This is a genomic window from Lentzea sp. NPDC004782, assembly GCF_040609115.1.
GTDB lineage: Bacteria > Actinomycetota > Actinomycetes > Mycobacteriales > Pseudonocardiaceae > Lentzea.
On the sequence record NZ_JBEXJN010000012.1, the window covers coordinates 114971 to 170886 of the forward strand.

Sequence of the window (55916 nt, forward strand, 5' to 3'; positions counted from 1 at the left end):
AGAGGTCGTCGAAGTCGTCGATGGTCGAGCCGTCGGTCGCGGCGGCCTTGGTCTCCAGCTCGTCGGAGGACATCGGCGGCGGGGCGTCGGGCAGGCCGCGGTGGCGGTAGTCGGGGCCGTCGACGCGGACGACGTCGAACTTCGAGGACATCGACTGGATCTCGCGCAGGAAGTCGGCGGCGGCGAACCGGCCCTCGCCGAGCTTGTCCGGCAGCGTGTTCGACGTGGCGGCGATGAAGACGCCGGCCGCGGTCAGCTCCTTGATCAGGCGCGTGACCAGCATGGTGTCGCCGGGGTCGTCGAGCTCGAACTCGTCGATGGCGAGCAGCTTGTGGCCCGACAACCGCTTCACGGCCTCGGGGAAGGTGAGCACGCCGACGAGGTTGGTCAGCTCGACGAACGTGCCGTACGCCTTGGGGCCGGGGACGGCGTGCCACAGCGACGCCAGCAGGTGGGTCTTGCCGACACCGAAACCGCCGTCGAGGTAGAGGCCGAGCTTGCCCTCGTCCTCCTTGGCGCCGAACAGCGACCACTTCTTGCGCTTCAGGCTCACCCGCGCGGCGAACAGGCGGCAGGCCTGCACCGCCGCGGCCTGGCTGGGCTCGTCCGGGTTCGGCAGGTAGCTGTCGAAGCTGACGGTGTCGAACCTCGGCGGCGGCACCAGGCCCTCGATCAGTTCGTCAGCCCCGATCTGGGGATCCCGGTCGGACAAGCGCATGCCCGCAGCCTATCGGCGTGATGGGATGTGTTCGTGCAGATGTTGTGGCCCTCACCGGGCGTTGAGATGACCGACACAGCCCTCGAGTCGCTCTACGCCTACCCCGAGGGGCGCACCTGGGTGACGGCGAACTTCGTGTCCAGCGTGGACGGTGCGGTGTCGGTCGACGGACGATCCGCCGGGCTGGGTTCGCCCGCCGACAAGCAGATCTTCTCGCTCGGCCGTCACCTCGCCGACGTCGTGCTGGTCGGTGCCGGGACGGTGCTGATCGAGGGTTACCGCCCGTCGAAGCGGCTGCCCATCGCCGTGGTGACCGCACGCGGAACGCTCACGCCGGACCTGCCGCTGTTCACGGACGACTCGGTGCGGCCGATCGTGATCACCTGCGCGGCCGCCCAGCTGCCCGACCTGCCGGCGGACGTGATCGTGGCCGGTGAGTCCGAGGTGGATCTGAAGGCGGCCGTCGCCCAGCTCGCGGCACGTGGCCTGCACAAGATCAACCTGGAGGGCGGGCCGCGGCTGTTCGGGTCGATGGTCGCCGACGGGCTGGTGGATTCGCTGAACCTCACGGTGGCGCCGCTGCTGACCGTGGGCGACTCGTCGCGGATCGCGCACGGCGCGGTGATCCCTCCCGTGGATCTGGCACTCGCCTCCGCGCTCAAAGCCGACGACGTGCTGTTGTTGCGGTATCAGCGGCGAAATTCCAGCTGAAGAGGCAGGATGTCCGCGTGGACCTACCGCTGACGCCACCTCTGCAGCCCATGCTCGCGACCGCGGTCGACGGCATCCCGGACGCTGCCGACCTGGTGTTCGAGCCGAAGTGGGACGGTTTCCGCTGCGTGGTGTTCCGCTCCGGCGACGAGGTCTTCCTGCAGTCGCGCAGCGGCAAGCCGCTCAACCGCTACTTCCCCGAGGTCGTCGCCTCGATGCTGGAGGTGCTCCCGGAACGCGCCGTCGTCGACGGCGAGCTCGTGGTCGCCAAGAACGACGAGCTGGACTTCGACGCGCTGTCCGAGCGCATCCACCCGGCGGCCTCCCGCGTGGCGCTGCTGTCGGAGTCGACGCCGGCCACGTTCGTCGCGTTCGACCTGCTGGCGCTGGGCTCCGAGGTGCTGCTGGAGGAGCCCACGATCGCGCGGCGCGAGGCGTTGCTGAAGCTCCCGGACCTCAACATCACGCCCGCGACGACCTCGGTCGAGACAGCACGGCAGTGGTTCACGCTGTTCGAGGGCGCGGGCCTGGACGGGGTGATGGGCAAGCCGGCCGACGGCCCGTACACGCCCGGCAAGCGCTCGATGATCAAGGTCAAGCACGCCCGCACCGCCGACGTCGTGCTGGCGGGCCTGCGCTGGCACAAGGACACCGAGCCCGGCACCGCGGTCGGCTCGCTGCTGCTCGGCGTCTACGACGACAACGACCTGTTGCACCACATCGGCGTCTGCGGCTCGTTCAAGGCCGCCGAACGCCGTGACCTGGCCGCCGAACTGGCACCGCTGATCACCGAGTCCGACGACCACCCGTGGGCCGATCCCCAGCCGGGCCAACGCATTCCCGGCGAGATCAACCGGTGGCGCGGCAAGCAGGCCGAATACGTGGCGCTGCGGCCCGAACGCGTGCTGGAGATCCACTACACCCAGACCGAGGGCGACCACCCCGTGCGGTTGCGGCACAACGGCCAGTTCGCGCGGTGGCGGCCGGACCGCGAACCGCTGTCGTGCCGCTACGACCAGCTGGAGATCCCGGCCCGCTACGACGTGGCGTCGGTGCTGAGGGGCGAGCTCAAGGCCCGCTAGGCCTCCGTCACCCGCGTCCGAACGCGTCGTGCCGGGTGCTCGATGAAGGGCGCCTTACTCCACCTCAGGTGGAGGAAGGGTCCCTTCATCGACAACGAACGGGCGAGCGGCAGGATTGAGAGGCCGCTAGGCCTCCGGCCGGGCCGACCGCGTCGAGCCCACCGACGCGACGACGACACAGCACACCGCGACCCACTGCGCCGGCTTGAGCTGCTCCCCCAGCAGCACCAGACCGGCCAGCGCGGCCACCGCCGGTTCCATGGACATCAGGATGCCGAACACGCGAGGTGGCATGCGCCGCAACGCTTCCAGCTCCAGCGAGTACGGGATCACCGACGACATCAGCGCCACCGCGAGCCCCGCGGCCAGCACGACCGGGTCGAGCATCGCGGTACCGGCGGAGGAGATGCCGAACGGCAGCGCGACCGCCGAGCCCACGACCATCGCGAGTGCGAGCCCCTTGCCGTCGCTGGACTTGCTGCCGAGCTTGGCCGCCAACAGGATGTACGCGGCCCAGCACGCGCCCGCGGCCAGCGCGAACAGCACGCCCGGCAGCGCGAGCCCGCCCTGCACGCGGGTCAGCAGCACCACGCCGGTACCCGCGAGCAGCACCCACAGGCCGTCGAGCCACCGGCGGGAGCCCGCGACGGCCACCGTCAGCGGGCCGAGGAACTCGATGGTCACCGCCGCGCCGAGCGGGATGCGTTCGAGCGCGAAGTAGAAGCAGAGGTTCATCGCGCCGAGGACCACGCCGTAGCTCAGGACGACGACCAGCATGCGGCGGTCCAGGCGCAACGACGGTCGCCAGATCGCCACCAGCACGACCGCGGCGACGACCAGGCGCAGCGTCACCGTGCCCGCCGCGCCCGCGACCGCGAACAGCTGCTTCGCGAAGGCCGCGCCGACCTGCACGCTCACGATGCCCAGCAGCACCAGCGCCGTCGGCGGGATGCCACCCGTCAACCGGGCGACGGGGAGCCGATCAGCGTGAGCCATGAGTCCCATCCTCACCCACGGCCGCGCGGCGAAGCACCCGAGTTGGAGGCACCGGTGAGGCAACACACACGGACCACACTCACGGCATTCATACCTGTGACGTGCGAAGCTCAGCCATCCGGAGTGTGAACGAGAGTGAGGACATCTGTGCGTCGCGCTGCCTTGGCCCTACTGGCAGTGAGCGTGCTGACGGCGTGCAGCGCGGGACCCTCGACCCGGCCGGTGATCGCGGTCAAGGGCGAGGAGAACCAGCCCGTCGACCAGAGCACGCTCGCGGGGCCGCAGCCCGTGCCACCGCTCGCCGAGTACAAACAGGACTCGCTGGGCTGGTCGCCGTGCAACGAACGGATGAAGGACCGCCTCGGCGCCGACGCTCCCCAGGGCGACCAGAAGTACGAGTGCGCGCGCATGACGGTCGTGCTCGACCCACCGGGACGTCCGGGACGCGGCACGCTCGGCATCTCGTTGATGCGGGTCGGTACGGGCAAGAGCGCGCTGGTCGTGGTCAACGACCCCGCCGGTGAGCCCGGCACGCTGAAGGCCGCGCGGCTCGCGGCGTCGTTGCCGAAGGACGTCCTCAGCACGTACACGATCATCGGCATGGACCGGCGCGGCACGGGCAGTTCGGACGGCGTGTCATGCGTTCCGGCGGCAACGCGCGCGCAGCTCGTCGAGTACGACCCGGCCGAGACCGAGCAGTCGAACCTCGTCGTCGCCGCCGGTGAGGCGTCGCAGGAATGCGTGCTCGACCTCGAAGGCAGGCTGACCGCGTTCGACTCGTGGCGTGCGGCCGCCGACCTCGAACGCCTCCGCGACTACCTCGGCACCGAACGCCTCAACGCCCTCGGTCTCGGCGAGGGCTCGCGCGTTCTCACGACCTACGCCCAGCGCTACCCGAACCGCATCGGCCGCATGGTGCTCGACGGCGCCCCGGACCCGACGCTCGACCAGGTCGGAATCCTGGAGTCGCGGGCGGTGGCGGCCGAGGCGACGCTCGACGCGTTCGCCCAGGACTGCAAGACCCGCGGCTGCGCGCTGGCGAACCCGCGCGGCGACGTCCAGGCGCTGCTCAACCAACTGCGGTCGGGACGGCTGCGCGGCGAGTACGTGGACCTCACCCCCGGCTCGGCGCTGAACGCGATCGTGGCGGGCCTCGCCGACCGGGCGCGCTGGCCGCAGCTCGCCGACGCCGTCGTCAAGGCCCGCGCCGGCGACGGCAGCGGCCTGTTCGCGTTGCTCGAACCGATCGTGAACGACCTCAACGAGAACCCACCCCGCTTCGACGCGGGCCTGGTGATCGGCTGCAACGACACCGCGACCCGCATCCCGCCGGACCGGGTGAAGGCGCTGACCGCGGACTGGCAGAGCAAGCACCCGGTGTTCGGTGCCCTGTTCGCCCGCCAGTTGCTGCACTGCAACCCGTTCCCGCCGCCCAAGAACGAGAAGGTCGACCCGCTGAAGAGCGCGCCGCCGATCGTCGTGCTCAGCACGGCCAACGACGTCTCGACGCCCGCGCCCGGCACCGAGCACGCGGCGCAGCGGCTGCCGGGGTCGGCGCTGATCGGCTGGCAGGGCAGCGGACAGGGCGCGTTGACGCGGTCCGGGTGCGCCACGACGGCGGTGCGCGACTACCTGATCGACGCGAAGGTGCCGTCGAACGGCACGGTCTGCCCGCCGTGATCACGGCTCGGGGAGCCTCCCGCGGAACGCTCCCCGGCCCAATCTTGTGTCAGCAGCTCGAACAGCAGCCGCAGCCGGGCCCCGTGCACCCGGAACAGCACCCACACGTACCCATCAGGGCCTCCCCGTACTCCAAGCCGGACCTGCGCGGGACATCCGCGCGTCCCACGGTCCGCCCCGGCACCAGCCCTGGGAAGCCCTCTCACCCGAACGCGTGCGGACAACCACCCAGTGCGTCGCAGCGCGTGACCTCGCTACGCGCCCAGGTCCTCCAGCGCCTTCTGCGCGGCCTCCAGTTCGGCGCGCAGCTGCTCCACGCGGGCGAGCTGCTGAGCACGCGCCGCGTTCAGCACGCCCTCGACGATCTCGGCGACCTCGGGCGTGAGCAGCTTCGCGGCCTGCGCCACGGCGGCCGGTGACACCGGAGTCGGGCGGACCGTCCTGCGGGTGCCCTGCAGCACCTCCACGGTCCACTCGCCCTCGCCGGCGGACACGAGCGTCACGGTGACCTCGGGTGTGGCGCCCTTCGCCGAGGGCTTGCGCGCGGGCTTCGCGGGCGGCGGCTCCGCGACGACCGCGGGAGCGGGTTTCGGCTTGGGGGCCGCGGGCTTCACCGGCGCCTCCGGAACGTAGGGATGGAGGATCTCAGTCTCTCGCGGCGGCTGCGGTGGCGCAGGAGGCGGGGCCGCGGGCTTCTTGCGCGGCGGCGGTTTCTCCAGCGTCAGCTCCGCCGGGCTGAACGACATCTCGTCCTTCGACCCGGTCGGGCGCACCTGGATGAAATCGCCCTCCTCGGGTTCGGTGAACGCGAGGAGCTTCGCCGAGCGCCCCGCCTCCATGCCCACCGCGGCCGCCGTGAACCACACCAGCGGCTGGGTGCCTCCGTCCAGCTGCGAGCGCAGGTTGTCGACGTCCTCCGCCGACAACCCGCTCTTCTTCGCCATCGCCCTGCCTCCCCGCCGTTCGAACACCTGTGCCCCAGCATGCCCTACACCCCTGACAATTCTGAGCACCGGGTCGGCGGGAAGATCAACTCACGGCCGCTCCTCAGGAAGCGCTTTCACAATCGTGCGGGTCGCTCAGGCCTCTTCGGCGCGCAGCCGGTACTCGCACCCGTACTCGACGGCGTACGACAGGTCGTAGATGTGCACGATCTTCGGGCCGCCGTGCAGGTGCACGTACGTCACGGTCTGCTTCGGATCCTCCGGCGTCGAGGGCAGCGAGTCGACCCGGCCGTCGAGGGGACCGCCGACGTACCGCACGACATAGGGCTGGGACATCGCGACCTCCTCTCGCGTTCCGTTCATTCTACGAGTTCGGTCGCCGGATCCGGTTCCGATACAGCCGGTTGGCTCACTCCTGCTTGCGGGCGCGCGACGGCTGCACCCGCATCGGCTCGCCCGGCATCTTCGGGTAGTCCGGCGGGTACGGCATCTCACCGCGCGGGTCGGCGGCGTACCACTCCAGCAGGGTCTCGATGCCGAACGCCTCGGAGTCCAGCGCGGCGTGCGGATCACCGCGCTCCTCCAGGTACTTCGGCACGGTCAGCACGTCGAAGTCATCGGGGTCCACAGTGGACAGTTCGTCCCACGTGACCGGCGTGGAGACGGTGGCGCGCGGCGTGCCCCGCACCGACCAGGCCGAGGCGATCGTGCGGTCGCGGGCCGCCTGGTTGAAGTCGATGAAGACGCGCTCGCCGCGTTCTTCCTTCCACCACGCCGAGGTCGCGAGCGACGGTGCCCGCTTCTCCACCTCGCGGGCCAGGGCGATCACCGCGTGCCGGACGTCGATGAAGTCCCACTCCGGCCGGATCCGCACGGCCACGTGGATGCCGCGGCCGCCGGAGGTCTTGGGGTAGCCGGTCAGGCCGGCGTCGGCCAGCACCTCGCGCAGCACCGAGGCGGCGCGGGCCGCGTCGGAGAAGTCGGTGCCCGGCTGCGGGTCCAGGTCGATGCGCAGCTCGTCGGGGTGGTCGACCCGCGGCCGCCGCACCGGCCACGGGTGGAAGTCGAACGTGCCGAGGTTGGCCGCCCACACGATCACGGCTTCCGAGGTCGGGCAGATCTCGTCGGCCGGGCGGCCCGAGGGGAACTTGACCTGCACGGTCTCGACGTACTCAGGAGCGCCCTTGGGCACGCGCTTCTGGTAGAACGCCTCGCCCTCGACGCCGTCGACGTACCGCTTCAGCACCACCGGCCGGTCGCGCAGCACGGACAGCAGCACGGGCGCCACGGTGCGGTAGTACTCGACGACCTGCCCCTTGGTGATGCCGCGCGCGGGGAAGTACGGCTTGTCCGGGTTGGACACCCGCACCAGCTGGTCACCGACTTCGAGCTCGATCGCCTTCGACTTGGCAGCCACGCCAGCACACTAGAGGCCGCGCACGAACGCCGCGAGCGCCAGCTCGAAGCTGTCGCGGTCGAGCTCGCGCGCGACGCCCGGCAGCAGGTGGGCGCGGTCGAGGTGCGGGTAGCGCCCGGAGTAGTCGGCGGGGTCGGCGGAGAAGCCGCTGGAGAACGACGACAGCGCCGAACCGAAGACGATGTACATCAGGCCCGCGACGATCATCGTGGCCTCGCGCCGCGACCAGCCCGCGTCGACCAGGGCGCCGTGCAGGATGTCGAGCCGCTTCAGGGACTCGTCACGTCCCGCCGGCCCGTAGGCCAGGAACGGGACGATGTTCGGGTGCGAAGACAAAGCCGCACGGTACGAGCGCGCGCACCGCAGCAAGCCCTCCCGCCAGTCCACGTCGAACCCCGACACGTCGACCGCGGAGAGGATGGAGGACGCGATGTCGTTGAGGAGCTGGTCCTTGGTGCGGACGTGCCCGTACAGCGAGGCCGCCTGAACGCCCAGCTCAGCGGCCAGTTTGCGCATCGACAGACCGTCCAGGCCGTCGCGGTCGACGATGGCCAGGGCCGTCGACCGGATGCGGTCGGGGCTCAACAGAGGGGTGCTCGGCCGGGGCATGTGGGTTAACCTAACACTGTTCGGTTTCTCGGGAGAGACCCCTCGGCGCTTTCGGACGCGTACGGGTAAAAGGAGAAAGCAGATGGACTTCACGCTCGATGACGAGCAGAAGGAGATCCGCGACTGGGTGCGGACCTTCGTGCGCAAGGAGATCATCCCGCTGGAGCCCGAGGTGCTGCGCCGCGAACGCGCCGGTCAGCCGGGTCTGCCGAAGGACGAGCTCAAGGCGTTGCAGGCCAAGGCGAAGGCCGCGGGCTTCTTCGGCGTGCTGACGCCGCAGGAGTACGGCGGCATGGGCCTCGGCGCGATGATGACCGCGCTCATCGAGGCGGAGCTGGGCCGCAGCTTCGTGCCGTTCCGGTTCGGCGGCTACGCGGACAACATCCTGTTCCACGGCAACGAGGAGCAGAAGCAGCGCTACCTGCTGCCGACGATCTCCGGCGAGCGCGTCTCGTGCTTCGCGATCACCGAGCCCGGCGCCGGCAGTGACGCCAAGGCCATCCGCACGTCCGCCGTGAAGGACGGCAACGAGTGGGTGATCAACGGCGAGAAGACGTTCATCACGCAGGGCAACGAAGCCGACTTCGTGATGGTCTTCGCCGTCACGGACAAGGAGAAGGGCGCCGACGGCGGCGTCACGTGCTTCCTCGTCGACCGCGACATGGGCTGGAAGTCCGAGCCCATCCCGACCATGGGTCAGTGGGGCCCGGCGGCGCTCGTGTTCGACAACGTCCGCGTGCCGGAGGAGAACGTCCTCGGCGAGGTCGGCAAGGGCTTCCACCTCGCGATGCAGTGGATCGGCCAGGGCCGCTACCTGCTGCCCGCCCGTGCGCTCGGCAGCGTCGAGCGGCTGGTGGAGATGGCGATCGAGCAGGCCAAGAACCGCGTCACGTTCGGTCAGCCGATCGCCGAGTACCAGGCGATCCAGTGGATGATCGCCGACTCCGCGGTCGAGATCGAGGCGCTGCGCTGGCTCGTGCTGCACGCCGCGTGGCTCGTCGACCAGAAGCAGGACTCGCGGCAGGCGCAGTCCATCGCCAAGCTCTACGGCGGCATCAAGGCCAACGAGATCGTCGACCGCGTCCTGCAGATCCACGGCGGCATGGGCTACACCCGCGAGCTGCCGATCGAGCGCTGGTACCGCGAGCTGCGGCTGCTGCGGATCTACGAGGGCACCGACGAGATCCAGCGCCGCACGATCGCCCGCAACCTCCTCAAGGGCCACGCGAACATTCGAGGCACACTGGGATAGTGCTGCAACACGACATCCTCGGCGTCGTCGAACGACAGGTCCGCACCTGGTCGGCCGACGACGCCGAGGTGTACGCGGCGGCGGTCGGCGGCTACTCCCCCGCGTTCGCCATCCCGCTGCTGCAGCACGGCGGCCCGCAACTGGGCCTGACCGGCGCGGACATGACCCAGGTCCTGCACGCCGAGCAGTCGCTGCGGCTGCACCGGAGGCTTCCCCGAAGCGGTTCCGCCGTCGTCACCAAGACCGTGACCGGCATCCACGACAAGGGTTCCGGCGCACTCGTCGTCAGCACCTGGGAGTCGGAGTACGCGTCCACCCGCTCGTCGTGCTTCATCAAGGGCGAAGGCGGCTTCGGCGGCGAACGCGGCGAAACCCGCAGGTTCGGGACACCTGACACCGAACCCGAGGTCAGCTTCTTCCAGACATCGGGGGACCAGGCCCTGCGGTACTGCGAGACCGGCGACGTCAACCCGATGCACCACGATCGTGAGTTCGCCCGCAGGGCCGGGTTCGCCCGCCCCATCCTGCACGGCCTGTGCACGCTCGGAATCGCCGTGCGCGACAAGGACTTCACCGAGCTGCACGCCCGTTTCACCGCCCCGGTGCTGCCCGGCGACGAGCTGCGGATCGAGCACTGGCCGACCGGCGAGTTCCGCGCGTCGACAGGGGACCGACAGGTAGTCATCGGATGGGTTCGGTTTTCCGAAGTGGACAACCGCTGAAAATCCGCACGATTCGCACCATGAGTAGTGCCCTGGCCACCGTGGACGCCGGAATCGAACCGGTGCGCGTCGCGGTGGAGTCCCGAGACCTGATCAGCGCGGCCGGTGTGACCCATCTGCTGAAGACATCACCACGCGTGCGGGTGGTGCAGGACCGCACGGATGCGCACGTCTTACTCGCGCTCGTCAACGAACTGTGCGCACAACAGGCGGCACGGCTGCGGGCCACCGGTTCGTCGCGAATCGTCGTGATCGCGGCACGGGTGCACGACCTCACGCCGTCGATCGCCGCGCAGGCGGGGCTCCCGGTTCCGTTGCGGCGCGCGGACGTCAACGCCGAACGGCTGATCAGGCTCCTGGTCGGCGGGCATCAGGTGCAGGAACGGTCGCCGGTGCTGAACGACCGCGATCTGCAGCTGCTGCGGCTGCTGGCCGACGGCGCCACGATCGCGGAGGTCGCCGCGCGGCTGTTCTGCTCCGAGCGGACCGTGAAGTACGCGCTGCACCAGTTGCTCGAACGGTTCGGGCTGCGCAACCGGGTGCACGCCGTGGCGTGGGCGATCCGTGCCAACCTGCTGTAGCAGCCGTCAGGCCGCGCGCGAGGCGTGGAACTGGTCCCAGGTGATCGTGCCCCGCAGCACGTCGTGCACGTCGTGCTCGGGTGCGGCGGGCACGATCGGGGTGCGCTGCGGTTCGTCGTGATCGGACATCGTGGAGGCTCCCGTCGTTTCGTTGCCGTTGTTGGCAAAGCACGACAGACCACCGCGACCAGTTCACGGTCCTTTGGTGACAACTGGTCTCAAATGGGGCCGAAAACGGACGACAGCTGCACGCGTCTGCTGATCCCGGCCTTGCGGTAGACACGGGTCAGGTGCAGCTCGACCGCGCGCTGGGTGACGTTGAACCGAGTGGCGATCTCCCGGTTCGTCTCCCCTTCCAGCGCCAGCTCGACGATGCGCGACTCGTGCGGCGTCAGCTTCGCCCAGGCGCCGCACCGCACCGGTGCCGGCCGTTCCTCCAGCGCCGCCCGCGCCAGTTCCACCAGATCCGCCGCCCCGGCACGTTCGGCATCGGCCAGCGCGGCCCGCGGCGACCCGAGCGCGAGGTGCATGCGCGCCCGCTGGTGCAGCAACATCGTGCACACCCACGCCGGCGACAACGTGCCGGTGTACCCGAGGCGCACCAACATCTCCCGCGCCTCACCGGGCCGCCCGCTGTCCAGACAGGACGCAACGAACGCGGCTGCCGCCAACGCGACGCAGCCCCGCAACGGCGAGGCCCGGTTCGCGAGATCGCACATGCGCCGCGAGACCTCGGCGTGGTCGCGGCACGACCACATCTCCAGCGCCACCACCCAGTCGTTCTCCGCACCGACCAGCCGGACCGGCAGCTCCACCGCGCAACCACCGCGCAACAAACCGAGCCCCGCGAGGACGACCGACGGCATCGCGTGCTCCGGCAGGTCGGCGAGCACCTGCTCCGCCCCCTCACCGGTCCAGAAGGCGCGCAACGCGGGCGCGACCGGCGGGTCACCGACGATCTCGCGGCCGCTCAACGGACTCATGGCCAGCCCGACCGCACGAAACGACACGGGCGGCCCCTCGTCGGCCGCGGGGACGCCGAGCACGTCCTCGTCGCACTGCCAGTCCAGCACCACCGCGGCGAGCCAGTCCAGCGCGCCGTCCGGGTTGCCCGCCGCGGACAACCGCCGCCAGCACCGCGCCAGCTCGTCCGCCCGAGGGGCGATCCCGCACCGCAGGTGCAGCTGCGCCAGTTCCACCGCGACCTGCGCGAGCACCCGCACGCTCAGCGGTTCGCGCAAAGCCGCCCGCAGGCACCGCACCGCGCTCTCCGGCCGCCCGGCGGCCCGGTGCAGCCGGGCAGCGGTGCGCAACACCGGCGCCGCCCACCGCGCCCCGACGGGTTCCGCACAGGCCACGAGGTGCTCAGCCACCGCCGGATCAGCTCGTCGGCGCATCGCCGTCGCGGCCGCGCGGTGCAGGCGTTCACGCAGCTCCGGTGCCATCTCCTGCCAGATCGCGTCACTGAGCGCGGGAGACCGGACCCGCATCGGCTCGCCGACGACGAGCCGCGCGTCCGCCAGTCGTTCGAACGCGGCCAGCGTGTCGCACGAGTCCATTCCGGCGACCTCGCCCAGCAGATCCAGGGAGGCGTTGCCCAGCACCGCGAGCGCACGGGCCACACCGACCGCATCGGCGTCCAGCGTCTGCCAATGCCGCCGCACAGCCCGCAACAGCCGCGGCAACCGCAACCCGCGCAACGAGGTCGCGGAGAAGTCCACGAGGTCGAGCACGTCGCTCACCACGCCCGGCGCGCCCGCGCTGTGTTCGAGGCACAACGCGGTCAGCTCCGGCGAGTCCTCGTCGAACCGGCGCCGGACCAGCTCGGCCACCGCGTCGGCGCCCACCGGCCGCAACGGCACCCGCACGGCGTCCGCCACGAGGTCCGCCAGCCCTTCCGGCGGGAACGCGAAGTCCCCGGCCAGCACCACCGCGCCCCGAAACCGCGCCAGCCGTTCGACCTCGCCCGCCGAGAGCTGTTCGACGTCGTCCACCACCAGCAACGCGTGCCGGTCCGCCCCGGACAACGCCCGCAGCCCGCGCACCGGCCGCATCCCGCTGCGCACCGCGATCGACGACGCGACCGACAGCAACGCGCTCTTGCCCATCCCGGTCGCCCCGGACACGACGCACGACCGCCCACTGCCGAGCGCGGCTGTCAAGACGGTGATCTCCCGCTCCCGCCCCACGAGCACGTCTCCGGCCTGGCGCACGACGGCCTCGACGAGACCGGGACGCAGCGGGGTGACCATGCCGTCCAGCAAAACGCGGGCGTTCTCCCGTGACCATGCAGAAGGACCGGCAGAAGTTCCGCAGGTCTGCCCGTTCGCACAACGGAATTGGTAAATGGCAACGCGCCACCGTGAACCAATTCAGCGCGCATTACGTGACACCTGCTGAACACCGGCGAACATCTCAGGGAGTACCGATGCGGGTCGCGTCACGCACCGTCTTCGACTTCGTCCGCCCCGACGGCGGCACCGCGCCAGTCGAGACGGAGCTGCTCTACCAGGCGGACGACCCGTTCGCGGTCACGATGAAGTTCCACGCCGGTGGCACCGTCGCGACCTGGATCATGGGCAGGGACCTGCTCACCGAGGGCCTGAGCTCGCCGTCGGGTCGCGGCGACGTCCGGTTGCGGCCGAACGCCGGGCGCACGCTGGTGCTGGAGCTGGTCTCCGACCGGCACGTCACCGTGTTCCGGGTGCCGGCCGGGACGCTGCGGAAGTTCCTCGACGCCACCTACCGGCTGGTGCCGCCCGGTACCGAGCACTTCGACGCGGACGCGTTCCTCGGCACGGTCCTACGCTGACAGGCTGATCCCGAGCGCCTCCGCCACCTCCTGCCGCAGCCTCGACATGCCGGGTGACTCGTAGCCCTCGCACTCGGCGAGCGCGCGCACCCGGTGGCGGATCGCCGCGTCGTGGTCGTTCATGCGGTCGCAGAGGGCGGCGAGCTCCATCAGCAGGGACACCGTGGTCTCCGGGTCGGACAACGTGTCCACGGCACCGGTCAGCTGGACGCGTGCCTCGGCGAGCCGCCCGGCCGCGACGAGCGCACGGCCGCGCGTGTGCCTGACCATGGCCCGCAGGTTCGGCGCGCCCTGCGCGAGCAGTTCCTCCGCCTCGGCCACCACGTCGAGCGCCTCGTCGTGCCGGTCCGCCGCGACCAGGGCGTCGGCCAGCCGGAGCATCAGCTGGGCGGCGTTCTCCAGCGAGACGCCGCGTTGGTTCCCACGCAGCGCACGTTCCTGCGCGAGGCACGCGCGCTGCGTCTCGGCCGACTCGTCGAAGCGTCCGAGCCGTTGCAGCAGCACGCCGGTGTAGGACAACGCGAACACCACGTTCATCGGCTGACCGGCCTCGCGGAACAGCTCGGCGGCCTTCCTGGCGTGCGTCACGCCCGTCTCGTGGTTGCCGAGCCGGGACTCGATGCCGGCCCGGTAGTAGTGCGCCCAGGCCGTCTCCTCCAGCGAGCCGCACTCCCGCGCGACCCGCAACGCCTCCTCGTGCCAGCGCAGGGCCAGCGGGATGTTCGGGTGCCGGGCGAAGTAGACCCAGCACACGAAGTTGAGCTGCTGGGCCTGCCGCTTGCGGTCACCCAGCTCGGCCGCGGCGGCGACACCCGCCGTGTAGACCTCGCGCCACAGCTCGCTCGGCCCGCGGTGGTCCGAGTACCAGTGCATCGACCTGGCGAGCGCGAGCACCCGCTCGTGCGCGCCGTCGTCGACGGCCTCGCGGAACGCGCCGCGCCAGTTCGCGAGCTCGTCGGTGAGCCAGCGGTCGGCGCTCGCCAGGTCCGAGGCGCCCTGGTCGTCGGGGTGGAACGCCGACGCGGCCAGCGTCGCGGTCGTGAGCAGCCAGTCGCGCGTGCGCAGGCGGTGTGTCTCGTGGTCGGGTTCCTCGCTGTGCAGGCGTTCGCGCGCGTAGTCGCGGAGCAGGTCGTGGCACGAGTACCGGCCGGGTACCTCTGGTCGGAGAAGGCTCGCGTCGACGAGTTCCTCCAGCAACGTCTCGGCGTCCTCGGCCGGGACGTCCGCGGCGACCGCGGCCAGCGCGACGGACGTGTCCGGGCCGTGCACCAGCGCGAGCCTGCGGAAGATCGTCGCGGTCCGCGGGGCGAGCTGGCGGTACGACATCTCGAACGCGGTGCGGACCTGCACGTCCCCGGTCGCGAGCACGTCGAGGCGCGCACGTTCGTCGGACAGCCGGTCGGCGAGGTGCCGCAACGACCACGTGGTGCGGCCGGTCAGCCGGTGACCCGCGATGGCGAGCGCCAGCGGCACTCCCCCGCACAGCGTCGCGACCAGGCCCGCGGACGCCCGGTCGGCCAGGACGCGGTCGGCACCGGCGGTGGCGGCGAGCAGCGCGACGGAGTCGTCGTGGCTCAGCGGACCGAGGTCGAGGCGGGCGCGGCAGTCCAGGCCCGCCAGCACGTTGCGGCTGGTCACCAGCACGAGCGAACCGGGGCTGGCGGCGAGCAACGGCCGCACTTGGGCCTCGTTCGCGGCGTTGTCGAGCACGAGCAGCACGGTCCGTTCACGCAGCATGGACCGGTACAGGCGTGAGCGATCGGCGGGATCGGACGGCAGCCTCGCGTCCGGCACCCCGAACGCGCGCAGGACCCGCTCGGTCGCCCGGTCCGGCGTGAGCGGGGCGGCGTCCATGCCGCGCAGGTCCAGGTAGAGGCAGCCGTCGGTGAACGCTTCGGCGAACCGATGGGCCGCATCGACCGCGAGAGAGGTTTTGCCGACGCCAGGCGGTCCGTGCACGAGCACGACGTCCAGCACCGACGACGCGGCCGCGCGGTGGATGCACTCGGCGAGCTCGTCCTGCTCGGCCGCGCGACCGGTGAGCCGGGTGGCCGGTGGTGGTGCGCAGTCGGTGCGTTCGGCGCGGGGTGCGCAGGGCTGCGACGACCGGGCGAGCGCGACGAACTCGGCCGTCTCGGTGGCGTCCAGGCCGAGACCGGTCACCAGCAGGTCGACCGTCTGCGCCTGCGGGGTCTGCACGCGGCCGCGTTCTAGATCGCTCAGCGTCCGCACGCCCAGGCCGGTGCGGGCGGCGAGGTCCTCCTGGGTCAGGGCCGCCCGGCGGCGGTAGTACCGCAGGAACTCGCTGAAGGTGGTCGCCCGCATTCCCTCACCCTCTGGCCAGGCACTCCCGCACTTCGGCGGCGATCTCGCGCGTCGCGTCGGTGTCCCACCGCGCGCACGCCGCGAGCGAGTCTCGCAGATGACGCCGATACGCGCTGTCGTCACCTCGTGACTTGGCGTTGTCGGCGAGCGCGCGCAACGCCTGGATCTCCTGGACGCCGTCACCGGTCGCGCGGAACGCCGCCAACGCTTCCGTGAAGTCCTCATCGGACTCGGCGATCCGTCCCGCCAGACGATGAGCCTCGGCGCGATGCCACAGTGCGCGCGCACGCCACGACTTCATCCGTGCGCGCTCATAGACCTTCTCGGCCTCGGTCAACGCCGACACGGCGTCATCGAGCCTGTTGGCGTCCATCAGTGCAAGGCCGAGCCACCAGAGCGTGCGGCCGAGCGCGGAAAGTTCGTAAGTGGTGCGGGCGAACGCACTCATCTCGTTCGCCACCTCTGTGTGTACGGCGACCGCGGCGTCCGCACGGCCCATTCGCTGCCACAGCACGCCGAGCACGGACCGCGCGTAGAGCACGTCCATCGGCTCACGCATCCACTCGATCGCCTTGCGGCACACGCGTTCCGCCTCGTCGAGGTCACCGAGCCCGCTGTGCGAGGCGGCCGCGATGAGCCACACCCAGCCGATGTGCCCGGTCTCCCCCGTCGACTCGGCGCGCTTTGCGGCGCGGGTCAGCACCTCCAGCGCGTCGCCCGGCCGGCCGACCACGTCGAACAGCACCCAGCCGAGCTGGCTGAGCAGCACGATCTCCTGCCACGGCTCGCGCGCGGACGCCAGTGCGGCGCGGTAGACGCGTTCCCAGACCGGACTCGGCTCGATGGCGGCGTAGTGCGAGAGTGCGATCACCGCGCGTGCCACGTCGTCGTGCAGGCCCTGCCTCTGCGCCTGGCAGACGATCTCCGGCATGAGGTCGCGGTGCTCGTCGAGCCAGCGCCTGGCCGTCCGCACGTCCGTCTCGCCGCGGGGAACCACCCGTCGCGCGTCACCCGTCTGTCCGAAGAGGACACCGGCGGTGACCGCGGTCTCCAGCAACCACGCGAGCATCCTGCGGCGCGCGTCACCGGTGTCGTCGAGGAGGTCGTTGGCGAACGTCCGGACCAGGCCGTGGATCCCGTACCCGTGATCGTCGGCGTCGAGGAGGCTGACGTCGGCGAGCTCCTCCAGCGCCTGTTCCGCCTCGGCGACACCGATGCCGGCGAGCTCGGCGGCCAGCTCCGGGGTGACGTGGCCGCCGATCAGCAGCCCCAGCCTGCGGAACACGGCCTTCGCGTGGTCGGGCAGGTGCGCCAGCGAGACCTCGAACGCGCCCCGCACCTCCAGGTCGCCCGCGGTGAGCGCGGCGAGCCGGCGTTCCTCGATCTGCTCGGCCAGGTGAGCGAGCGGCCAGCGCGGACGGCTGGCGAGCCGGTTGCCCGCGATCCGCAACGCGAGCGGCGACCTCCCGCACAACCGCACCAGCTCCCGCGCGGTCCCCGGATCGGCGTCGACGCGCGGCCGGCCGATGATCGACGCGAGCAGCTCCACCGCGGCGTCCTCGGTGAGGCCACCGAGCCGGATCCAGGTGGCCTCCGCGAGCCCGGCGAGCCTGCGCCGCGACGTCACGATCGTGAGACAGCCCGGCAGATCGGCCGCGAGCCTGCGAACCTCCTCCTCACAGCTCGCACCATCCAGCACGAGCAGAAGGCGCCTCCCCGCGAGCAACGACCGGTAGAGCCTCATCTGGCGGTGGGCATCCTCCGGCAGATGCTCGGCATGCACGCCGAGGTCCTTGAGCAACCGCAGCAGCGGCGGTGCGGAACCCTCCAGCTCGATGAACAGCTGTCCGTCCGGAAAGCGTTCCTCAAGCAGATGGGCGGCTCTCACGGCGAGGCTCGTCTTACCGGTCCCCGCAGCGCCGTGGACCACGACGAGCCCGTCACGCATCCCGGCGATCGTGCCGAGCTCGACGTCCCGGCCCACGAGGTCCGCCACGTACATCGGCAACGACCACACCGGCCCCGGCAGCGCGACCCGGCCCGTTCTGGCGAGTCTGCGCAGCTCGTCGCGGTCGGGTTCGTCGAGGTCAAGCGCGTCGATGAGGGCTTCGGTCGTGCGGCGCTGGGGTGAGCGGGCACGGCCGCGCTCCATGTCGCTGATGGCGCGGACGCTGACGCCGGACCGTTCGCCGAGCTCTTCCTGGCTGAGCCCTGCGGCCTTGCGGTGGTGCAGCAGTCGAGCGCCGAACGTCATGCCACCGAAGCTAGCGGTTCATGCTGGTGAGCATCTGCGCACACACGCGGGAGAGGTGCCGCCGCATCACGGTCGACGCCCTGGACGCGTCCCCGTCCGCGACCGCCTGCACGAGTTCGTCGTGGTCGTCCATCGACGCGTGCTGGTGCGGCGGGTCGTCGTCCAGCAAGGCGCTGCGCAGGAGCACCACGCGTTGCTGCACGAGCCGCACCTGCCCGGCGATGTGCGGACTGCGGGCCGCGTCGATCAGGGTCTGGTGGAACGCGAGGTCCAGCCGGTACGGGAACGGCTGCCCCGCCCGGTAGTTGCGCCGGCTCTCCTCGCACACCTCGTGCAGCCGCACCAGGTCCACGTCGGTCCGGCGGGACGCCGCCAGTTCCGCGGCCGCGCATTCCAGGGCCGTGCGCAGCTCGAACAGCGCCTTGACGTCGTCGGCGTCCGCGTCGGGCACGAACGCGCCCCGGTGCGGCACCAGCATCAGCAGGCCCTCGGAGGCCAGGTGCCGGATCGCCTCGCGCAGCGGGCCGCGGCTGATCCCGAGCTTCTGCGCCACCTCGACCTCGTTGACCCGCGAGCCTGGAGGGATTTCCCCAGTGAGCACCTGCTCGCGCAGGACGTCCACGGCCTGCCCGGCCAGACTGAGGTGCAGCGGAGGTGTCACTTTCGTCTCCTGCTCTGGACGGCGGCGGCCGTCTCCTGGTTACACTAGCCGCATTGTCAACTGTCGACAGTTGGCAGTTCGAGACGTTGGAGGGGTGGCATGGGACACGAGGTTGTGGCTGAGGTCTGGCGGGGCGACTTCCTGGAGTCGGTGCACCACGGCACCGTCGTCGCGACCGACGCGTCCGGCACCACCGTCCTGGAGATCGGCCGTCCCGGCGACGTCGCGTTCCCGCGGTCGTCCAACAAGCCGCTGCAGGCCCTCGCGATGCTCCGCTGTGGCATTTCCCGGGGCCTGGACCTCGACGGCGAGCTGCTCGCCCTGGCCTGCGCCTCGCACTCGGGCGAGGACTTCCACGTCGAAGGCGCGCTCAAGATCCTCGCGTCCGCCGGTCTGGGCGAGGACGCGCTGCAGTGCACCCCGGACCTCCCGCTCGGCGAGGACGCCCGCGCCCAGCACCTCGCCCGCGGCCTGGCCGCCGCCCCGAAGTACATGAACTGCTCCGGCAAGCACGCCGCGATGCTCGCCACCTGCGTCGCCAACGGCTGGTCGATCGAGGACTACCTGGACCCGACGCACCCGTTGCAGGTCGCCACCCGGAAGACGATCGAGGACGTGGCCGGTGAACCCGTCGCCCAGGTCGGCGTCGACGGCTGCGGCGCTCCGATCTTCGCCATCAGCCTCACCGGCCTGGCGCGCGCGTTCGGCCGGTTGGCCAGCGCTCCCGCCGGAACGCTGGAACACCGCGTGGCCACCGCCATGAACACCTACCCGCAGTGGGTCGGCGGCACCGGCCGTGACGTCACGGCGCTGATGGACGCCCTGCCCGGCGTCATCGCCAAGGACGGCGCCGAGGGCGTCTACGCGGTCGGCCTGCCCACCGGCGAAGGCGTGGCGCTGAAGATCGCCGACGGCTCGTCGCGCGCCCGCGCGGTCGTCATCGTCGCCGTGCTCAAGCGGCTCGGCGTGGACGTGAGCAAGGTCGAGGACCTCGCCACCGTGCCGGTGCTGGGCCACGGGCGCGCGGTTGGTGCCGTCAAGCCCTCGCTTGCCCTGGCCTGCTGACTAAGCTGGGGGTTATGGGCGATTCGAAGGACGAGCGCGAGAAGTTCCAGGAGGAACTGATCGGTCTCGACCCGCAAGACCCAGAAACCAAGGCGTTCGCCGAGCACCTCGACCGGATGAAGCGGCAGCGCCCCGGTTACACGGTCGAGGGCTACCTGGAGGGCGTGCAGGACTTCGCCGACTCGGCGAACCGCACGACCGGCCACCAGCGGCTGGTGGCCGTCCTGGTGGTCGGGCTCATCCTGCTCGGCGTGATCCTCACGATCTGGTTCGCGTTGGGCGACATCCTCGCGATCATCTTCTGAACCCTTAACGACGTCTTACGGCGCCTCGTGCGTGGCGGCCGCCGGGAAGCCCAGCACCGGTGCCCGCGTTATAAAGGGACATGGAACCTGTTGTCGGCGCCACCCCCAAAGTCGTGCGTTCCGAAGAGGAATGGCGCGCCCAGCTGAACCCCGCCGAGTACGCGGTGCTGCGCCAGGCAGGCACCGAGCGTCCGTGGACCGGCGAGTACACCGAGACCAAGACCGAGGGCGTCTACGAATGCCGTGCCTGCGGAGCCGAGCTGTTCCGCAGCGACACCAAGTTCGACTCGCACTGCGGCTGGCCGTCGTTCTTCTCGCCGTTGGCCGGCGACGCGGTCATCCTCCGTGAGGACCGCACGCTCGGCATGACCCGCGTCGAGGTGCTCTGCGCCACATGTCACAGCCACCTCGGGCATGTTTTCGAAGGTGAGGGGTATCCGACCCCGACGGACCAGCGGTACTGCATCAACTCCGTCTCCTTGAAACTCGTTCCGTCCGAATAGGAGACTGAGGCCGAGTCCGGTCCGCCGGGCCGGACAGACCTGGGAGGGCGCAATGATCTTCTTCGGTACCGACGGCGAAGGCTCCAGCGGAGTCGACGGCGGCTCGTCGAGCTAGCCGCGAAGAGCGAGCCATAGCCACGAGTAATTGACAGAAGACGGACAACCCTAAGGCTTCGTCAACAAGCATTGCCCGCCTGTGGCCCGGACCACACCATGGACGCCACCGAAGCACTTTCGGGGCAGTCAGGGGGTGGGTCGCATGCAGAGGCCTTGGGGATTGTCCGGACCGGAGTTCCTTCAGCTGTACTGGATCGGGCTGGCACTGGCGGTGCTGGTCGCGATCGTCGTCCGGGTGCGCGTTCGGGCGGGGCACAGCGCCTCGCCCGAACGCTTCCTGGACATGGACGAGCTCGCCTATCTCGCGGGCGGTCCGAGGCGCGTGGTCGAGACGGCCATCGCGCGACTGCTCACCTCGGGTGAGCTCCGCACGTCACGACGTGGCGCCGTGCAGGCCACGTCCACCGGCCTGCCGCTCAACGCGGTGGACCGCGCCGTCATCACCGACAGCCAGCGCTACACCAACCGCACGGTCGACCTGATGATCCCCGCGGTGGCGAAGGACGACGTCGTCACCGCGATCGGCCGGCGTCTGGAGGAGATGGGCCTGGTCGTCCGCCCGGAGGTCGCGAAAAGCGCCGCGCGCAAGGGATCCATCGCGTTGTGGGTGCTGTTCGCGATCGGCGTCGTCCGCTGGTTCAACGGCCGCGCGATCGGCGCGCCCGTCGGCTACCTCTCGCTGCTGCTCGTCCTCACGGGCGTGCTCGCTCTCCTGCTCATGCGGCGCAGCAAGCACGTGCGCACGAGCAAGGGCAACAAGGTGCTCGACGCGGCCCGCACCACGAGCAGCAGGGCGGCCATGCCGGACGAGGCCCTGTACGCGGGTGCGGCCGGGCTCGTGCTCTTCGGTGGTTTGGCCGTGTACCCGGATCTCGCGGTGCGCAGCTCGTTGCTCGCCTCGTCCTCCGGCAGTTCCTCCGGCTACGCGGGTGGCGACGGCGGTTCCAGCTACAGCTCGTGCTCGTCGAGTTCTTCTTCGTGTTCGAGCGGCAGCAGCTGTGGCAGCAGCTGCGGTGGTGGATGCGGCGGCGGCTGCGGCGGCTGACTTCCCGTTCGGCCTGAACCAGGTAACGCCGGGAACCCGGGGGTAGATCTCACGTCGAAGATGCACTGGCAGCAGTGAGGGGAGTGCTGATGGCCAAGTCTTCGACGGCGCACCGGGTCGACCAGACCGCGGAGGAGATCGGGTTCCTGGCAGGGGGACCGGGCAGGGCGGCGGAGACCGCCCTGGCCCGGCTGATGGACGGCGGTCTCGTGCGGTTCTCCCGCGAGGGACTCGTGACCGCCGTCCACCAGAACGGTCACGGCGCCACGACCGCACTGGAGGCGTTCATCCTCGCCGGGCTCAACGGCGCGGGCCGCCCGATCGGCCTGGTGGTGGGACCGGCGGCGCACAGTCACGAGATGGGTGCGCTGCGCGACTCCCTGGCGGGCAAGGCCCTCATCCGCCGCAAGTGGGGCAAGGGCAACGGCGGCCGGGCGGCGTTCCGGGTGCTGCTGATCTTCCTCGGCATCGGCTTCCTGGGGGCGGCGCTCCTCGTCGACCGGAACCTCCTGGCCGTCGCGGTCGTGGCGTTGTTCGTGGCGTTCCTCTTGCGCAACAAGAAGATGCTCACGCCGCTCGGCAAGGGCGTGCTCGGGCACGCGCGGATGAACCCGCGCGGCCGGGTGGACGCCGTCGCGTTGTACGGGCTGCGCGGTGTGGTTGGCCGTCAACGGGTCTCCGACCTGTACGGCCTGCCGCCCAACCTCCTGTACGTCACTCCGTTGCCCAGCAAGAAGAAGTCCCGTTCGGACGGTGGCAGCTGTGGCAGCGGCTGCAGCAGCGCGTCGAGCTGCTCTGCCGGCAGTTGTTCGGCCAGCAGTAGTTGTTCAAGCAGCAGCTGCAGTAGCAGCAGCACCTGTTCGAGCAGCAGCAGTTGCGGCAGCTCCAGCAGTTGTTCCAGCAGCAGCTGCAGCAGTTCGAGCTGCAGCAGTAGCAGCAGCAGCTGCAGTTCCAGCAGTTGAGGGGGACCGATGGTCACACCGATGACCTCACAGGGGACGCAGCTGACCGTGGAGCAGGTCGGCTACCTGACCGCGGGCCCGGGCCGGGCCGCGGAGACCGCGCTGGCGCGACTGCTCGACGCGGGCTTGGTGCGGGTGTCGCGAGAGGGCCTCGTCTCGGCTGTGCACCTGAGCAACTGCGGCGCGATCACCCCGCTCGAGGCTCGCACGCTGAGCCGCGCACGGACCGGCGCCCGGTTCGACCAGGTCGTGCGGTCAACCGCGTTCAGCACCGAGATGAAGGCTCTGCACCAGGACCTGCTCGACCGCAGGCTCCTGCAGCGTCCCCGCCACCGCAACCCGGCGTGGGGCTTCTCCCTGACGCTCGCGATCGCGCTGTTCCTCCTCGGCTTCGTGGCGGCGGAGTTCTTCCTGGCGGTGCCGATCGCCTTGCTGTTCGCTCTGTGGCAACGCGGGCGTCGAGCCGTCACGAGGCAGGGCAGGCAGGCTCTGCTGCACGTGAGCGCGACCGACCGGGTGCACAACGTGGCGGTGTACGGCTTCTGCGGCAAGGTGAACCGCCGCCCGGTGGCCGACGAATTCGGACTCCCCCAGAGCGTCGTCAAGATGTTGCCGCTCAAGAAGCACAGGAAAAGACAGTCCTCTTCGGACGGTGGTGGGTCGGGTTGCAGCAGCTGCGGCAGCGGATGTGGTACCAGTAGTTGCTCATCAGGCAGCAGCTGCTCGTCGGGGAGCGGTTGTTCGTCGGGCAGCAGCTGCGGTGGCGGCTGCGGTGGCGGAGGAGGCGACTGATGGCGGGAATCACGGATCTGGGTGTCGGCATCGGCTGGCGCTCGGAGATCGACCTGACCGTGGAACGGTTGCCCGGCGTCGACTTCGTGGAGGTCGTCGCGGAGAACCTCCACATCGGACGGTTACCGGAGTCGGTGACGCTGCTGCTGGAGCGCGGCGTCCCGGTGCTCCCCCACGCCGTGTCGCTCTCGCTCGGCGGCGCGGACGAGGTCGACCTGAACCGGGTCGAGCACCTCGGCGGGATCGCCGAGGCCGTCGGTGCGCCGATGGTGAGCGACCACGTGTGCTTCGTCCGCGCGGGCGGCCTCGACTCGGGCCACCTGATGCCGGTGCCGCGCACGAAGGACGCGCTCGACGTGCTCGTCGCCAACGTCGAGCTGGCGCAGCGGAACCTGCCCGTCCCGCTGGCGCTGGAGAACGTCGCCGCGCTGCTGGAGTGGCCCGGCGGCGAGCTGACCGAGGGCCAGTTCCTCGCCGAGCTCGTCGAACGCACGGACTGCTGGCTGCTCGTCGACGTCGCGAACCTGTACGCGAACGCCCGCAACATCGGCACCGACCCGGAGCGGTTCCTCGACGAGATCCCGTTGGAGCGCCTGGCATACGTGCACGTGGCGGGCGGCGTCGAGCACGGCGGCGTCTACCACGACACGCACGCCCACGCGGTGCTGCCGGAGGTGCTCGGCGTTCTCGACGAACTGTGTTCACGTGTGAAACCACCCGGCGTTCTGCTGGAACGCGACGACAACTACCCCTCCGACACCGAAATCGCGACCGAGCTGGCCGCGATCCGCGCCGTCGTGGACAAACACCGTGGCTGAAATGATCGACGACAACGACTCCCCGGCCGCACGTGAAAGGCTCGCCGCCGCCCAGGCCGAGCTGTTGAACGCATTGCTCGCGAACGGACCGGCCCCGGCGGGATTCGACGAACAACGACTCGACGTCGAACGCCGCGCGTTGCTGTCGAAACGCCGCGGCATCGTGCGGATGCTGGGTCCGGCCGTCGCCGACGAGCTCGGCGAGAGGTTCCGGCCGCTCTTCGACGCCTACGCCGTGGCACACCCACGTCGTGCGGGTTCTCGCGCGCGTGAGGACGCCGCGGCATTCGCGGAATGGTGCCGGGCCGCGGGAGAACTGCCGGTGAAACGCAAGGCGCGCTGGAAGTTCTGGCAGTCGAACTGACGGGCGAACACCTCCTCAACCAGAATCCCCCGTTCAGCCCTGTGTACCTCCGGACCGCCATCGATACGTTCGAAAGTGTCGGGGGCGCTTTTTCACATTGCCGTAGAAGGCCTTCCGGCCTGCGCGGAGAACAGCGCGCAGCAATTCGAACCACGAGGGGATTCGAATGCGCGGAAAAACGGAAGTGCTGGGCGCCGCCATCGCGGCGCTCGCACTGACCGCGGCACCGGCCACCACCGCCTGGGCCGCTCCACCACCGGTCACCGGCAACCAGGCGGTCGACGAGGTCACGCTCGTCACCGGCGACAAGGTCCTGCTGGGGCGAGGACAGCAGGTCGTCGCGATCCAGCCCGGCAAGGGCCGCGAGGGCATGGCCTTCAAGACCCACCGCGGCGCCGACGGGCACACCACGGTCGTGCCGAAGGACGCGTTCGGGCCCCTGGCGGCGGGCCGGCTCGACCGCAGGCTCTTCGACGTCACCACGTTGCTGGAGTTCGGCTACCGCGACCACATGCCGTTGATCGTGGACGGTCACGCGCGGCTCGCCGCGCGGACGGACGACGACTGGGCGGCGCTGAAGTCCGAGGCGAGCTCCGGTGACAAGATCTGGCTCGACGGCATCCGCAAGCCGAGCCTCGACCGGTCGGTCGCCCAGATCGGCGCGCCCGCCGCCCACCAGAAGGGCATCACCGGCAAGGGCGTCAAGGTCGCGATCGTCGACACCGGCGTGGACGAGAACCACCCGGACCTCAAAGGCCAGCAGATCGCCGAGAAGAACTTCACGACCGACCCCGACAACACCGACAGGGTCGGCCACGGCACGCACGTGGGCTCGACCGTCGCGAGCCACGACGCGAAGTACGGCGGTGTCGCGCCGGGCGCGCAGCTGATCGACGCCAAGGTCTGCGTCCAGGCCGGCTGCCAGGAGTCGTGGATCCTCGACGGCATGCGCTGGGCGGTGGAGCAGGGCGCCCAGATCGTCAACCTGAGCCTCGGCGGCCGTGACACCCCGGAGATCGACCCGCTGGAGCAGGCGGTCAACGACCTGACGGCCAAGTACGGCGCGTTGTTCGTCATCGCGGCGGGCAACTCCGGCGCGCCGGGCACGGTCAGCTCACCCAGCACGGCCGAGGCCGCGCTGTCGGTGGGCGCCGTGGACCGCGACGACTCGCTCGCACCGTTCTCCAGCAGGGGCCCGCGGGTGGGAGACAGCGGCCTCAAGCCCGAGGTGACGGCGCCGGGCGTCGGCATCGTCGCGGCGGCCGCGGGCACGAACGGCGAGCACGTCGCGTTCAGCGGCACCTCCATGGCGACGCCGCACGTGGCGGGCGCCGCGGCCCTGCTCAAGCAGCAGCACCCGGAGTGGACGCCGGCGCAGCTCAAGTCGGTGCTGGCCGGCACGGCCAAGCCGACGCCGGGGGTCAGCGCGTTCGACCAGGGTGCGGGCCGCATCGACGTGGCCAAGGCGATCGGCCAGGTGCTCACCGCGGACGCCGCCGCGGTGAACTTCGGCCGGCACGAGTGGCCGCACGGTGACGACAAGCCCGAAACCAGGACGATCACCTACACGAACCCGACCGACGCGCCGATCACGCTCGACGTGAAGCTGACCAGCGGTGCGCCGCAGGGCATGTTCTCGCTGAGCTCCTCGCGGGTGACGGTGCCGGCCAAGGGCACCGCGGCGGTGAAGGTCACCGGTGACACCCGCGTCGGCACCCAGGACGGCGCGTACACCGGCGAGGTCGTCGCCACGTCCGGACCGCACACCGTGCGCACGCTCGTCGGCGTCGAGCGCGAGGTGGAGAGCTACGACCTCACGATCGACCTGACAGCGCGCGACGGCGGGGACCCGGAGGTCTCGCTGACGCACATCGACGGCCTGGACGCCCGGTCGTCCAAGACCGTCTACGGCGCCGGCGACCAGAAGGTCCGCCTGCCCAGGGGCACCTACCTGCTCGACACGACGATCAGCACGCCGACCGGTCTCGACATGGTGTTCCAGCCGACGGTGAAGCTGACCGGCGACGTGACGGTCAGGCAGGACGCGCGTCTCGCCCAGCCGATCGTGGTGAAGGCACCGGAGCCCACCGGCAGCTTCGTCGCCGGGGAGCTGGCGTACCGGCGCGCGTACGGCGACGTGGTGCTGCAGAGCTCGCTGCTGGCGTTCGGCGGCTTCGACGGCATCTCCGCGGTCCAGATGGGCGGCCCGCTCCCGCCGAACGAGATGTCGTCGCTCACCACCCTGCACGCGAACTCAGCGGCCGACGCGAACATCTACTACCGGCTGTCCTACCCGGTCGGCGGCGGCATCCCCAACGGCCTGACGCGCACACCGGCCAAGACGGACCTGGCTCGCGTCGAGGCCACCATCGGCGGTCTGCGGCCCGGCAGCACGGCGACCAAGGGCGAGCTCCCGCAGTCGGTGCACGGCGTGAGCGGCGGTTCCGCGCTCTACCCGGTGCCGGCGGGCAGCAAGGCCGTCGACTACGTGACGACCGAGGACGTGCGCTGGCAGTCGATCGTGAGCATCACGCACGCGAACGGCGGCCTGGAGCAGACCATCTCCGCGCTCCGCACGTACGAGCCGGGCAGGACGTACCAGGAGCGGGAGAACCAGCCGGTGTTCTCGCCGGCGCTGCCCGAGTCCCCGTACCCGTACGCCCAGCGGTCCGGTGCGCAGCTGTCCATCGCCGTGCCGATGCTCAGCGACGGCGGCAACGGCCAGGGCGGGTCCACGGTGGACAGCTTCCGGGCAGCGCTCTACCGCGACGGCGTGCTGCTCGCGGAGAACGACGGCCGGACCTTCCAGAACGTGCCGCTGCCGGAGGCCGACTTCCGCGTCGAGGCGAACCTCGACCGCAGTTCGCAGTTCGAGTTCAGCAGCAAGGTGTCGGCGGCGTGGACGTTCAGGTCCAGGGGCACGCCGGGCGTCACCGACACCATTCCGCTGTCGGTCGTGCGGTTCGCGCCGAAGCTCGACGACAACGGCGCGGTGCCCGCGGGAACGTTGCAGCGCATCGGGTTGGTCACGCAGTCGCACGGTGACACGGGCAAGGTGCGCGTCACCGGCGTGCAGTATTCGCACGACGACGGCAAGTCGTGGCGCAACGCGGGCGTGGTCGGCAACAGCGCGTTGATCTACCACCCGGCGGGCTCGAAGTGGACCTCGCTGAAGGCCACGGCGAAGGACGCCAAGGGCAACACCGTCGAGCTGACGGTGATCCACGCCTACAAGGTGAGCTGAAAACGATGAACGGCGCTTTTGTCCACCTGAGGTGGGCAAAAGCGCCGTTCATCGTTTGCTACGGCAGGTTCGTGACCAGCTCGGCGGCCGGGACGCGGGTGCCCGTGTAGAAGGGGATCTCCTCGCGCACGTGCAACCGCGCCTCGGTGCCGCGCAGGTGACGCATCAGGTCGACGATGCGGTGCAGCTCGTCGGCCTCGAACGCGAGCATCCACTCGTAGTCGCCGAGCGCGAACGACGCGACGGTGTTCGCGCGCACGTCCGGGAAGTCGCGGGCTTCCTTGCCGTGGTCCGCGAGCATCTTGCGGCGGTCCTCGTCCGGCAGCAGGTACCACTCGTAGGACCGCACGAACGGGTAGACGCAGACGTACTTGCGCGGCTCCTCACCCGCGAGGAACGCGGGGATGTGGCTGCGGTTGAACTCGGCGGGCCGGTGCAGGGCGACCTGCGACCAGACCGGCGTCGAGACCTTGCCGAGCGGGGTGCGGCGGAAGCCGGTGTAGGCGGCCTGGAGCTGCTCGATCTCCTCGGCGTGCCACCAGATCATGAAGTCGGCGTCGGCACGCAGACCCGCCAGGTCGTAGACGCCGCGGACGACGACGCCCTTGCCCTCCAACGCGTCCAGGTAGTTCTGGGTCTCCGCGGCGGCGGCGCTGCGGTCCTCCGGCAGCTTGCCCGGTTCGACCCGGAACACCGACCACATCGTGTAGCGGATGGTGTCGTTGAGCTCGTTGTAGTTCAGGCGTGCCATACGTCCATCTTGGCACGCCTGCCTCAACGGCGAACGCGGCCCAGCAGGTGTGCTGCGACACGCGCGGCGGCCGCGTCGGCCGTGGCGATGCAGGCCGGCACGCCCACGCCGTGCAGCGTCGCTCCGGCCACGGCAAGACCCGGCACGTCAGCGATGCCGCGCTCGATCGTGTCGACCAGGTCGAGGTGCCCGACACCGTACTGCGGCAGGCCCCCGCCCCAGCGCTGCACCACGTAGTCGATCGGCTCGGCCCTGATCCCGGTCAGCTCGAACAGGTCGTTGCGGACGGCCTTGACGAGGTCGGCGTCGCTGCGCTGCAGGAGCGCCGTGTCGCCGTGCCGCCCCACCGAGCCGCGCAGGATCACCGGGTCGCCGATGTGCGACCACTTGCGGCTGGAGAACGTGAACGCCTTGGCGGTGAACGGGGTGATGCGGTCGCTGTACCGCTCCCCCTCCGCGATCAGGATGCCGGAGCGGTCCGGCAGCCGGGTGCCCGGCGGCAGCGCCAGTGCGACCACTGCCATCGAGGCGACCTCGACCTTGCCGTACGCGGCGGACACCTGCGGCGCGATCTCCGAGAGCAGCTTGCGCGCCGACGGAGCCGGGACCGCGAGCACGACGCCGTCGCACTCCAGGTACTCAGGGGTCGCGGCCGAACCGATCTCCAGCCGCCAGCCGTCGCCGAGCCACGACAGCACCCGCACCGGCAGACCCAGGCGGACGACCGGTTTCGACACCTCGGCGAGCCGGTCGACCAGGCTCTGGACACCGTTGCCCAGCGACGCGAACACCGGTGGCCGCGCGGCACGCGGCTGCGGTGGTGCGGGCATCATCGTCGCGGCGGCCGCCAGCAGCGAACCGACGCCCTTGTCCAGCAGCGTGGCGATCTGCGGCATCGTGGCGCGCAGGCCGAGCTCGTCCGCGCGGCCCGCGTAGACCCCGCCGAGCAACGGGCTGACCAGGCGGTCGGCGACCTCGGGGCCGAACCTGTCCTTCACCAGTGCGCCGACCGCGATGTCGCCACCCCGCAGGTCGATCGGCGGCAGCGTCGGTTCCATCTCGACCCGCAGCGCGCCCTCGGACGACAGCATGTGCCGCACTGTCTCGACGCTCGCCGGTACGCCCATGAACGTGTGCGGCGGCAGTTGGTGCGTATGCCCCGCGGCGTGCACATAGGACTTCGCCGACGTCGGGTGCACGACGTCACCGGCGAGCCCGACCTCGTTGATCAGCTCCTGCGCCTCGGGCTTGCGGTGCAGGAACGCCTCGGCGCCCACGTCGAACCGCACCCCGGCGAGCTCGGTCGTGCGCAGCTTGCCACCGAGCCGGTCGGACTGCTCGATGACGGTGATCTTCGCGTCGGGCCCGAGCAGCATGCGCAACCGGTGCGCGGCGGCCAGGCCGGAGATGCCTCCCCCGACGACTGCGACGTGCGGCACTCTTGCGTGCATTACAAGCTGTGGATCAGTTCGACGGTCCGGGTGATGATCTCCGGATCGGTGTCGGGCAGCACGCCGTGGCCGAGGTTGAAGATGTGGCCCGCGGCCGCCTTGCCCTCGGCGTGGATGCGGCGCACCTCGCGTTCGACGGCCTCGAAGCCCGCGAAGAACAGCGCCGGGTCGAGGTTGCCCTGCACGACCGGCTTCGGCAGCTCCGGGTTCGCCTTCTGCAGCCTCTCGACCGCCACGTCGAGCGGGATCCGCCAGTCGACGCCGACGACGTCCGCACCGGCCTGGCGCATCGCCGGCAGCAGCTCACCCGTGCCGACCCCGAAGTGGATGCGGGGCACGGTGGTGATGGTCTCCAGGACGCGCTTGGAGTGCGGCAGGACGAACTCGCGGTAGTCGCGCTCGGACAGCGCGCCCGCCCACGAGTCGAACAGCTGGACCGCCTGCACCCCGGCGTCGAGCTGCGCGTGCAGGAAGGCCGCCGTGATGCCGGCGATCTTGCCGAGCAGCGCGTGCCACAGCTCCGGGTTGCCGTGCATGAGGGCCTTGGTGCGCTCGTGGTTCTTGCTCGGCCCGCCCTCGACGAGGTAGCTCGCCAGCGTGAACGGCGCGCCGGCGAACCCGATCAGCGCGACCTGCTGCGGGAGTTCCTTGAGCAGCAGCCCGATGGCGTCCGCGACCGGCTGGACCTGCTCGGCGTGCAGCTCGGGCAGCTTCTCGACGTCGGAGAACGTCCTGACCGGGTGCGCGACGACCGGACCGGTGCCCGCGACGATGTCGAGGTCGACCCCGGCCGCCTTCAGCGGCACGACGATGTCGGAGAAGAGGATCGCGCCGTCGACGCCGTGCCGCCAGACCGGCTGCATCGTGATCTCGCAGACCATCTCGGGGTCCATGCACGCGTCGAGCATCGCGGTGCCCTGGCGAAGCGCCCGGTACTCGGGCAGCGACCGTCCCGCCTGCCGCATGAACCAGACAGGGGTGTGCGACGGGGTGCCGCCACTTGCGGCCACGAGGAGGGGGGCTGAAGAAGTCATCTCCCTTTCATGGTCCCACGTCCCGGCGTGCCGCCGTCACTCGGTCGGTTTCCGAGGCATACAGTCAGTTGTGTGACCGAGCCGGAAATCTTCCGCCGGGCGGTGGGGACGCTCAAGTCGGTTCGCACCAGGCCCGAGATCGAACTCACCGAGGTTCGCCCACCGCAGCGGCTCGCGCCGTGGGCGTACGCGCTGACGGCTGAGGTCACCGGTCCGTCGGACGAGCTCTCCACCGGCCGCCTGGTGCTGCTGCACGACCCGGACGGCGACGAGGCGTGGGGCGGTGTCCTGCGCGTCGTGGCCTACGTGCGCGTGGAGCTCGACCACGAGCTCGCGTCGGACCCGCTGCTGCCCGAGGTCGGCTGGTCGTGGCTGACCGAGGCCCTCGACCAGTCCGGCGCCCGGTTCACCGCGCTGGGCGGGACGGTGACGCAGACGTCGTCGGCCCGGTTCGGCGACATCGCCGGCCCGGCCCGCACCGACGACCTGGAACTGCGCGCGTCGTGGACCGCGCTCGACGGAGAACTCGCCGAGCACGGCACCGCGTTCTACGAGCTGATGGCGACGGCCGTGGGGCTGCCGCCGGTCGGCGTCACGCTCTTCGGCCAGCGCCAGCCCTAGTCGGCGTCCCTGAGCACCCGCAGGACGTTCGCGCCCGCGAGCTTGGCGCAGTCGTCCTCGGACCAGCCCTTGTCGAGCAGCGCGCCGATGAGGTCCGGGTAGGTCGAGACGTCCTCCAGGCCCTCGGGCAGGGACTGCACGCCGTCGTAGTCGCCGCCCAGGCCGATGTGGTCGACGCCGACGACCTCACGGGCGTGTTCGAGGTGCGTGACGACGTCGTCGAGAGTGGCGAGCGGCTTCGGGTGGTCCACGGCCCACTTCTCGCCGAACGCCTTGCGCTCCCCCATGTCCGCGTGGTTCGCACCGGCGGCCGCCATCGCGTCACGAAGGGCTGCGTCCCATTCAGCGACACGGGGTGAGACGAAGTCCGGAACGAATGTGATCATGGCCACACCGCCGTTGGCCTTCAGCTTGACCAGGACGTCATCGGGAATGTTGCGCGGGTGGTCCGCAACGTGGCGGCACGACGAGTGGCTGAAGATGACCGGCTTGACGCTCGTGTCGAGCGCGGCGTGCATCGTGCTGGGTGCGACGTGGCTCAGGTCGACGAGCATGCCGATCCGGTTCATCTCACGCACGACGTCGCGGCCGAACTCGGTCAGGCCGCCGTGTTCTGGCTGGTCAGTGGCACTGTCGGCCCACGGCGTGTTGTCGTTGTGGGTGAGCGTCATGTAGCGGACACCCAGACGGCGCAACGCGCGCAGAACGCCGAGTGAAGAGTTGATGGAATGTCCGCCCTCGGCCCCCAGGAGGGACGCGACACGCCCGGACGCGAAAACTTTTTCGGCCTCCGCGGCGGTGGTCGCGACGCCCAGGTGGTCGGAGTACCGCTCGGCCAGCTCGTAGACCAGTTCGACCTGCTCCAGCACGGCGGTCACGGCTGCGTCGCCCGCGAGCCGGCAGGGAATCCAGACGGACCAGAACTGCATCCCGAGGCCGCCCTCGCGCATTTTCACGATGTCCGTGTGCAAGCTGGGATGACGTTCCGTGAGATTGATCTTCGCCGCGGTCGTGTAGACGTCCTCGCCCGTTCCGTCACCGAACTCCCGCAGCGCCCACGGGAGGTCGTTGTGGCCGTCGACGAGGGGCACACGCTGCAGCAACGCCCGCGCTCGTTCGCGACCGGTCAGGCTCGGCACAACCAACTCCTATACGTCGTCGTGAGGGCATCCGGTGTTACTCCCCCTATCCAGTTGTCATCCAATCGTGTGACACATGAGGCCATCTGTCACAACTCAATAGGGATAGATACCCGATTGATCGTCCCGTAGACCCGCATGGGCGGCTACGCTGCCCCAGACGACACCACTTTCGGTCGATCAGTGGCGCGGCTGATTGGACGAAAGTCTCCGGTGCCGGTCGGGGGGCACGACCGACTCCAGGGAGGTAGTGACGTGGCTGCCGTCGGCTTAGGTCAGGCCGTTCGTACCACGCCAGCCGGCTCGTTGCCGGCGAACATGGTCCCGCACCCGCGGGAGGAGCTTTTTTCAGTGCTGGTGGTCGACGACCACCCACTGCTGAGGGAGGCGATATCAGCTCGGCTCACCCAGATGGGGGCCGGGACAGTGCATGAGGCCGCATCGGTGGCAGAGGCTCGGGCGCGGGCACTTGCAACCGGACCGTGCGACCTCGCGATCCTCGATCTGGGCCTGCCGGATGGCACCGGCATCGACCTGGTCACGGAGCTCCGTGCCCAGGGCTGGCCCCGCATCGTGGTCCTCGCATCCTCCGACGACCCCTACGCGGTCAGGTCGGCCTTCCAGGCGGGCGCCCAGGCGTACCTCCTGAAGTCCGCCTCTCCGATGGTGGTCACCGACGGGGTGCGCCGGGTTCTCGATGGCGGCGTTTACGCAGATCCGAGCGTGGCACCAGTACTCGCAGCGGGTACTCGGGTGCCGGGCACCGACAACACGCCGCGGGAACTCTCCGCGCGTGAGGTCGAGGTGCTCCAGCTGGTCGCCGATGGCCAGAGCAACAAGGAAATCGGCGAGGCTCTGAGCCTGTCCGCGCTCACGGTGAAGTCTCACCTGTCGCGGATCGGCCGGAAGCTGGGCACCGGGGATCGCGCTCAGATGGTCGCGCTGGCCATGCGTGCCGGCGTGATCCGCTAGATACCGGTTTGAAGCACTGAACCGGCCGAGAACACCTGTGAGTGGTGCGATCGTCGTAGGGTCATCCGCTGTGGATGTACCCGCCGACGAGCCAACCGCACCAACCGGACCAGATCCGGTACCGCTGACGGAACCTGCTGATGGGGTCCCGCCCGTGGTCGCCGATCCTGCTGCGCTCCGGCGAGCCGCTGACGCGCTCGCCGGGGCGAAGGGCCCGGTCGCGGTGGACACCGAGCGAGCCTCGGGCTACCGCTACTCACAGCGTGCCTATCTGGTGCAACTGCGCCGGGAGGGCGCCGGCACCTGGTTGGTCGACCCGATCGCTCTAGGCGGTCGGCTTGACCCGCTGGTGCAGGCGCTGGACGGCACTGAGTGGGTGTTGCACGCGGCGTCTCAGGACCTGCCGTGCCTCGCCGAACTCGGGCTGCGACCCGGCGCGCTGTTCGACACCGAGCTGGCGGGCAGGCTGGCTGGGTTCGAACGCGTGGCATTGGGCACGCTGGTCGAGCGACTGCTCGGCTATCGGCTGGAGAAGGGGCACGGCGCGGCCGACTGGTCGCGCCGCCCCCTTCCTGCCGACTGGCTGACGTACGCCGCTCTGGACGTGGAGCTGCTCGTGCAGCTGCGCGACGTTCTCGAGGCCGAGCTGGAGCGCCAGGGCAAGCTCGCCTGGGCGCTCGAGGAGTTCGAGGCGGTACGGACGGCGCCTTTGCCGCGCCCCCGTACCGACCCCTGGCGGCGCACGTCGGGTATCCACCGCGTGCGCAACCAGCGTCAACTGGCCCTGGTGCGGTCGCTGTGGGAAGCCCGCGACGCCGTGGCCCGCGAACGCGACATCGCCCCCGGCCGAGTCCTCCCGGACTCCGCCCTGATGGAGGCGGCCGCCCGCAACCCCGCTTCGGAAGCCGAGCTGCTCGCGCTTCCGGTCTTCCGCGGACGGGCCCAGCGCCGCATGGCCGGCGTCTGGATGAACGCTCTGCGCAAGGCCGCCGCCCTGCCCAAGTCCGAGCTCCCGGAGCCCGCGGGCCAGCACGACGGCCCGCCCCCGCCCAACCGCTGGGCGGACAAGGACCCGGACGCCGCCGCCCGCCTGGCCGCGGCCCGCACGGCACTGGCGGGCATCGCCGAGGCCAACACCCTCCCGGTGGAGAACCTGCTGCTGCCCGACCTCGTGCGCCGCACCTGCTGGCAACCGCCCGCCGACCTGTCGCCCGAGTCCGTGGCCGCCGTGCTGCGCGAAGGCGGGGCCCGGTCGTGGCAGATCGACCTCACCCACGAGGCCCTGGCCAAGGCGCTGACCGCGACGGCCCCGCCGTCCTGATCGCCGATATCCGATATATCAGTTACCGCGACATCCGCTGACCTGCTCCTTGGCAATGAGTCTTTTGACTTCGTCCGCAAAAGACTCATTGCAAGGGCCGGCGGTACGACGCGCGGTAGGCGGTCGGGGTGAGGCCCGTCCGGCGGACCATGTGCTGCCGCAGCGAGTCGGCGCTGCCCAGACCGCTGTGGTGAGCGACCAGGCCGACGGGCAGCGTGCTGGTCTCCAGCAGCTGACGAGCGCGGTCGACGCGCCGGTGCAACAGCCATTGCAACGGGCTCGTGCCGGTCTCGGCGTGGAACCGCCGGGTCAGGGTCCGCACGCTCACGCGGGCGTGCGTGGCGAGGTCCGCGAGGGTGAGCGGCTCGTCGAGCCGGCGCAGCGCCCACTCGCGGGTGGCCGCGAGCGAGGCGTCCTCGACGGCGGGCAGCGGCGTGTCGACCACCTGGGCCTGGTCGCCGGGACGTGGCGCGGCGACCAGCGCCATCCGCCCCGCGGTGGCCGCCGCCGCGGCGCCGAGATCGGTGCGGACCACGTGCAGGCACAGCTCGATGCACGCGGCGGCACCTGCCGACGTGAGCACGGGACCGTCGGCGACGTACAGCACGTCAGGCACCACCGTCACCCGCGGATGACGACGGACGAGCTCGTCGGTCAGGCCCCAGTGCGTCGTCGCGCGGCGCCCGTCCAGGACACCGGCCTGCGCGAGCACGAACGTGCCGGTGCAGATCGCGGCCGTGCGGGCGCCGTCGTCCGCGGCGGCCCGGACGGCGTCGAGGATCCGGGAATCGGTGTCCGTGCGGCCTCCGCCGCCGATGACGACGCACGTGTCGGCTCCGCGGACAGCGGTCAGATCGCGATCGACGAACACGTCCGGACCGCCGACCGCCTCGACCCGTCCGGGGTCGGCCGTGCACACGGTGATCTCGTAGGAGCCGGTGGCGTCGAGGACCATCCGCGCGATGGCGAGGTCGAACGAGTACACCGGCGCGACCACGACGAAGACGATCCGATGCATGGCCAGAACCTCCGGGAAAGTGGCAAGCGGGCCGGTGCCGCGAACAGGGCGCGGACACCACAGTGGATCAAGCGAATCCGCGCAACTCGATGTTCCCCGGAAAGAGGACCATGTCCGTCCACGTGATCATCGGCCGTGGTGCCACCGCCCACGCCACAGCACTCCAGCTCGCCGAGTCCGGCGACGAGGTCAGGGTGGTCAGCCGCACCGGCGGCGGCCCGGAGCACCCCGGCGTCACCCGAATCGCGCTCGACGCGGGCGACGCGACCGCCCTGGCCGAGGTCGCCGCGGGAGCTGCCACGATCATCAACTGCGCCATGCCCGCCTATCACACCTGGCCGCAGACCGTTCCACCGCTGTTCGGCGCGATCCTGTCCGCCGCGGAACGCACCGGCGCCACCTACGTGATGCTCGGCAACCTGTACGGCTACGGACCGGTCGACGGCCCGCTCACCGAGGACCTCCCGCTGGCCGCGACGGGCCCCAAGGGCCTGGTCCGCGCCCGCATGTGGCTGGAGGCCAAGGCCGCGCACGACGCGGGCCGGGTGCGCGTCACCGAGGTGCGCGCCGGCCAGTTCCTCGGCCCGGGTGCCTTCTCGACCTTCACCGCGCTGGTCCTGCCGAAGGTCCTGGCCGGACACCTCGCCGTCGTGCCCGCCGCCCTGGACACCCCGCACTCGTACACCTCGGTCGGTGACGCCGCCCGCGCTCTGGGCACCGTCGCCCGCGACGAACGCGCCCTCGGCCAGGCCTGGCACGCACCCGTCGTCGTCACCTCCGTCCGCACCGCGGCAACCCGCCTGGCCGAGCTGGCGGACGCGCCGCCACCCCAGCTCGCCGAGATGACCGACCGGGAGCTGACGCTGCTCGGCACCACCGCGCCGTTCTGGAACGAGCTCTGGGAGACCCACCACATGTCGCACCGCCCGTTCGTCGTGGACGCCTCCCGCATCGAGAAGACCTTCGGGCTGGCGGCCACACCGCTCGACGAGGTCCTCACCGCGACACTGCGCCAGGCGGAAATCCCGCCACGAGTCCTCACGACCGCCTGACAGCACCGATATATCAGTTCTACACGCTTGCTGACCTGCCCCTTAGCAATGAGACTTTGGACTTCGTCCGCAAAAGACTCATTGCAAGGGGCGGTTCGCGTTGATCAGCACCGAGCGGCTGGACCTGCTGCCGTTGCGCGTCGAGCACGCCGCGGAGATGGCCGAGGTGCTCGCGGACCCGGCGCTGCACACCTTCATCGGCGGCGCCCCGCTCTCACCGCAAGCCCTCCTCAGCCGGTACGAGCGGTTGGCCGCGGGCTCCCCCGACCCAGCCGAGCAGTGGCTCAACTGGGTGATCTCGCTGCGGGCCGAAGGCCGCCTCGTCGGCACCGTCCAGGCGACGATCGCCGATCGGACCGCCGAGATCGCGTGGGTGGTCGGCACGCCCTGGCAGGGCCGCGGCATCGCGAGCGAGGCGGCACGAGGCCTCGTCGGCTGGCTCACCACCCAGCCGGTGGACACCGCGGTCGCCCACGTCCACCCCGACCACCACGCGTCCGCCGCCGTCGCCACCTCCGCAGGTCTGTCCGCCACCGGCATCCGGCACGACGGCGAGGTCCGCTGGCAACGCCCTTTGCACTGAGTCGTTTGCGGACGAAGTCCAAAGAGTCATTGCTAAGCCACAGGTCAGCGAGCGACACCAACTGATATATCGGCCGATATATCAGTTCAGGTCAGTCGTCGGAGCCGCCACCGATCACCTCGCGCGACACCTGGGCGTGCGCGAGCCGGCGCACCGCCTTGAGGACGGCGTCGCCGATGAGCGTGCCGACGACCATCGCCTCGACGACGGCGTCGGTGGACCCGCGGCTCGCGATGTACTCCAGGTCGGCCCGCGCGATGATCTTCAGTCCCTCCAGGTACGGGTCGAGCAGCTCGCTGAAGTGGTCGTGGCCGACCGAGCGGGCGGCCGTCATCGCCGAGGCGAGCATGTGAGTCACGTTGTTCTTCGTGACGTCGTAGCACTCGTCCTCACCCTGGCGCGCGAAGAACTCCTGGACGTCCTTCACCGCGAGGGGGTCGAGCTCGGCCGAGCCCGGCTGGCTGATCGCCTCCTGCACCGCGCCGAGCTTCTTGTGCAGGGAGGGGCTGCGGCTGTCGACGACGCCGAGCACGTCCCGCACGGTCGCGATCGACAGACCGCCGACGTCGATCAGGGCCCGCACCAACCGGAGCCTGCGGAGGTGCTCCTCGTCGTAGTGGGCCTGGTTCGGGCTGGTCAGCACGCCGGCGGGCAGCAGTCCCTCGCGCAGGTAGTACTTGATCGTCGGCACCGGGACGCCGCTTCTCTTCGAAAGCTCGCCAACACGCATATGGATAGTGTACCTTTCCGATAGCGGAGAGCACCGCTATCCATTCTTCCGAGGGGGCTCAGATGTTGAGGACCGCATACAGCTGGCACCGGCCGTTAATGCTCTTCACGCTGTCGATGGTCGTACTGACCCCGGTCGCCGCGCTCGGCATGCTGCTGGACGACCGGATGCTGCTCGACTCACCCATCTGGTTCAAGCCGTTCAAGTTCGCGGTGTCGTTCACGCTCTACAGCGCCTCCCTGGCCTGGTTCACCAGCCTGCTCGAAGGCCGCCTGCACAAGATCGCGTGGTGGCTCGGCACGGTGTTCGCCGGGGCCGGCGTCGCCGAGATGACGATCATCGTCACCCAGGTCGTCCGCGGGAAGCGCAGCCACTTCAACTTCGAGACGCCGCTGGACGGGGCGCTGTTCGGGGCCATGGGCCTGCTGGCGGTGGTCCTGCTCGGCACGAGCCTGGTCATCGCGATCCTGTTGTTCCGCAAGAAGTTCGACAACCCCGCGCAGAGCTGGGTGATCCGGCTCAGCCTGCTCATCGCGCTCGTCGGCATGAGCGTCGGCTTCCTCATGACGCAGCCGCGGGCAGGCCAGTCACGGGAGGGCGGCGTGATCGGCAGCCACTCGATCGGCGGACCCGACGGCGGGGAGTACATGCCGCTCACCGGCTGGAGCACCGTCCACGGCGACCTGCGCATCGGGCACTTCGTCGGCATGCACGCGGTGCAGGTCCTGCCCCTGCTGATCTTCTTCGCCGGCCGGTGGGCGAACGCCCGCCTCGCGTGGGTGCTCAGCGGCGGCTACCTCGGCCTGACCGTGCTCGTCATCTGGCAGGCGTTGCGCGGGCAGCCGCTCGTCAAGCCCGACGCCGTCACCCTCATCGCCGCCGCCGTCATCGTCGCCGCGACCGCGCTGGGCGTGGTGTGGGCGCGGCAGCCGCAGAACACCGTCGACAAGGAGCTCGTGACCGCATGACCGCCACCCTGTTCAGCCTGACGTTCCTGCTGGCCGCGCCGTTCTGGGCGCTCATGATCTTCGCGCCCGGGTGGTCGTGGACGCGCCGGATCGCCGAGTCGCACCTGATCGTCCTGCCGGTGGTCGCGATCTACGCGGTGCTGATGATCCCGGTGCTGCCGGAACTGCTGCCGCTGGTCACGCGGCCCGAGCTGCCCGCGCTGGCCAAGTTCATGAGCACCGACACCGGCGCCGCGCTGGTGTGGGCGCACATGATCGCGTGGGACCTGTTCGTCGGGCGCTGGATGTACCTCGAAGGCCGCCGCCTGAACGTCCACCCGCTGGTGATGGCACCCGTTCTGGTGATCACGATCCTGCTGGCCCCGGTCGGGTTGCCGCTGTTCCTGATCGTGCGCAAGGTGTGTGACGCAACCAACAGGGGTGCCGCAGTGGTTACTCACCAGTAACTAGGGTTAGAGTTGGCGTTACCGACCGGTAGGGATGTCGCGCACCCCCTGCCCGGTGGACAGAGTTGTCACCACAAGTGGAGGAGACGCCGTGGCCGCACCAGCAGCGCCGGCACGCGTTCGGAACGTGGTCTTCGTCGACGGCGTCCGCACGCCGTTCGGCAAGGCCGGCCCCAAGGGGATTTTCGCCGAGACCCGTGCCGACGACCTCATCGTGAAGGTCATCCGTGAGCTGCTGCGCAGGCACCCCGAGCTGCCGCCGGAGCGCGTCGACGAGGTCGCCATCGCGGCGACCACGCAGATCGGCGACCAGGGCCTGACGCTCGGCCGCACCGCCGCTCTGCTGGCGGGCCTGCCGAAGTCCGTGCCCGGCTACTCGATCGACCGCATGTGCGCGGGCGCGATGACCGCCGTGACCACGGCCGCGAGCGGCATCGCGTTCGGCGCGTACGACGTCGCCATCGCGGGCGGTGTCGAGCACATGGGCCGCCACCCGATGGGCGAGGGCGTCGACCCGAACCCCCGCTTCCTGTCGGACAAGATCGTCGACACCAGCGCGCTCGTCATGGGCCAGACCGCGGAGAACCTGCACGACCGGTTCCCGCACATCACCAAGGAGCGCACGGACGCCTACGCCGCCGCGTCGCAGGCCAAGTACGCGGACGCCCTGAAGAACGGCAAGATCGGCCCGGAGCTGGTGCCCGTCGCGACCCGTTCCGCCGAGAACGGCTGGGGCCTCGCCACCGCCGACGAGCCGCCGCGTCCCGGCACCACGGTCGAGGACCTGGCCAAGCTCAAGACCCCGTTCCGCCCGCACGGCCGGATCACCGCGGGCAACGCGGCCGGTCTGAACGACGGTGCGACCGGCTGCATCCTCGCCGAGGAGGAGACCGCGCGCGAGCTCGGCCTGCCGATCGGCATGCGGATGGTCGGCTACTCGTTCCTGGGTGTCGAGCCCGAGGTCATGGGCATCGGCCCGGTCCCGGCCACCGAGAAGGCGCTGGAGCGCGCCGGTCTGTCCATCGAGGACATCGGCCTGTTCGAGGTCAACGAGGCGTTCGCCGTCCAGGTGCTCGCGTTCCTCGACCACTTCGGCATCGCCGACGACGACCCGCGCGTGAACATGTGGGGCGGCGCGATCGCCACCGGCCACCCGCTGGCTTCTTCCGGCGTGCGCCTGATGACGCAGCTGTCGCGTCAGTTCGCCGAGCGCCCGGACGTGCGCTACGGCCTCACCACCATGTGCATCGGCATCGGCATGGGCGGCACCGTTATCTGGGAGAACCCGAACTGGAGTGGCGACAAGTGACCATCACCGCTGAGGAAGCAAAGGCGATCTTCCCCGACGAGGTCGTCACCCACGCCAAGACGCGTCTGATCTCCGTGCCGGGCCTGGACAAGCCGGTCGCGTTCATCACGATCGACAACGGCCTGGACCACACCCGCCCGTCGACGTTCGGCCCGCAGTCGCTGGTGTCGCTCGGCGCGGCGTTCGACGAGGCCTACGCTGCCCAGCCCGCCGCGATCGCGGTGACCGGCAAGCCGTTCATCTTCGCCGTCGGCGCGGACCTGTCCGCGGTCGAGCAGGCTTCCGACCGCTCGCAGGGCGTCGCGATCGGCAAGCTGGGCCACGACGTCTTCAAGAAGTTCACCGACTCGGACATCCCGACCTTCGCCTTCGTCAACGGCGCGGTCATGGGCGGCGGTCTCGAGCTCGCGCTGTCGTGCCACTACCGCACGCTGGCGTCGAACGCGGCCGCGATCGCGCTGCCCGAGGTGTTCCTGGGCCTGTTCCCGGGCTGGGGCGGCACGCAGCTGCTGCCGAACCTGATCGGCGCCAACGACGCCGTGACGGTGATCTTCGAGAACGCGTTGAACCAGAACAAGATGCTCAAGCCGAAGGAAGCGCTGGCGCTGGGCATCGCGGACGTGCTGTTCGACTCCGCCGACTACCTGGAGCAGTCGCTGCTGTGGCTGTCCGGTGTGGTGCGTGGCGAGATCACCGTGCCGCGCAAGGAGATCGACCGCGGCGAGGCGTGGGACGCCGCCGTCGCGCGTGCCAAGGCGATCGTGCACGGCAAGACCAAGGGTGCGGCGCCGGGTGCGTTGAAGGCGCTGGAGCTGCTGGAGCTGGCGCGCGAGAACGACCTCGACAAGGGCTACGCCGCCGAGACCGAGGGCCTCGCGGACCTCGTCATGAGCGACGAGCTGCGTGCGGGCCTGTACTCGTTCAACCTGGTGCAGAAGCGCGCGAAGCGTCCGGCCGGCGCGCCGGACAAGTCGCTGGCGCGCAAGGTCACCAAGGTCGGTGTCGTCGGCGCCGGTCTGATGGCGTCGCAGATGGCGCTGCTGTTCATCCGCCGCCTGCACGTGCCGGTCGTGCTGACCGACATCGACCAGGCGCGCGTGGACAAGGGCGTCGGCTACGTCCACGGCGAGATCGACAAGCTGCTGGGCAAGAAGCGCGTCTCGCCGGACGAGGCGAACCGCCTCAAGGCGCTGGTCTCCGGTTCGCTGGACAAGGCCGCGTTCGCCGACGCCGACTTCGTGATCGAGGCCGTGTTCGAGGACCTCGCCGTGAAGCAGCAGGTGTTCGCCGAGGTCGAGGAGCACGTCTCCCCCGAGGCCATCCTCGCCACGAACACCTCGTCGCTGTCCATCACGGACATGGCGTCGAAGCTCAAGCACCCCGAGCGGGTCGTGGGCTTCCACTTCTTCAACCCGGTCGCGGTCATGCCGCTGCTGGAGATCGTGCGCGCCGAGCAGACCGACGACGCCACCCTGGCAACGGCGTTCGCGGTCGGCAAGCAGCTGAAGAAGTCGTCGGTGCTCGTGAAGGACGCGCCCGCGTTCGTCGTGAACCGCCTGCTGACCCGCTTCATGGGCGAGGTCATCAAGTCGGTCGACGAGGGCACCCCCTTCGAGGTCGCCGACAAGGCCACCGAGCCGCTCGGCCTGCCGATGTCGCCGATGATCCTGCTGCAGCTGGTCGGTTCCGCGGTCGCGCTGCACGTGTCCGAGACGATGCACAACGCGTTCCCCGACCGCTTCTCGGTGTCGGAGAACATGAAGAAGTTCGTCGCCGCGGGCAAGGGCGCCGTCTGGCAGTGGGACGCGTCGGGCAACCAGACCGTCGACCCCGAGGTCCTGGCGCTGTGGGAGTTCGGCGACGCCCCGCTCACCGGTGACGAGGTGAAGAACCGCGCGCTGGAGGCGCTGGCCGAGGAGATCCGGATCATGCTCGACGAGGGCGTGGTCGCGGAGGCGCAGGACATCGACCTGTGCATGATCCTGGGCGCCGGGTGGCCGTTCTGGCTGGGCGGCATCACGCCGTACCTGGACCGCACCGGCATCTCGGAGAAGGTCACGGGCAAGCGGTTCCTGGCGCCGGGTGTGGCGTCCGTTCCCGCGTAGTTGTGCTGCACGACGAAGGCCCGGTTCCCGGTGGAGCCGGGCCTTCGCTCGTAACGGAGGCCTGCGCGGTGCCGACGTTGTCGGTGTGGCGCGACTTTCGGAACGGATCAGTGCTGCCCGGCGGCGGGCGTTCGTCGGCCGGGAGAGCGAGCTGGACCGGTTCCGCGCCCTCCTCGCGCCGGACGCCTCCGAGCTGATCCTGTTCGTGCACGGACCGGGTGGCACCGGCAAGTCGACGCTGCTGCGCCAGTTCGGCTGGCTCGCCGAGGAGGCCGGGCGGCAGACCGTGTGGCTGGACGCACGGGAGCAGCGGACCACCTCGGTCAGCCACGCCGCCGTGCTGGTCGACAACGCCGAGGCCGCGGACGCCTGGTTGCGCGACGAGCTCCTTCCCGGGCTCGGCGACGACGTCGTGGTCGCCATCGCGGGACGGGAACCGCCGTCGCTCGCGTTCCGCACGGATCCGGGCTGGCGCAGCGTGTTGTCCACGATCCGGCTGACCAATCTCGACCGCGAGACCGCGCGGGAGCTCCTCCGGTTGCGCGGCGTGCCGCCGGAGCAGCACGAGCCGGCGCTGGCGTTCACGCACGGCCATCCGCTGGCGCTCGCACTGCTGGCGGACGTCGGCGCGGTGCCGACACCGACCTCGGCGCCCGAGGTGCTGAACACGTTGCTGCGCAGCCTGATCGGCAGCGTGCCGACGCCCGCGCACCTGACCGCGCTGGAGGCGTGCTCGCAGGTCCTCGTCGTCACCGAACCGTTGTTGGCCGCGTTGCTGGACACACCGGACGTGCGGGAGATCTTCGACTGGCTGCGCGATCTGTCCATCATGGACTACTCGCCGCGCGGACTGGTACTCCACGACTTCGTCCGCGAAACCCTTGCCACGGAACTGCGTTGGCGCCACCCGGACGCGTATTCGCTGCTGCACCAACGGGCACGCGCGCACTACCAGCAGCAGTTCCCCGTGCAGCAGGAACTTCTGCTCGACTTCGCGTTCCTGCACCGCGACAGCCCGGTGCTCGGCCCGTACCTCCGGCACGTCAACGCCACCGCCGACGACTTCACCGTCAGCCGCACGACACCGGAGGAGTGGGAGACGCTCCGGCAGGCGATCGCGTCGCACGAGGGGCCGCGTGCCGCCGCGGAAGCCTCCTCGTGGTTCGCCGCTCAACCCGACTGCGTGACGGTGATCCGCGACTCCGGACCCGCCGGGCTCGTCGTCGCGCCGATCGTCGACGGCGCGCTGGAGGTGCGGCACTGGCTGGCGCTGGACACCTACCAGGACGTCTCACCGGTGCAGATGTTCATCACGCTGCACCTGGTGCGCCGCTACCTCACCACGCCCGGTCTCGGCCAGGTCAACGTCACCTGCCAGAACCCGGACTTCTGGACCGAGGCCTTCCGCTACACCGACTTCCACCGCCTGCCGGACCGCGACTTCGAGCGCGACGGCAAGCGGTTCGGCGTGTTCGGGCACGACTGGCGCGCCGTGCCGCCGATGGTGTGGATGGCCCTGCTCGCCGACCGCGAGACCGCCACCGAGGTGACCCCGCCACCACGCACGCTGTCGTTCGCCGAGTTCGCCGGCGAGGTGCGCAGGGCGTTGCGCGACTACAGCCGCCCCGACCGCAACTCGCTGATCTCCAAGGACGCCGTCGCCCGGGCCGCGCGTGTCATGGAGGCCTCACCGCGCGACCGCCGGGCGTTCCGGGCGCTGCACCACACCTACCTGCAGCCCGCGGAGACCCAGGTCGCCGCGGCGGATCTGCTCGGCCTGCCGATGACCACCTACCGGCGCCATCTCGCGGCCGGCACAGCCCGGATCACCGAGATCCTGTGGCAGGAAAGTGGACACGAAGTGGTCGTGGAACGGTCTGCCGACTGACCAGTTCCCGCTCCTACCTTCTGCACGTCAGCCCAGCACCGCAGAAGGAGAATCCGATGATCACCAAGCTCGCCGTCGCCACCGGCACCGCCGCCGTCGCTCTCGCCGCCCTCGCCGGCACCGCTTCCGCGGGCCCCGCGGCCACCAGGACCCTCGCGCCCGGCCAGCAGTGGTGCATCAGCCAGTACGCCTCGTACCAGGTGAGAGGAGACGGCTCGGCGACCGCTCAGGGCGCCAAGTTCAAGCTCCAGTACAACGGCGTCACCGTGCCCGGCACCGGCTCACCGGCCCTGGTGCGCTACTGGGCGGCCGAGCTGCGCACGTCCAACGGCACGTTCCCCGGCCCCGGCTACTACAGCGCGTGCGCCACGAACAACGGCACGACCAACACCACCGTCACGCTGCAGATCCGCACTGACGGCGAGTTCTTCTAGTCCAACGGTGACGCGTCCGGTCCGCCGAACCGGACGCGTCACTCCTCGGTCTCGGACTGGTACTGCTCCGCACTGCCGTCCTGGCGGACGAAGTAGGCCCCGATGTTCGTCGCCCGCAACGTCACCTCGGACCCTGCCACCAGGTCCCGGTAGCGCAGCAGGTCGGGCAGGCCGATCGCGACGATGTCGAACGGGTGCTTCTGGCGCAGCATCAACGACCGCCGCAACGCCTCGCTGAACGCCCGGCGCGGTGAGTCGTCGTCCTCCGGGACCTCCACCAGCGCGCCTTCGAGATGGCGTTCGAGCGCGGCCCGCACGCGGTCTGCCGTGCACCAGGCCGCGATCTCCGTGAGAGTCATGTGTCCCGTATCGGCAAAGCTCTCGGGATCATTAGCACCCCGGATATTTCGATCGGGTCATCTTGCCCGGTCAAGCCAACCGATATATCAGTTGCTCACTGATGCAACGCGATCTCGGCGAACTCCTGGACGCGTGCGCGGGTGATGCCCTCGCGCTGCTCCACCGCGAGCGGGTGATCGGTCGGTTCGAGCTCGACCAGCGGCCGGATGCCGAGCGGCTGGGTGTGCAGGTTGGTCTTGAGGTTGAGCGTCGTCGGCTCGTAACCGGGCAGCACCGTCGACAGCCACCCGAAGTACGGCGGCTCGTTCACGCGGTCCGGATCGTCGAAGACGTCTCCCATGCGGATGAAGTTCACCTTCGACAGCGACACCCACACGCCCCATTCGAAGTCCTCGTCGGCGTCGTGCACCGGCAGCGCGATCCGGCCGCGCACGAAGTGGTGCTCGTCGTCGATCAGGCAGTACTCGTCGCCGAGCACGTTGCCGGAGGTCTCGGCGAGCTGCGGCGACCAGTAGGCCGGCGCGGCCATCGTGTACGCGAAGGGCAGACCGTCGTGTTCCTGACCGCAGCACGTGCAGGTGAACGCTGGAGTGATCACCTCACGCAGCGTAGAGGTGAACGCTTGCCGTCGAAGGTGTTCCCGCCCCGAACGGGCGGTGCTCGCGTCAGACCTGCTTGATCGGCACGACCTCGACGAGCCGTTCGACGTCCTTGAAGTCCTTGACGTTCATGGTCAGCACCGGCATGCCCGCGACGGACGCGGTGGCCGCGATCTGCAGGTCCATCCGCCGCGGCCGGGGGCTGCGGCCCGCGCGCCGCACCAGTGAGGCCATCTGCCCGTAGACCTTGGCCTCCTCCAGCCCGAACGGCAGCACCTCGAACGTGTGCACCGCCGCGTAGTAGCGCTCGGAACGGGCGAAGCGCTCGACGGGGTCGTCGATGTCCAGGCCGAACGCGAGCTCCGCGATGGTGACCGCGCTGAGGAACGGCTGCGCGTTGAGGTACGGCCCGAGGTTCGCCCGCTCCAGCCTGATCAGCACACAGGTGTCGAGCAGGCAGCGGCTCAGGTCTGCCACGGGTCGTCCACCGGGTCGTCCGCGCCGAAGACCTCGTCGGCGGCTTTCCGGTCCGCCTCCCAGCGTTCGGCGTCGACCGGCGGCAGGGTGCCGAACAGCACCTGGACGTCGCCGAGCGGCGGCCGGGACACGGCCTCCTCCCGGTAGGGCAGGAGCTGCGCGACCGGTTTGTTGTTGCGGGTGACGACGAAGCCCTCACCCGCCTCGACACGCCGCATGATCTCCGCGTTGTCGTTGCGGAGCTCACGCTGGCCGATGGCTTTGAGCTGCATGGCCCAACTGTAGCTCAATATCCCCAAAAGTGCTACAGAATGGCTACAGCGCGACCGGGATACCCGAAGACATGATCAGGATCGGCACGTCGGGCTGGCGCTACCCGGAGTGGCGCGAGGGCTTCTACCGCACCGTCCCGCAACGGCGCTGGCTCAGCCACCTGGCCGGCCACCTCGACACGATCGAGATCAACGGTTCCTTCTACCGCCTCCAGCCGCCGTCGAACTACCGCAAGTGGGTCGCCGAGACCCCGGCGGACTTCACCTTCGCGGTCAAAGGCCCGAAGCTGATCACCCACGTCAAACGGTTGCGGGACGTCGGAGATCCGCTCAGGACGTTCCTCGGCTCGCTCGAACTGGGCTCGAAGCAGGGCCCGATCCTGTGGCAGCTGCCGCCCAGCCTGCGCTTCGACCAAGCCGTCCTGCGGGACTTCCTCGCCGCACTTCCACCGGGAAGGCACGCACTCGAACCGCGCCACGACTCGTTCCGCACCGACGCATATTTCGACCTGCTGCGCGCGCACAACGTCGCTCACGTCGTGTCGGACGCACCGACGTTCCCGTGCATCGAGGCGGTCACGGCCGACTTCGCGTACATCAGGCTGCACGGACACGACGAGCTGTACATCAGCCCCTACGACGACGAGCAGCTCGACGCGTGGGCACAGAAGATCCGCGACTGGGACCGCGACACCTACGTCTACTTCGACAACACCATGAAAGGCGCCGCGCCGTACAACGCCCTGGCTCTGGCGCAATGTCTAGACCAACCGCTAGCTTCACATACGTGAATCTCACTCGCGTCTCGGCCACCCTGCTCCTGGCCGCGAGTCTCGTTGCTCCCGCGCAGGCGGACCCGGTGTCCTGGACCGGTCCGCTGAGCACGCGCGGACGGTGGATCGTCGACGCCCACGGCGACCGCTTCAAGCTGAAGTCCGGCAACTGGCACGGTGCGAGCGGCACCTGGAACGGTTCCGGCGACATCAACGACCCCGCCAACCACCACGCCGGCGAGAAGGCCGACCAGGTCCCGCTCGGCCTGGACCGGGCGACCATGGGCACGATCATCAACAGCTTCAAGGAGATCGGCGTCAACAGCGTCCGGCTGCCGTTCTCCAACCAGATGATCAGGGACACCAGCCCCGTCAACGGGCTGAAGGACGCGCAGCTCAACGGCAAGCGACCGCTGGAGATCTACGACGCGGTGGTCAACGAGCTGACGAGCAACAACCTCGCCGTCATCCTCAACAACCACACCACCACGTCCAGATGGTGTTGCGGCGTCGACGGCAACGAGCGGTGGAACACCAGCCAGAGCACCGACCAGTGGGTCGCCGACTGGGCGTTCATGGCCAACCGTTACAAGGCCAACAAACGCGTCGTGGGCGCTGACCTCTACAACGAGGTGCGCCGCAACATCTGGGACGACCCGAACTGGGGCTGGGGCGACGACCACGACTGGTTCAAGGCCTCGCAGCAGGCCGCGGACCGCGTCCAGCAGACCGCACCGGACCTGCTGGTCATCGTCGAGGGCATCAACTGGACCGGCATCCCCGTCGACGGCTTCGCGCACGGACGGCCGACTCTGGAACCGGTGCGCTACCTCAGCCACACGCTCGCCAACCCCGAGAAACTCGTCTACTCCGCCCACTTCTACGGCTACACCGGCCCGAACCACAGCGGCGCCACGGGCACCGGCGAGACCAGCGACCCGCGTTACCAGGACCTGTCACCCCAGGAGCTGACCGATGTCCTGCAACGCCAGGCTTTCTACCTCACCGAGGCGCAGAAGCACTTCACCGCACCGCTGTGGGTCAGCGAGTTCGGCGTCGGCGGCATCGACGAGTCGAACCAGAAGGCGCGCGCCTGGTTCGAACGGTTCGTCGACCACCTGATCGCCACCGACACCGACTTCGCCTACTGGCCGCTGGTCGGCTTCCACACCAACCGGACGGGCAACAGCTGGGCGCTGCTCCGCTGGGACGCAGCCGGAAACCGCATCAGCGTCAACGACGGCGACGACTGGCGCGCCACCGCGTGGAACCGGCTCGTCAACGCACCACAGCGATCCGGGCAGATCCCGCGCGAGACGCGGTGGAACATGCTCACCGGGGAGTCCTGTCCGCAGAACGAGAAGCTCGTCGGCGTCAGCCACACGGGCAACCGCGGTCTGTGCGTCAGCGGTCCACAGTGGAGCAGCACGACCAGGGTCACCAACGAGCAGCACGTGACCGACGACTGGGCGGTCGGCTACACGAAACTCCAGTGTCCGCAAGGAAACGCGGCGGTCGGGTACGCGAACTTCACGCTGGTCTGCGCGCCGATCGCCACCGGAACGAGCTCACGGGTCCTGTGGTTCGACCGCGGCGACAACCGACCGGACCAGGGCGGTGACTGGGCCAACGGGCACTACAAGGGCCAGTGCGCGCAGGACGAGCACGTCGCCGGCGTCGCCTACAACTGGCGCAGGACGCCGGACGCGTTGCTCTGCCGGAAGTGAAGTCCCAGGTGTTCCAGGAAGGCGGCCGCGGGATCCTCGACATCGGTCGAGGTCCTGCGGTCGCCTTCGGTCACGATCACCTTGGTGTCCGTGACGGTGATCCGCCCGTCCGGCAACGCCAGGGACGCCATCGGCCCCTTGCGGAAGTGCGACTCCGGCGCGGTCTGATGCCACCAGCACGTCGGCACGAACTCGGCGAGCTCGCGCGGCCGCCGTTCCACCCGGTAGCACGGTTCGCCGTTCATCAGCACGTCGACGTCGTCACCGACGTCCACCAGCCGGAACACGCCGAACGGGTCCTTCTGGTCCTCCCGCGACGTCCACGACAGCGGGTGCAGCGTGAACGACCCGAACCCGACGTCGGCCAGCCACGCGCCGTCCACGAGCAACGCCATGTGGTCGAACGGAGGCCCGAAGCCGTTCGCACCGAACACCCGCGCGGACAGCAGGTCGACGTGATGACCCAGGTGCCGCAACAACTCCGCGAACAACCCGTTGAGCTCGTAGCAGAACCCGCCCCGCCGCCGCTCCACGATCTTCCCGTGCAGCCACGGGATCTCCAGCACGATCCGGGTGTCCATGTGGGTGTCGAGGTTCTCGAACGGGACGCTCAGCAGGTGCCGTTCGTGCAGCTGTGCCAACGACGAGTCCCGCGAAGCACCGATGCGCTGTAGGTAGGCGTCCATCGTGCCACGATAGACACGTGGGCGAGGTCAGGATCGGCACTTCGGGATGGGTCTACCCGCCCTGGCGCGGCGTGTTCTACCCCAAGGGCGTCACGCAGAAACGCGAGCTGGCCTACCTCAGCGAGCAGCTCAACTCGGTGGAGATCAACGGGTCCTTCTACTCGCTGCAACGCCCGTCCAGCTACCTCAAGTGGGCCGCGGAAACGCCGGACGACTTCAAGTTCGCGGTCAAGGGCAGCCGCTTCATCACCCACATGAAGCGCCTCAGGGACGGCCACGAGCTGCTCGCGAACTACCTCGCGTCCGGCGTTCTCGCCCTCGGCCCCAAGCTCGGCCCGATCCTCTGGCAGCTCCCGCCGACGCTGCAGTTCGACGCCGACCTGCTCACGAGGTTCTTCGAGAGCCTGCCCCGCACCACCGCGGAGGCGGCGGAAGTGGCCCAGCGCCACGACCACCGCGTCGACCCGGCCCACACCACCACGGACGCCGAACGCCCGATGCGGTACGCGCTGGAAATCCGCCACGACAGCTTCAGGACACCCGAGTTCCTCGACCTCCTCAAACGTCACGACATCGCGCTGGTGATCGCGGACGCCGCCGGCAAGTACCCGCTGATCGAGGAGGTCACCAGCGACTTCGTCTACGTCCGGCTGCACGGCCACGACGAGCTCTACGTCAGCGGCTACACCGGCGAGGGCCTCGACACGTGGGCGGCCAAGGTCCGGAAGTGGCGGGAGCACTACGACGTGTTCGTCTACTTCGACAACGACGCGAAGGCCTTCGCCCCGCGCGACGCGATGAACCTCCGAGACCTGGTTCAAGATCGTCTGGCCGATTGACCCAAACGGACGCACACTCTCCTCCGGACGGAGGTGCGCCCATGTCGACGAAGAGCCTCATCGCCGCCTTGGCGATCACTGCGGGCGCGGTTGCCTCCAGTGGGATCGCCGTTGCACAGAGTGACAAGACCTGTGACAAGGGCGAGTTCTGCGTGTGGACCGGACCGGACTACACAGGGGCCGTGCAGCGGCTCGACCTGGAGTCCGCGAACCCCGGCGAGTGCATCCAGCTGACCGTCGTCGGCCGATCGTTCACCAACCGTCTGAGCAGGGACGCGAGTGTCTACCAGCGCGAGAGCTGCTCGACGGAGGCCGAGTTCACCACCTATCCGAAGCACGGCACCTACGTGCCCGACGCGTACTTCGTGATCAGAGCCGTCGAGGTGTGGGGCCCATAACGAGCGCGGACTACTTTAGTCACCCTATGTAACACCACCCGATCGTGTGAGTACTCACCAGTAGGTTTCATTTCGTCCTTAGGTTGCCGCCCTATCGAGTGGTGGCAGCTGGAGGAAATGTGACCGTGGCGGGTGAAGCCGGGTTACTCGAACTTATGGCCGGGCGACTGGCCAAGGACGATCTCACCCCACGTGCGGCGGAACTGGTGCTGGCCGCGTGCCGAGGAGAAGCGGCGCTGGACCGCGCGCTCGCCGGCGTGCCGGTCGAGGAGGAGGCCCCGCAGGAGCAGACAGTCGGACCAGGCCAGGGGATCTTCGTGTCGGAGATCCGGGTGCGCGGCTTCCGGGGCATCGGCCCCCAGGCACGCCTGCCGCTGCCGCCCGGTCCGGGACTGACCGTCGTCACCGGGCGCAACGGTTCGGGCAAGTCGAGCTTCGCCGAGGCCGCGGAACTGGCGCTGACCGGCTACAACGCCCGCTGGACCCGTGCACGGCACGACGTGTGGCGGCAGGGCTGGCGCAACCTGCACCAGGCCGACACCGCCGTCGAGCTGGACCTCGTCCAGGCCGCGGTGCCGGACCGGACGACGATCCGAAGACGCTGGGCGTCGGACGAGGACCTCGCGCAGGGCGAGTGGACGCAGGACGGCGAACCGTTCGACGACCGCAGGTGGCACGACGCGCTGGAGACCTACCGGCCGTTTCTGCCCTACAGCGAACTGGGGACTGTTCTCGACGCACAGCCGGAGGACCTCTACGAGGCGTTGCACCGGCTTCTGGGGCTGGAGGCGATCACCGAGGCGCAACAGGCCCTCGCCGAGCACCGCAAACGCCTCGCGGAGATCGTCGCTCGTCCCTACGACCGGCGCGAACGCGTGCGCGCGGAGCTGGCGTCGTCCCCGGACGAACGCGCCCGCCGCGCCGCCGAGCTGCTCGGCAGCGACTCCCCCGACCTCGACGCGATCGCGGACCTCGCGCTCGGCGCCGACGTCGGCAGCGCCACCGGCCTGCTGCACCAGATCGTGGACCTGGCCCCGCCGCCGGAGGACGAGATCGACAGGTGCCGCGAGACCCTCGACCTGGCGCTCGGCGCGGTGACCGCGGTCGCGACGGAGAACGCGCAGGACTCGTTGCGGTGCAGCGAGATCCTGAGGCTCGCGATCCAGCTGCAGGAGTCCGGCGGCAACCAGTCGTGCCCGGTGTGCGACCTGGGCCGGCTGGACGGGTTGTGGCTGTCCAAGGCCAAGGAACGCGCCGAGCACCTCGCCAACGCCGCCGCGGAGCTGCACGACGCCGCGGACCGGCTGGACGTGGCGGTGGCGGCGGCACGGGCGTTGTGCCAGCCCGTCCCGGACGTGCTGCACGAGACGCAGGACATGCTCGACACGACCGCCGTGCTGCAGGCCTGGCAGGCGTGGGAGGCCTGCGTCTCGATCGACGACCCCGTGCGGCTGCGGCATGAGTTGTTCGACCGGTACGCGGAGCTCATCCAGGCCGTGGACCAGCTGAAGTCCGTCGCACGCGAGCAGATCGACCGGCGTGACCTGGTCTGGCGGCCGATGGCGATCGCGTTGTTCGAGTGGCACTCCCAGGCGCAGCAAGCGCTTGCGGACGCCGAGGTGCTCGCCGACGTGACCGAGGCGGAGAACTGGATCCGCAGGACCGCGGCCACGCTGCGGGCGGAACGCATCGCGCCGTTCGCCAAGGAGTCGCAGCGGATCTGGCAGCGGTTGCGTCAGCAGAGCAACGTCGACCTGGGGGCGGTGCGGCTCGGCGGCGCCCGCAACGTCGAGCTGGACGTGTCGGTCGACGGCGTCTCCAACTCGGCGCTGGCGGTGATGAGCCAGGGCGAGCTGCACTCGCTGGGACTCGCGTTGTTCCTGCCGCGCGCGATGGTGGACGAGAGCCCGTTCCGGTTCGTGGTGATCGACGACCCGGTGCAGGCGATGGATCCGTCCAAGGTGGACGGACTCGCGCAGGTGCTGGCCGACGTCGGGCTCACCCGCCAGGTCGTCGTCTTCACGCACGACGAGCGGCTGGTGGAGGCGTTGCGGCGGTTGCGGTTGAGCGCGACCGTCTGGGAGATCTGCCGGGGCGAGGAGTCCGTCGTGCAGGTGCGGATGTCCGACGACCCGGTCGGCCGGTGCCTGAACGACGCCCGCGCGATGCGGGGCGACGAAGATCTGCCGGACGCGCTGAGAGCGGAGCTGGTGGCCTCGTGCTGCCGGGCGGCGCTGGAAGCCGCGTCGCACGCCCGGTTCCGGCGCGAACGGCTGGGCCGCGGGGTGCCGCACGCCGAGGTGGAACGCGTGCTGGAGTGCGCGCTGACGACCAGGCAGAAGATCGCGCTGGCCGTGCTCGACGACCTCGCGGAACCGGCGAAGCTGTTGCCGCACCTGGAAGACGTGGTCGGATCGTGGGCCGTGGACCTGCTGCAGGCGTGCCGGGTCGGCGGTGACAGCGGTGACCTGGACGTGCTGATCCGCGACACGGAGCTGCTGGCGGGGTGGCTGCAGCGATGAACATCCCCTCCGACGTGCAGGACCGGCTCACCTGCGTCGCGAACCTGCTGGCGCGCCCGGAGCAGCTCGACGGCGTGCGGATCCGGTGCTGTGCCGAACTGTTGCGCACGGCGGTGGAGCGTTCGGTCGCTCGCGCCTGCGGTGCCGAGAACTCCGACCAGCCCGTGCACGCACTGCTGATCAACCTCCCGTCCCATGTGGACGCCGATCTGGCGCACGACACCTCCCAGCTGTGGCACGCGCTGAGCCGCGCGATCCGGCACCACGGCTACGAGCTCACCCCGACCGTCGAGGAGCTGGCCGGCTGGCACGCCGACACCACGACCGTCGTCACAGCGCTCCAGCCGACCCTGACCCTGTCCGGCACCATCGACCTCACCTGAAGGCACCCGTGAAACTGCTGCTGTTCGCGGACCTGCACCTGGACACGCGCTTTCCCAGCGCCGGCCCCGCGCGGCGCCAGGCGTTGCGCGACACGCTGGGCCGCATCGTGGAGCTCGCCCAGGAGTCGAACGTCGACGCGGTGCTCTGCGCCGGTGACCTCTACGAACACGACCGCCGATCCCCGTCCACGGCGTCCTTCCTGAGGTCGTCGTTCGACTGCCCGGTTCCGGTGTTCCTGGCGCCGGGCAACGACGACTGGTACGGGCCGCAGTCGGTCTACCAGCAGGTGGACTGGACGCCGAACGTGCACGTGTTCTCGTCGGAGAACCTGACGCCCGTGGAGCTCGCCGACGGCGTCACGCTGTGGGGTGCCGCGCACGTCGGTCCCGGTCCGGCGCGGGACTTCCTCGACGGGTTCGCGGTGAACCGGTCCGGCGTGAACCTGGCTCTGTGCCACGGATCGACGCCGGACGACGTCGCGGTCACCGGCCTGGACCACGCGTTCCTGGGGCACGTGCACACCCCTGAGCACGCCGTGCACTACACGTTCCCCGGCAACCCGGACCCGTTGACCGCGGGCGAAACCGGCGAGCGCGGGGCCGTTCTGTGCACCGTGCACGACGACGGGACGGTGACGCGCGAGGTGTTCGACGTGTCGGCTTCGCGGTCACTCGGCCTGCTGGCCGAGTCGGCGGACGACTTCCCCTCGCTGGACTTCGACTCCGTTGCCACCGAACGAACCGTGCGCGGTCAGTTCGTGCGTGACGTGCTGGCGGATCCGTCTCTGGACACGGCGTTACGCGGTCGTGTGCTGGCCACCGGCCTGCGCGCGTTGGAGGAACGATGAAGATCGAATGGGTGACGGCGTACGCCTTCGGGCCCCTGCACGACCGGACCCTTCCGCTGGCGCCGGGCCTGACCGTGGTGTCGGGCGTGAACGAGTCCGCGAAGTCCTCCTGGCACGCCGCCATCCGCGCGGCGCTGTGCGGTGAACCGTCGTCACGGCACCGCCCGTGGCACGGGGACTCGTGGCGGGTGGCCGCCACCGTGTCGCTGGAGTCCGGCGAAGTCGTGTACC

57 protein-coding genes (2 of these 57 running past the window's edge) are annotated in these 55916 nt (G+C 70.1%); 35 read left to right on the forward strand and 22 right to left on the reverse strand.

What is annotated here, in order from left to right; translation table 11 throughout:
• Positions 1-718 carry the 5' portion of a cell division protein ZapE gene (zapE, locus tag ABZV40_RS13995; protein WP_355439954.1) on the reverse strand. The gene continues 269 nt to the left of window position 1, outside the view, so only the first 718 of its 987 coding nucleotides appear in the window; the start codon lies at positions 716-718; its stop codon lies beyond the left edge, outside the window.
• 66 nt (positions 719-784) lie between these two features.
• Between zapE and ABZV40_RS14000 the strand changes: the two genes are divergently transcribed.
• Positions 785-1429, forward strand: coding sequence for a dihydrofolate reductase family protein (locus ABZV40_RS14000; RefSeq protein WP_355439957.1), 645 nt, complete (start codon positions 785-787; stop codon positions 1427-1429).
• Positions 1430-1446: 17 nt separating this feature from the next.
• Complete coding sequence (locus ABZV40_RS14005; RefSeq protein ID WP_355439960.1) at positions 1447-2511, forward strand: ATP-dependent DNA ligase; 1065 nt, start codon at positions 1447-1449, stop codon at positions 2509-2511.
• A gap of 126 nt (positions 2512-2637) precedes the next feature.
• Here the strand turns inward: ABZV40_RS14005 and ABZV40_RS14010 are convergent, their stop codons facing one another.
• On the reverse strand, positions 2638-3516 hold the full coding sequence (locus ABZV40_RS14010; protein ID WP_355439963.1) for an EamA family transporter: 879 nt from the start codon (positions 3514-3516) through the stop codon (positions 2638-2640).
• Positions 3517-3684: 168 nt separating this feature from the next.
• Between ABZV40_RS14010 and ABZV40_RS14015 the strand changes: the two genes are divergently transcribed.
• Positions 3685-5187, forward strand: coding sequence for an alpha/beta hydrolase (locus ABZV40_RS14015; protein ID WP_355439966.1), 1503 nt, complete (start codon positions 3685-3687; stop codon positions 5185-5187).
• A 254-nt stretch (positions 5188-5441) separates the two neighbouring features.
• Here the strand turns inward: ABZV40_RS14015 and ABZV40_RS14020 are convergent, their stop codons facing one another.
• The 4 genes from ABZV40_RS14020 to ABZV40_RS14035 form a co-directional block, all read right to left on the reverse strand.
• Positions 5442-6131 (reverse strand): DUF6319 family protein, encoded by a 690-nt coding sequence (locus tag ABZV40_RS14020; RefSeq protein WP_355439968.1) that lies wholly within the window; start codon positions 6129-6131, stop codon positions 5442-5444.
• Between the two features lie 135 nt (positions 6132-6266).
• Positions 6267-6467 (reverse strand): hypothetical protein, encoded by a 201-nt coding sequence (locus tag ABZV40_RS14025; protein ID WP_355439970.1) that lies wholly within the window; start codon positions 6465-6467, stop codon positions 6267-6269.
• Positions 6468-6540: 73 nt separating this feature from the next.
• Entirely contained in the window at positions 6541-7548 is a 1008-nt protein-coding gene (ligD, locus tag ABZV40_RS14030) for a non-homologous end-joining DNA ligase (protein WP_355439974.1), read from the reverse strand.
• 9 nt (positions 7549-7557) lie between these two features.
• Entirely contained in the window at positions 7558-8157 is a 600-nt protein-coding gene (locus tag ABZV40_RS14035; RefSeq protein WP_355439977.1) for a TetR/AcrR family transcriptional regulator C-terminal domain-containing protein, read from the reverse strand.
• A gap of 82 nt (positions 8158-8239) precedes the next feature.
• Between ABZV40_RS14035 and ABZV40_RS14040 the strand changes: the two genes are divergently transcribed.
• The 3 genes from ABZV40_RS14040 to ABZV40_RS14050 are packed head-to-tail and all read left to right on the forward strand — an operon-like array spanning position 8240 to position 10712.
• Positions 8240-9409 carry an acyl-CoA dehydrogenase family protein gene (locus ABZV40_RS14040; protein WP_355439980.1) on the forward strand — a complete coding sequence of 390 codons (1170 nt, stop codon included), beginning with the start codon at positions 8240-8242 and terminating at the stop codon, positions 9407-9409.
• The gene (locus ABZV40_RS14045) at positions 9409-10131 is read left to right on the forward strand and encodes a MaoC/PaaZ C-terminal domain-containing protein (protein ID WP_355439983.1); all 723 of its coding nucleotides are present in this window, start codon (positions 9409-9411) and stop codon (positions 10129-10131) included. The genes ABZV40_RS14040 and ABZV40_RS14045 overlap by 1 nt, the downstream gene beginning before the upstream one ends.
• Before the next feature lie 20 nt (positions 10132-10151).
• Positions 10152-10712, forward strand: coding sequence for a helix-turn-helix transcriptional regulator (locus tag ABZV40_RS14050; protein ID WP_355439986.1), 561 nt, complete (start codon positions 10152-10154; stop codon positions 10710-10712).
• A 6-nt stretch (positions 10713-10718) separates the two neighbouring features.
• Here ABZV40_RS14050 and ABZV40_RS14055 read toward each other — a convergent pair whose 3' ends face one another.
• Together ABZV40_RS14055 and ABZV40_RS14060 are read right to left on the reverse strand one after the other, a co-directional pair.
• Positions 10719-10841 (reverse strand): hypothetical protein, encoded by a 123-nt coding sequence (locus tag ABZV40_RS14055; protein WP_355439989.1) that lies wholly within the window; start codon positions 10839-10841, stop codon positions 10719-10721.
• 89 nt (positions 10842-10930) lie between these two features.
• Complete coding sequence (locus tag ABZV40_RS14060; RefSeq protein WP_355439992.1) at positions 10931-12964, reverse strand: LuxR family transcriptional regulator; 2034 nt, start codon at positions 12962-12964, stop codon at positions 10931-10933.
• Positions 12965-13140: 176 nt separating this feature from the next.
• Between ABZV40_RS14060 and ABZV40_RS14065 the strand changes: the two genes are divergently transcribed.
• Complete coding sequence (locus ABZV40_RS14065; RefSeq protein ID WP_355439995.1) at positions 13141-13524, forward strand: SsgA family sporulation/cell division regulator; 384 nt, start codon at positions 13141-13143, stop codon at positions 13522-13524.
• On the opposite strand, the gene ABZV40_RS14070 is transcribed toward ABZV40_RS14065, so the two are convergent.
• Genes ABZV40_RS14070 through ABZV40_RS14080 form a run of 3 tightly spaced genes read right to left on the reverse strand, consistent with a single transcriptional unit; the run spans position 13516 to position 18764 of the window.
• Positions 13516-15849, reverse strand: a complete 2334-nt coding sequence (locus ABZV40_RS14070; RefSeq protein WP_355439998.1) for a helix-turn-helix domain-containing protein — start codon at positions 15847-15849, stop codon at positions 13516-13518. The two genes, ABZV40_RS14065 and ABZV40_RS14070, sit on opposite strands and share 9 nt — an antisense overlap.
• Positions 15850-15853: 4 nt before the next feature.
• Positions 15854-18103 (reverse strand): helix-turn-helix domain-containing protein, encoded by a 2250-nt coding sequence (locus tag ABZV40_RS14075; protein WP_355440001.1) that lies wholly within the window; start codon positions 18101-18103, stop codon positions 15854-15856.
• 10 nt (positions 18104-18113) lie between these two features.
• Positions 18114-18764: a GntR family transcriptional regulator gene (locus tag ABZV40_RS14080; protein WP_355440004.1), complete on the reverse strand. Its 651-nt coding sequence runs from the start codon at positions 18762-18764 to the stop codon at positions 18114-18116.
• A gap of 99 nt (positions 18765-18863) precedes the next feature.
• On the opposite strand from ABZV40_RS14080, the gene ABZV40_RS14085 reads away from it, so the two are divergent.
• The 9 genes from ABZV40_RS14085 to ABZV40_RS14125 all read left to right on the forward strand — a co-directional run bounded on the left by ABZV40_RS14085 (position 18864) and on the right by ABZV40_RS14125 (position 27979).
• The gene (locus ABZV40_RS14085; RefSeq protein ID WP_355440007.1) at positions 18864-19829 is read left to right on the forward strand and encodes an asparaginase; all 966 of its coding nucleotides are present in this window, start codon (positions 18864-18866) and stop codon (positions 19827-19829) included.
• Positions 19830-19843: 14 nt separating this feature from the next.
• The gene (locus ABZV40_RS14090; RefSeq protein WP_355440009.1) at positions 19844-20134 is read left to right on the forward strand and encodes a hypothetical protein; all 291 of its coding nucleotides are present in this window, start codon (positions 19844-19846) and stop codon (positions 20132-20134) included.
• Between the two features lie 80 nt (positions 20135-20214).
• Positions 20215-20637, forward strand: a complete 423-nt coding sequence (msrB, locus tag ABZV40_RS14095; RefSeq protein ID WP_355440011.1) for a peptide-methionine (R)-S-oxide reductase MsrB — start codon at positions 20215-20217, stop codon at positions 20635-20637.
• Between the two features lie 259 nt (positions 20638-20896).
• Positions 20897-21799 (forward strand): TIGR04222 domain-containing membrane protein, encoded by a 903-nt coding sequence (locus ABZV40_RS14100; protein ID WP_355440014.1) that lies wholly within the window; start codon positions 20897-20899, stop codon positions 21797-21799.
• Between the two features lie 89 nt (positions 21800-21888).
• A complete protein-coding gene (locus tag ABZV40_RS14105) occupies positions 21889-22761 on the forward strand; it encodes a TIGR04222 domain-containing membrane protein (protein WP_355440017.1) in 873 nt (290 codons plus the stop codon).
• Between the two features lie 21 nt (positions 22762-22782).
• On the forward strand, positions 22783-23553 hold the full coding sequence (locus ABZV40_RS14110) for a TIGR04222 domain-containing membrane protein (RefSeq protein ID WP_355440020.1): 771 nt from the start codon (positions 22783-22785) through the stop codon (positions 23551-23553).
• The gene (locus tag ABZV40_RS14115; RefSeq protein ID WP_355440150.1) at positions 23553-24371 is read left to right on the forward strand and encodes a DUF692 domain-containing protein; all 819 of its coding nucleotides are present in this window, start codon (positions 23553-23555) and stop codon (positions 24369-24371) included. Before ABZV40_RS14110 ends, ABZV40_RS14115 begins: the two co-directional genes overlap by 1 nt.
• Position 24372: 1 nt before the next feature.
• On the forward strand, positions 24373-24735 hold the full coding sequence (locus ABZV40_RS14120) for a hypothetical protein (RefSeq protein WP_355440023.1): 363 nt from the start codon (positions 24373-24375) through the stop codon (positions 24733-24735).
• Between the two features lie 166 nt (positions 24736-24901).
• Positions 24902-27979: a S8 family serine peptidase gene (locus ABZV40_RS14125; protein WP_355440026.1), complete on the forward strand. Its 3078-nt coding sequence runs from the start codon at positions 24902-24904 to the stop codon at positions 27977-27979.
• Between the two features lie 58 nt (positions 27980-28037).
• On the opposite strand, the gene hemQ is transcribed toward ABZV40_RS14125, so the two are convergent.
• Genes hemQ through hemE form a run of 3 tightly spaced genes read right to left on the reverse strand, consistent with a single transcriptional unit; the run spans position 28038 to position 31215 of the window.
• Positions 28038-28730 (reverse strand): hydrogen peroxide-dependent heme synthase, encoded by a 693-nt coding sequence (gene hemQ, locus ABZV40_RS14130; protein WP_355440028.1) that lies wholly within the window; start codon positions 28728-28730, stop codon positions 28038-28040.
• A 23-nt stretch (positions 28731-28753) separates the two neighbouring features.
• Positions 28754-30169 carry a protoporphyrinogen oxidase gene (gene hemG / locus ABZV40_RS14135; RefSeq protein WP_355440031.1) on the reverse strand — a complete coding sequence of 472 codons (1416 nt, stop codon included), beginning with the start codon at positions 30167-30169 and terminating at the stop codon, positions 28754-28756.
• Positions 30170-30180: 11 nt separating this feature from the next.
• Positions 30181-31215: a uroporphyrinogen decarboxylase gene (gene hemE / locus ABZV40_RS14140; RefSeq protein WP_355440034.1), complete on the reverse strand. Its 1035-nt coding sequence runs from the start codon at positions 31213-31215 to the stop codon at positions 30181-30183.
• Between the two features lie 72 nt (positions 31216-31287).
• Here hemE and ABZV40_RS14145 point away from each other — a divergent pair, with 72 nt between their 5' ends.
• On the forward strand, positions 31288-31836 hold the full coding sequence (locus tag ABZV40_RS14145) for a DUF3000 domain-containing protein (protein ID WP_355440037.1): 549 nt from the start codon (positions 31288-31290) through the stop codon (positions 31834-31836).
• On the opposite strand, the gene ABZV40_RS14150 is transcribed toward ABZV40_RS14145, so the two are convergent.
• Positions 31833-32975 carry a dipeptidase gene (locus ABZV40_RS14150; RefSeq protein WP_355440040.1) on the reverse strand — a complete coding sequence of 381 codons (1143 nt, stop codon included), beginning with the start codon at positions 32973-32975 and terminating at the stop codon, positions 31833-31835. The two genes, ABZV40_RS14145 and ABZV40_RS14150, sit on opposite strands and share 4 nt — an antisense overlap.
• Positions 32976-33293: 318 nt before the next feature.
• On the opposite strand from ABZV40_RS14150, the gene ABZV40_RS14155 reads away from it, so the two are divergent.
• Both ABZV40_RS14155 and ABZV40_RS14160 read left to right on the forward strand, forming a co-directional pair.
• Positions 33294-33947 carry a response regulator transcription factor gene (locus ABZV40_RS14155; protein ID WP_181320591.1) on the forward strand — a complete coding sequence of 218 codons (654 nt, stop codon included), beginning with the start codon at positions 33294-33296 and terminating at the stop codon, positions 33945-33947.
• A 70-nt stretch (positions 33948-34017) separates the two neighbouring features.
• Positions 34018-35268, forward strand: a complete 1251-nt coding sequence (locus ABZV40_RS14160; protein ID WP_355440043.1) for a ribonuclease D — start codon at positions 34018-34020, stop codon at positions 35266-35268.
• An 85-nt stretch (positions 35269-35353) separates the two neighbouring features.
• On the opposite strand, the gene ABZV40_RS14165 is transcribed toward ABZV40_RS14160, so the two are convergent.
• A complete protein-coding gene (locus ABZV40_RS14165) occupies positions 35354-36286 on the reverse strand; it encodes a DJ-1/PfpI family protein (protein WP_355440047.1) in 933 nt (310 codons plus the stop codon).
• Between the two features lie 110 nt (positions 36287-36396).
• On the opposite strand from ABZV40_RS14165, the gene ABZV40_RS14170 reads away from it, so the two are divergent.
• Both ABZV40_RS14170 and ABZV40_RS14175 read left to right on the forward strand, forming a co-directional pair.
• Positions 36397-37338 carry an NAD-dependent epimerase/dehydratase family protein gene (locus ABZV40_RS14170; RefSeq protein ID WP_355440050.1) on the forward strand — a complete coding sequence of 314 codons (942 nt, stop codon included), beginning with the start codon at positions 36397-36399 and terminating at the stop codon, positions 37336-37338.
• Positions 37339-37438: 100 nt separating this feature from the next.
• Positions 37439-37921 (forward strand): GNAT family N-acetyltransferase, encoded by a 483-nt coding sequence (locus tag ABZV40_RS14175; RefSeq protein ID WP_355440053.1) that lies wholly within the window; start codon positions 37439-37441, stop codon positions 37919-37921.
• 91 nt (positions 37922-38012) lie between these two features.
• Here the strand turns inward: ABZV40_RS14175 and ABZV40_RS14180 are convergent, their stop codons facing one another.
• Positions 38013-38651, reverse strand: a complete 639-nt coding sequence (locus ABZV40_RS14180) for a MerR family transcriptional regulator (protein WP_355440056.1) — start codon at positions 38649-38651, stop codon at positions 38013-38015.
• Positions 38652-38767: 116 nt separating this feature from the next.
• Between ABZV40_RS14180 and ABZV40_RS14185 the strand changes: the two genes are divergently transcribed.
• From ABZV40_RS14185 to ABZV40_RS14210, 6 genes are all read left to right on the forward strand, one after another.
• Complete coding sequence (locus ABZV40_RS14185) at positions 38768-39619, forward strand: hypothetical protein (RefSeq protein ID WP_355440059.1); 852 nt, start codon at positions 38768-38770, stop codon at positions 39617-39619.
• On the forward strand, positions 39616-40065 hold the full coding sequence (locus ABZV40_RS14190) for an ABA4-like family protein (protein WP_355440062.1): 450 nt from the start codon (positions 39616-39618) through the stop codon (positions 40063-40065). Before ABZV40_RS14185 ends, ABZV40_RS14190 begins: the two co-directional genes overlap by 4 nt.
• 91 nt (positions 40066-40156) lie before the next feature.
• Positions 40157-41374, forward strand: a complete 1218-nt coding sequence (locus ABZV40_RS14195; RefSeq protein ID WP_355440065.1) for a thiolase family protein — start codon at positions 40157-40159, stop codon at positions 41372-41374.
• Entirely contained in the window at positions 41371-43479 is a 2109-nt protein-coding gene (locus tag ABZV40_RS14200) for a 3-hydroxyacyl-CoA dehydrogenase NAD-binding domain-containing protein (protein ID WP_355440067.1), read from the forward strand. Before ABZV40_RS14195 ends, ABZV40_RS14200 begins: the two co-directional genes overlap by 4 nt.
• Positions 43480-43564: 85 nt before the next feature.
• Positions 43565-45367: an ATP-binding protein gene (locus tag ABZV40_RS14205; RefSeq protein WP_355440070.1), complete on the forward strand. Its 1803-nt coding sequence runs from the start codon at positions 43565-43567 to the stop codon at positions 45365-45367.
• Positions 45368-45423: 56 nt separating this feature from the next.
• Entirely contained in the window at positions 45424-45801 is a 378-nt protein-coding gene (locus ABZV40_RS14210) for a hypothetical protein (RefSeq protein WP_355440073.1), read from the forward strand.
• A 38-nt stretch (positions 45802-45839) separates the two neighbouring features.
• On the opposite strand, the gene ABZV40_RS14215 is transcribed toward ABZV40_RS14210, so the two are convergent.
• The 4 genes from ABZV40_RS14215 to ABZV40_RS14230 all read right to left on the reverse strand — a co-directional run bounded on the left by ABZV40_RS14215 (position 45840) and on the right by ABZV40_RS14230 (position 47509).
• Complete coding sequence (locus tag ABZV40_RS14215; RefSeq protein WP_355440076.1) at positions 45840-46160, reverse strand: hypothetical protein; 321 nt, start codon at positions 46158-46160, stop codon at positions 45840-45842.
• A gap of 95 nt (positions 46161-46255) precedes the next feature.
• The gene (locus ABZV40_RS14220) at positions 46256-46759 is read right to left on the reverse strand and encodes a DUF2199 domain-containing protein (RefSeq protein ID WP_355440079.1); all 504 of its coding nucleotides are present in this window, start codon (positions 46757-46759) and stop codon (positions 46256-46258) included.
• Between the two features lie 67 nt (positions 46760-46826).
• Positions 46827-47237: a type II toxin-antitoxin system VapC family toxin gene (locus ABZV40_RS14225; RefSeq protein WP_355440082.1), complete on the reverse strand. Its 411-nt coding sequence runs from the start codon at positions 47235-47237 to the stop codon at positions 46827-46829.
• A complete protein-coding gene (locus ABZV40_RS14230) occupies positions 47225-47509 on the reverse strand; it encodes a type II toxin-antitoxin system prevent-host-death family antitoxin (RefSeq protein ID WP_355440085.1) in 285 nt (94 codons plus the stop codon). The genes ABZV40_RS14225 and ABZV40_RS14230 overlap by 13 nt, the downstream gene beginning before the upstream one ends.
• 71 nt (positions 47510-47580) lie before the next feature.
• Here ABZV40_RS14230 and ABZV40_RS14235 point away from each other — a divergent pair, with 71 nt between their 5' ends.
• Together ABZV40_RS14235 and ABZV40_RS14240 are read left to right on the forward strand one after the other, a co-directional pair.
• Entirely contained in the window at positions 47581-48300 is a 720-nt protein-coding gene (locus tag ABZV40_RS14235; RefSeq protein ID WP_355440088.1) for a DUF72 domain-containing protein, read from the forward strand.
• Positions 48297-50009 carry a cellulase family glycosylhydrolase gene (locus ABZV40_RS14240; protein ID WP_355440091.1) on the forward strand — a complete coding sequence of 571 codons (1713 nt, stop codon included), beginning with the start codon at positions 48297-48299 and terminating at the stop codon, positions 50007-50009. Before ABZV40_RS14235 ends, ABZV40_RS14240 begins: the two co-directional genes overlap by 4 nt.
• Here ABZV40_RS14240 and ABZV40_RS14245 read toward each other — a convergent pair.
• Positions 49964-50695, reverse strand: coding sequence for an arylamine N-acetyltransferase (locus ABZV40_RS14245; protein ID WP_355440094.1), 732 nt, complete (start codon positions 50693-50695; stop codon positions 49964-49966). The two genes, ABZV40_RS14240 and ABZV40_RS14245, sit on opposite strands and share 46 nt — an antisense overlap.
• A gap of 17 nt (positions 50696-50712) precedes the next feature.
• On the opposite strand from ABZV40_RS14245, the gene ABZV40_RS14250 reads away from it, so the two are divergent.
• From ABZV40_RS14250 to ABZV40_RS14275, 6 genes are all read left to right on the forward strand, one after another.
• Positions 50713-51534, forward strand: a complete 822-nt coding sequence (locus ABZV40_RS14250) for a DUF72 domain-containing protein (protein WP_355440097.1) — start codon at positions 50713-50715, stop codon at positions 51532-51534.
• A gap of 41 nt (positions 51535-51575) precedes the next feature.
• The gene (locus ABZV40_RS14255; protein ID WP_355440100.1) at positions 51576-51932 is read left to right on the forward strand and encodes a peptidase inhibitor family I36 protein; all 357 of its coding nucleotides are present in this window, start codon (positions 51576-51578) and stop codon (positions 51930-51932) included.
• A 155-nt stretch (positions 51933-52087) separates the two neighbouring features.
• On the forward strand, positions 52088-54454 hold the full coding sequence (locus ABZV40_RS14260; protein ID WP_355440103.1) for an AAA family ATPase: 2367 nt from the start codon (positions 52088-52090) through the stop codon (positions 54452-54454).
• The gene (locus tag ABZV40_RS14265; RefSeq protein WP_355440106.1) at positions 54451-54837 is read left to right on the forward strand and encodes a hypothetical protein; all 387 of its coding nucleotides are present in this window, start codon (positions 54451-54453) and stop codon (positions 54835-54837) included. The genes ABZV40_RS14260 and ABZV40_RS14265 overlap by 4 nt, the downstream gene beginning before the upstream one ends.
• 8 nt (positions 54838-54845) lie before the next feature.
• On the forward strand, positions 54846-55685 hold the full coding sequence (locus ABZV40_RS14270) for a metallophosphoesterase (RefSeq protein ID WP_355440109.1): 840 nt from the start codon (positions 54846-54848) through the stop codon (positions 55683-55685).
• On the forward strand, positions 55682-55916 hold the 5' end (the start) of the coding sequence (locus ABZV40_RS14275) for an AAA family ATPase (protein ID WP_355440112.1). It continues 2396 nt past the right edge of the window; 235 of the gene's 2631 nt are visible here — the first part of the coding sequence; it begins with the start codon at positions 55682-55684; the stop codon falls past the right edge of the window. Before ABZV40_RS14270 ends, ABZV40_RS14275 begins: the two co-directional genes overlap by 4 nt.

What these genes read in the sequence shown, in the direction of transcription:
- ABZV40_RS14000 (WP_355439957.1), top strand. Translation starts at nt 785, where the DNA reads ATGACCGACACAGCCCTCGAGTCGCTCTACGCCTACCCCGAGGGGCGC.
- ABZV40_RS14010 (WP_355439963.1), bottom strand. Translation starts at nt 3,516, where the DNA reads ATGGGACTCATGGCTCACGCTGATCGGCTCCCCGTCGCCCGGTTGACG.
- ABZV40_RS14020 (WP_355439968.1), bottom strand. Translation starts at nt 6,131, where the DNA reads ATGGCGAAGAAGAGCGGGTTGTCGGCGGAGGACGTCGACAACCTGCGC.
- ABZV40_RS14025 (WP_355439970.1), bottom strand. Translation starts at nt 6,467, where the DNA reads ATGTCCCAGCCCTATGTCGTGCGGTACGTCGGCGGTCCCCTCGACGGC.
- ABZV40_RS14035 (WP_355439977.1), bottom strand. Translation starts at nt 8,157, where the DNA reads ATGCCCCGGCCGAGCACCCCTCTGTTGAGCCCCGACCGCATCCGGTCG.
- ABZV40_RS14040 (WP_355439980.1), top strand. Translation starts at nt 8,240, where the DNA reads ATGGACTTCACGCTCGATGACGAGCAGAAGGAGATCCGCGACTGGGTG.
- ABZV40_RS14050 (WP_355439986.1), top strand. Translation starts at nt 10,152, where the DNA reads ATGAGTAGTGCCCTGGCCACCGTGGACGCCGGAATCGAACCGGTGCGC.
- ABZV40_RS14055 (WP_355439989.1), bottom strand. Translation starts at nt 10,841, where the DNA reads ATGTCCGATCACGACGAACCGCAGCGCACCCCGATCGTGCCCGCCGCA.
- ABZV40_RS14060 (WP_355439992.1), bottom strand. Translation starts at nt 12,964, where the DNA reads ATGGTCACCCCGCTGCGTCCCGGTCTCGTCGAGGCCGTCGTGCGCCAG.
- ABZV40_RS14065 (WP_355439995.1), top strand. Translation starts at nt 13,141, where the DNA reads ATGCGGGTCGCGTCACGCACCGTCTTCGACTTCGTCCGCCCCGACGGC.
- ABZV40_RS14070 (WP_355439998.1), bottom strand. Translation starts at nt 15,849, where the DNA reads ATGCGGGCGACCACCTTCAGCGAGTTCCTGCGGTACTACCGCCGCCGG.
- ABZV40_RS14075 (WP_355440001.1), bottom strand. Translation starts at nt 18,103, where the DNA reads ATGACGTTCGGCGCTCGACTGCTGCACCACCGCAAGGCCGCAGGGCTC.
- ABZV40_RS14085 (WP_355440007.1), top strand. Translation starts at nt 18,864, where the DNA reads ATGGGACACGAGGTTGTGGCTGAGGTCTGGCGGGGCGACTTCCTGGAG.
- ABZV40_RS14090 (WP_355440009.1), top strand. Translation starts at nt 19,844, where the DNA reads ATGGGCGATTCGAAGGACGAGCGCGAGAAGTTCCAGGAGGAACTGATC.
- msrB (WP_355440011.1), top strand. Translation starts at nt 20,215, where the DNA reads ATGGAACCTGTTGTCGGCGCCACCCCCAAAGTCGTGCGTTCCGAAGAG.
- ABZV40_RS14100 (WP_355440014.1), top strand. Translation starts at nt 20,897, where the DNA reads ATGCAGAGGCCTTGGGGATTGTCCGGACCGGAGTTCCTTCAGCTGTAC.
- ABZV40_RS14105 (WP_355440017.1), top strand. Translation starts at nt 21,889, where the DNA reads ATGGCCAAGTCTTCGACGGCGCACCGGGTCGACCAGACCGCGGAGGAG.
- ABZV40_RS14110 (WP_355440020.1), top strand. Translation starts at nt 22,783, where the DNA reads ATGACCTCACAGGGGACGCAGCTGACCGTGGAGCAGGTCGGCTACCTG.
- ABZV40_RS14115 (WP_355440150.1), top strand. Translation starts at nt 23,553, where the DNA reads ATGGCGGGAATCACGGATCTGGGTGTCGGCATCGGCTGGCGCTCGGAG.
- ABZV40_RS14120 (WP_355440023.1), top strand. Translation starts at nt 24,373, where the DNA reads ATGATCGACGACAACGACTCCCCGGCCGCACGTGAAAGGCTCGCCGCC.
- ABZV40_RS14125 (WP_355440026.1), top strand. Translation starts at nt 24,902, where the DNA reads ATGCGCGGAAAAACGGAAGTGCTGGGCGCCGCCATCGCGGCGCTCGCA.
- hemQ (WP_355440028.1), bottom strand. Translation starts at nt 28,730, where the DNA reads ATGGCACGCCTGAACTACAACGAGCTCAACGACACCATCCGCTACACG.
- hemE (WP_355440034.1), bottom strand. Translation starts at nt 31,215, where the DNA reads ATGACTTCTTCAGCCCCCCTCCTCGTGGCCGCAAGTGGCGGCACCCCG.
- ABZV40_RS14155 (WP_181320591.1), top strand. Translation starts at nt 33,294, where the DNA reads ATGGTCCCGCACCCGCGGGAGGAGCTTTTTTCAGTGCTGGTGGTCGAC.
- ABZV40_RS14165 (WP_355440047.1), bottom strand. Translation starts at nt 36,286, where the DNA reads ATGCATCGGATCGTCTTCGTCGTGGTCGCGCCGGTGTACTCGTTCGAC.
- ABZV40_RS14170 (WP_355440050.1), top strand. Translation starts at nt 36,397, where the DNA reads ATGTCCGTCCACGTGATCATCGGCCGTGGTGCCACCGCCCACGCCACA.
- ABZV40_RS14180 (WP_355440056.1), bottom strand. Translation starts at nt 38,651, where the DNA reads ATGCGTGTTGGCGAGCTTTCGAAGAGAAGCGGCGTCCCGGTGCCGACG.
- ABZV40_RS14185 (WP_355440059.1), top strand. Translation starts at nt 38,768, where the DNA reads ATGGTCGTACTGACCCCGGTCGCCGCGCTCGGCATGCTGCTGGACGAC.
- ABZV40_RS14190 (WP_355440062.1), top strand. Translation starts at nt 39,616, where the DNA reads ATGACCGCCACCCTGTTCAGCCTGACGTTCCTGCTGGCCGCGCCGTTC.
- ABZV40_RS14210 (WP_355440073.1), top strand. Translation starts at nt 45,424, where the DNA reads ATGATCACCAAGCTCGCCGTCGCCACCGGCACCGCCGCCGTCGCTCTC.
- ABZV40_RS14215 (WP_355440076.1), bottom strand. Translation starts at nt 46,160, where the DNA reads ATGACTCTCACGGAGATCGCGGCCTGGTGCACGGCAGACCGCGTGCGG.
- ABZV40_RS14230 (WP_355440085.1), bottom strand. Translation starts at nt 47,509, where the DNA reads ATGCAGCTCAAAGCCATCGGCCAGCGTGAGCTCCGCAACGACAACGCG.
- ABZV40_RS14235 (WP_355440088.1), top strand. Translation starts at nt 47,581, where the DNA reads ATGATCAGGATCGGCACGTCGGGCTGGCGCTACCCGGAGTGGCGCGAG.
- ABZV40_RS14245 (WP_355440094.1), bottom strand. Translation starts at nt 50,695, where the DNA reads ATGGACGCCTACCTACAGCGCATCGGTGCTTCGCGGGACTCGTCGTTG.
- ABZV40_RS14255 (WP_355440100.1), top strand. Translation starts at nt 51,576, where the DNA reads ATGTCGACGAAGAGCCTCATCGCCGCCTTGGCGATCACTGCGGGCGCG.
- ABZV40_RS14260 (WP_355440103.1), top strand. Translation starts at nt 52,088, where the DNA reads ATGGCCGGGCGACTGGCCAAGGACGATCTCACCCCACGTGCGGCGGAA.
- ABZV40_RS14265 (WP_355440106.1), top strand. Translation starts at nt 54,451, where the DNA reads ATGAACATCCCCTCCGACGTGCAGGACCGGCTCACCTGCGTCGCGAAC.